This window comes from Williamsia muralis, from assembly GCF_002735905.1.
GTDB classification, from domain to species: domain Bacteria; phylum Actinomycetota; class Actinomycetes; order Mycobacteriales; family Mycobacteriaceae; genus Williamsia; species Williamsia muralis_A.
In genome coordinates this window covers 1-57332 of record NZ_PEBD01000005.1, presented here as the reverse complement: position 1 = coordinate 57332, position 57332 = coordinate 1, and the positions used below count along the sequence as shown (strand labels likewise).

Annotated in this window: 56 protein-coding genes, 1 tRNA gene and 2 rRNA genes (1 of these 59 running past the window's edge); 17 read left to right on the top strand and 42 right to left on the bottom strand. The window is 64.0% G+C overall.

Features of this window, described 5'->3' with window-relative positions; all coding sequences use genetic code 11:
• Positions 1–798, bottom strand: partial view of an LLM class flavin-dependent oxidoreductase gene (locus CSW57_RS07100; RefSeq protein WP_099382165.1) — the 5' portion only. 258 nt of this gene lie to the left of the window's left edge; only the first 798 of its 1056 coding nucleotides appear in the window; its start codon is at positions 796–798; its stop codon lies off the left edge, out of view.
• Here CSW57_RS07100 and CSW57_RS07095 point away from each other — a divergent pair.
• Entirely contained in the window at positions 791–1069 is a 279-nt protein-coding gene (locus CSW57_RS07095) for a hypothetical protein (protein ID WP_143696495.1), read from the top strand. The genes CSW57_RS07100 and CSW57_RS07095 overlap by 8 nt on opposite strands.
• Before the next feature lie 67 nt (positions 1070–1136).
• Entirely contained in the window at positions 1137–1979 is an 843-nt protein-coding gene (gene ppk2, locus CSW57_RS07090) for a polyphosphate kinase 2 (protein ID WP_099382163.1), read from the top strand.
• A gap of 15 nt (positions 1980–1994) precedes the next feature.
• Here the strand turns inward: ppk2 and CSW57_RS07085 are convergent, their stop codons facing one another.
• The 3 genes from CSW57_RS07085 to fadD8 all read right to left on the bottom strand — a co-directional run bounded on the left by CSW57_RS07085 (position 1995) and on the right by fadD8 (position 4595).
• Complete coding sequence (locus CSW57_RS07085) at positions 1995–2423, bottom strand: VOC family protein (protein WP_099382433.1); 429 nt, start codon at positions 2421–2423, stop codon at positions 1995–1997.
• A 112-nt stretch (positions 2424–2535) separates the two neighbouring features.
• A complete protein-coding gene (locus CSW57_RS07080) occupies positions 2536–2946 on the bottom strand; it encodes a helix-turn-helix domain-containing protein (RefSeq protein ID WP_099382162.1) in 411 nt (136 codons plus the stop codon).
• Between the two features lie 23 nt (positions 2947–2969).
• Positions 2970–4595, bottom strand: a complete 1626-nt coding sequence (gene fadD8 / locus CSW57_RS07075; protein ID WP_099382161.1) for a fatty-acid--CoA ligase FadD8 — start codon at positions 4593–4595, stop codon at positions 2970–2972.
• An 83-nt stretch (positions 4596–4678) separates the two neighbouring features.
• Between fadD8 and CSW57_RS07070 the strand changes: the two genes are divergently transcribed.
• From CSW57_RS07070 to CSW57_RS07060, 3 genes are all read left to right on the top strand, one after another.
• Positions 4679–5086: an NUDIX hydrolase gene (locus tag CSW57_RS07070; RefSeq protein ID WP_099382160.1), complete on the top strand. Its 408-nt coding sequence runs from the start codon at positions 4679–4681 to the stop codon at positions 5084–5086.
• 107 nt (positions 5087–5193) lie between these two features.
• The gene (locus tag CSW57_RS07065) at positions 5194–5724 is read left to right on the top strand and encodes a GNAT family N-acetyltransferase (protein WP_099382159.1); all 531 of its coding nucleotides are present in this window, start codon (positions 5194–5196) and stop codon (positions 5722–5724) included.
• Between the two features lie 118 nt (positions 5725–5842).
• Positions 5843–8017: a glutamine synthetase III family protein gene (locus CSW57_RS07060; protein ID WP_099382158.1), complete on the top strand. Its 2175-nt coding sequence runs from the start codon at positions 5843–5845 to the stop codon at positions 8015–8017.
• 79 nt (positions 8018–8096) lie between these two features.
• On the opposite strand, the gene bluB is transcribed toward CSW57_RS07060, so the two are convergent.
• A complete protein-coding gene (gene bluB / locus CSW57_RS07055) occupies positions 8097–8741 on the bottom strand; it encodes a 5,6-dimethylbenzimidazole synthase (protein ID WP_099382157.1) in 645 nt (214 codons plus the stop codon).
• Positions 8738–9616 (bottom strand): LysR family transcriptional regulator, encoded by an 879-nt coding sequence (locus CSW57_RS07050; protein ID WP_099382156.1) that lies wholly within the window; start codon positions 9614–9616, stop codon positions 8738–8740. The genes bluB and CSW57_RS07050 overlap by 4 nt, the downstream gene beginning before the upstream one ends.
• Positions 9617–9715: 99 nt before the next feature.
• Here CSW57_RS07050 and CSW57_RS07045 point away from each other — a divergent pair, with 99 nt between their 5' ends.
• On the top strand, positions 9716–10084 hold the full coding sequence (locus tag CSW57_RS07045) for a YybH family protein (protein WP_023958011.1): 369 nt from the start codon (positions 9716–9718) through the stop codon (positions 10082–10084).
• Positions 10085–10087: 3 nt separating this feature from the next.
• Here the strand turns inward: CSW57_RS07045 and CSW57_RS07040 are convergent, their stop codons facing one another.
• Complete coding sequence (locus CSW57_RS07040) at positions 10088–10711, bottom strand: TetR/AcrR family transcriptional regulator (RefSeq protein ID WP_099382155.1); 624 nt, start codon at positions 10709–10711, stop codon at positions 10088–10090.
• Positions 10712–10781: 70 nt separating this feature from the next.
• Between CSW57_RS07040 and CSW57_RS07035 the strand changes: the two genes are divergently transcribed.
• The 4 genes from CSW57_RS07035 to CSW57_RS07020 are packed head-to-tail and all read left to right on the top strand — an operon-like array spanning position 10782 to position 14347.
• On the top strand, positions 10782–11621 hold the full coding sequence (locus CSW57_RS07035; protein ID WP_223249099.1) for an alpha/beta fold hydrolase: 840 nt from the start codon (positions 10782–10784) through the stop codon (positions 11619–11621).
• 44 nt (positions 11622–11665) lie between these two features.
• Positions 11666–12418: a dienelactone hydrolase family protein gene (locus tag CSW57_RS07030; RefSeq protein WP_099382154.1), complete on the top strand. Its 753-nt coding sequence runs from the start codon at positions 11666–11668 to the stop codon at positions 12416–12418.
• 25 nt (positions 12419–12443) lie between these two features.
• Positions 12444–13652: a multidrug effflux MFS transporter gene (locus CSW57_RS07025; protein WP_223249098.1), complete on the top strand. Its 1209-nt coding sequence runs from the start codon at positions 12444–12446 to the stop codon at positions 13650–13652.
• Between the two features lie 50 nt (positions 13653–13702).
• Positions 13703–14347 (top strand): FMN-dependent NADH-azoreductase, encoded by a 645-nt coding sequence (locus CSW57_RS07020; RefSeq protein ID WP_099382153.1) that lies wholly within the window; start codon positions 13703–13705, stop codon positions 14345–14347.
• On the opposite strand, the gene CSW57_RS07015 is transcribed toward CSW57_RS07020, so the two are convergent.
• Both CSW57_RS07015 and CSW57_RS07010 read right to left on the bottom strand, forming a co-directional pair.
• Positions 14344–15864 (bottom strand): ATP-dependent DNA ligase, encoded by a 1521-nt coding sequence (locus tag CSW57_RS07015; RefSeq protein WP_099382152.1) that lies wholly within the window; start codon positions 15862–15864, stop codon positions 14344–14346. The genes CSW57_RS07020 and CSW57_RS07015 overlap by 4 nt on opposite strands.
• Positions 15865–15898: 34 nt before the next feature.
• Positions 15899–16669, bottom strand: a complete 771-nt coding sequence (locus CSW57_RS07010; RefSeq protein WP_099382151.1) for a group II truncated hemoglobin — start codon at positions 16667–16669, stop codon at positions 15899–15901.
• A gap of 165 nt (positions 16670–16834) precedes the next feature.
• On the opposite strand from CSW57_RS07010, the gene CSW57_RS07005 reads away from it, so the two are divergent.
• On the top strand, positions 16835–17662 hold the full coding sequence (locus CSW57_RS07005; RefSeq protein ID WP_223249097.1) for an HAD family hydrolase: 828 nt from the start codon (positions 16835–16837) through the stop codon (positions 17660–17662).
• Here CSW57_RS07005 and CSW57_RS07000 read toward each other — a convergent pair.
• Both CSW57_RS07000 and CSW57_RS06995 read right to left on the bottom strand, forming a co-directional pair.
• Entirely contained in the window at positions 17659–19206 is a 1548-nt protein-coding gene (locus CSW57_RS07000; RefSeq protein WP_099382150.1) for a carboxylesterase/lipase family protein, read from the bottom strand. The genes CSW57_RS07005 and CSW57_RS07000 overlap by 4 nt on opposite strands.
• A 76-nt stretch (positions 19207–19282) precedes the next feature.
• Complete coding sequence (locus CSW57_RS06995; protein ID WP_099382149.1) at positions 19283–19732, bottom strand: MarR family winged helix-turn-helix transcriptional regulator; 450 nt, start codon at positions 19730–19732, stop codon at positions 19283–19285.
• A gap of 62 nt (positions 19733–19794) precedes the next feature.
• On the opposite strand from CSW57_RS06995, the gene CSW57_RS06990 reads away from it, so the two are divergent.
• Entirely contained in the window at positions 19795–20163 is a 369-nt protein-coding gene (locus CSW57_RS06990; RefSeq protein ID WP_099382429.1) for a VOC family protein, read from the top strand.
• A 31-nt stretch (positions 20164–20194) separates the two neighbouring features.
• On the opposite strand, the gene CSW57_RS06985 is transcribed toward CSW57_RS06990, so the two are convergent.
• The 6 genes from CSW57_RS06985 to CSW57_RS06960 form a co-directional block, all read right to left on the bottom strand.
• Positions 20195–20554, bottom strand: coding sequence for a histone-like nucleoid-structuring protein Lsr2 (locus CSW57_RS06985; RefSeq protein WP_099382148.1), 360 nt, complete (start codon positions 20552–20554; stop codon positions 20195–20197).
• Between the two features lie 383 nt (positions 20555–20937).
• Positions 20938–21924 (bottom strand): LLM class F420-dependent oxidoreductase, encoded by a 987-nt coding sequence (locus CSW57_RS06980; RefSeq protein WP_099382428.1) that lies wholly within the window; start codon positions 21922–21924, stop codon positions 20938–20940.
• 144 nt (positions 21925–22068) lie between these two features.
• A complete protein-coding gene (locus CSW57_RS06975; protein ID WP_223249096.1) occupies positions 22069–22569 on the bottom strand; it encodes a dihydrofolate reductase family protein in 501 nt (166 codons plus the stop codon).
• 109 nt (positions 22570–22678) lie between these two features.
• Positions 22679–23161 (bottom strand): SRPBCC family protein, encoded by a 483-nt coding sequence (locus CSW57_RS06970; protein WP_099382147.1) that lies wholly within the window; start codon positions 23159–23161, stop codon positions 22679–22681.
• Between the two features lies 1 nt (position 23162).
• Positions 23163–23513, bottom strand: a complete 351-nt coding sequence (locus tag CSW57_RS06965; RefSeq protein ID WP_099382146.1) for an ArsR/SmtB family transcription factor — start codon at positions 23511–23513, stop codon at positions 23163–23165.
• A 112-nt stretch (positions 23514–23625) separates the two neighbouring features.
• Positions 23626–23976, bottom strand: a complete 351-nt coding sequence (locus CSW57_RS06960) for a cupin (RefSeq protein WP_223249095.1) — start codon at positions 23974–23976, stop codon at positions 23626–23628.
• 198 nt (positions 23977–24174) lie between these two features.
• On the opposite strand from CSW57_RS06960, the gene CSW57_RS06955 reads away from it, so the two are divergent.
• Positions 24175–26595, top strand: a complete 2421-nt coding sequence (locus tag CSW57_RS06955; protein ID WP_099382145.1) for an ATP-dependent Clp protease ATP-binding subunit — start codon at positions 24175–24177, stop codon at positions 26593–26595.
• Here CSW57_RS06955 and CSW57_RS06950 read toward each other — a convergent pair.
• The 5 genes from CSW57_RS06950 to CSW57_RS06930 all read right to left on the bottom strand — a co-directional run bounded on the left by CSW57_RS06950 (position 26588) and on the right by CSW57_RS06930 (position 32876).
• Positions 26588–27811 carry an endonuclease/exonuclease/phosphatase family protein gene (locus CSW57_RS06950; protein ID WP_143696494.1) on the bottom strand — a complete coding sequence of 408 codons (1224 nt, stop codon included), beginning with the start codon at positions 27809–27811 and terminating at the stop codon, positions 26588–26590. The two genes, CSW57_RS06955 and CSW57_RS06950, sit on opposite strands and share 8 nt — an antisense overlap.
• A 25-nt stretch (positions 27812–27836) precedes the next feature.
• Positions 27837–28451: a class I SAM-dependent methyltransferase gene (locus CSW57_RS06945; protein ID WP_099382143.1), complete on the bottom strand. Its 615-nt coding sequence runs from the start codon at positions 28449–28451 to the stop codon at positions 27837–27839.
• 89 nt (positions 28452–28540) lie between these two features.
• Positions 28541–30901, bottom strand: a complete 2361-nt coding sequence (locus CSW57_RS06940) for a Tex family protein (protein WP_099382142.1) — start codon at positions 30899–30901, stop codon at positions 28541–28543.
• A 134-nt stretch (positions 30902–31035) separates the two neighbouring features.
• Positions 31036–31365, bottom strand: coding sequence for a hypothetical protein (locus tag CSW57_RS06935; protein WP_099382141.1), 330 nt, complete (start codon positions 31363–31365; stop codon positions 31036–31038).
• A gap of 596 nt (positions 31366–31961) precedes the next feature.
• Positions 31962–32876, bottom strand: a complete 915-nt coding sequence (locus tag CSW57_RS06930) for an alpha/beta fold hydrolase (RefSeq protein ID WP_099382140.1) — start codon at positions 32874–32876, stop codon at positions 31962–31964.
• 198 nt (positions 32877–33074) lie between these two features.
• On the opposite strand from CSW57_RS06930, the gene CSW57_RS06920 reads away from it, so the two are divergent.
• The 3 genes from CSW57_RS06920 to CSW57_RS06910 all read left to right on the top strand — a co-directional run bounded on the left by CSW57_RS06920 (position 33075) and on the right by CSW57_RS06910 (position 36000).
• The gene (locus CSW57_RS06920; RefSeq protein WP_099382138.1) at positions 33075–33707 is read left to right on the top strand and encodes a HEAT repeat domain-containing protein; all 633 of its coding nucleotides are present in this window, start codon (positions 33075–33077) and stop codon (positions 33705–33707) included.
• 103 nt (positions 33708–33810) lie between these two features.
• The gene (locus tag CSW57_RS06915; protein ID WP_099382137.1) at positions 33811–34629 is read left to right on the top strand and encodes a DNA-formamidopyrimidine glycosylase family protein; all 819 of its coding nucleotides are present in this window, start codon (positions 33811–33813) and stop codon (positions 34627–34629) included.
• A 36-nt stretch (positions 34630–34665) separates the two neighbouring features.
• Positions 34666–36000 (top strand): flavin monoamine oxidase family protein, encoded by a 1335-nt coding sequence (locus CSW57_RS06910; protein WP_099382136.1) that lies wholly within the window; start codon positions 34666–34668, stop codon positions 35998–36000.
• A 50-nt stretch (positions 36001–36050) separates the two neighbouring features.
• Here CSW57_RS06910 and CSW57_RS06905 read toward each other — a convergent pair.
• From CSW57_RS06905 to CSW57_RS06830, 16 genes are all read right to left on the bottom strand, one after another.
• Positions 36051–36124, bottom strand: a tRNA-Pro gene (locus CSW57_RS06905).
• An 86-nt stretch (positions 36125–36210) separates the two neighbouring features.
• Positions 36211–37638, bottom strand: coding sequence for a ribosome biogenesis GTPase Der (gene der / locus CSW57_RS06900; protein ID WP_030162491.1), 1428 nt, complete (start codon positions 37636–37638; stop codon positions 36211–36213).
• Positions 37635–38303 (bottom strand): (d)CMP kinase, encoded by a 669-nt coding sequence (cmk, locus tag CSW57_RS06895; RefSeq protein ID WP_189339184.1) that lies wholly within the window; start codon positions 38301–38303, stop codon positions 37635–37637. Before cmk ends, der begins: the two co-directional genes overlap by 4 nt.
• A gap of 17 nt (positions 38304–38320) precedes the next feature.
• On the bottom strand, positions 38321–39640 hold the full coding sequence (locus CSW57_RS06890) for a pseudouridine synthase (RefSeq protein ID WP_099382134.1): 1320 nt from the start codon (positions 39638–39640) through the stop codon (positions 38321–38323).
• Positions 39641–39666: 26 nt separating this feature from the next.
• On the bottom strand, positions 39667–40365 hold the full coding sequence (gene scpB, locus CSW57_RS06885) for an SMC-Scp complex subunit ScpB (RefSeq protein ID WP_099382133.1): 699 nt from the start codon (positions 40363–40365) through the stop codon (positions 39667–39669).
• Positions 40358–41167: a segregation and condensation protein A gene (locus CSW57_RS06880; RefSeq protein WP_099382426.1), complete on the bottom strand. Its 810-nt coding sequence runs from the start codon at positions 41165–41167 to the stop codon at positions 40358–40360. The genes scpB and CSW57_RS06880 overlap by 8 nt, the downstream gene beginning before the upstream one ends.
• Before the next feature lie 5 nt (positions 41168–41172).
• Positions 41173–42096, bottom strand: coding sequence for a ParA family protein (locus CSW57_RS06875; protein WP_099382132.1), 924 nt, complete (start codon positions 42094–42096; stop codon positions 41173–41175).
• A 123-nt stretch (positions 42097–42219) separates the two neighbouring features.
• The gene (gene xerD, locus CSW57_RS06870) at positions 42220–43146 is read right to left on the bottom strand and encodes a site-specific tyrosine recombinase XerD (RefSeq protein WP_030162467.1); all 927 of its coding nucleotides are present in this window, start codon (positions 43144–43146) and stop codon (positions 42220–42222) included.
• 51 nt (positions 43147–43197) lie between these two features.
• Positions 43198–43833 carry an NUDIX domain-containing protein gene (locus tag CSW57_RS06865; protein WP_223249093.1) on the bottom strand — a complete coding sequence of 212 codons (636 nt, stop codon included), beginning with the start codon at positions 43831–43833 and terminating at the stop codon, positions 43198–43200.
• On the bottom strand, positions 43830–45590 hold the full coding sequence (locus CSW57_RS06860; RefSeq protein ID WP_033334840.1) for a CTP synthase: 1761 nt from the start codon (positions 45588–45590) through the stop codon (positions 43830–43832). Before CSW57_RS06860 ends, CSW57_RS06865 begins: the two co-directional genes overlap by 4 nt.
• Positions 45591–45783: 193 nt before the next feature.
• A complete protein-coding gene (locus CSW57_RS06855; protein WP_099382424.1) occupies positions 45784–46704 on the bottom strand; it encodes a copper transporter in 921 nt (306 codons plus the stop codon).
• A gap of 123 nt (positions 46705–46827) precedes the next feature.
• Complete coding sequence (gene steA / locus CSW57_RS06850) at positions 46828–48015, bottom strand: putative cytokinetic ring protein SteA (protein ID WP_023957939.1); 1188 nt, start codon at positions 48013–48015, stop codon at positions 46828–46830.
• An 86-nt stretch (positions 48016–48101) separates the two neighbouring features.
• A complete protein-coding gene (gene recN / locus CSW57_RS06845) occupies positions 48102–49883 on the bottom strand; it encodes a DNA repair protein RecN (protein ID WP_099382131.1) in 1782 nt (593 codons plus the stop codon).
• Complete coding sequence (locus tag CSW57_RS06840) at positions 49883–50863, bottom strand: NAD kinase (RefSeq protein ID WP_099382130.1); 981 nt, start codon at positions 50861–50863, stop codon at positions 49883–49885. Before CSW57_RS06840 ends, recN begins: the two co-directional genes overlap by 1 nt.
• On the bottom strand, positions 50860–51696 hold the full coding sequence (locus tag CSW57_RS06835; RefSeq protein WP_099382129.1) for a TlyA family RNA methyltransferase: 837 nt from the start codon (positions 51694–51696) through the stop codon (positions 50860–50862). The genes CSW57_RS06840 and CSW57_RS06835 overlap by 4 nt, the downstream gene beginning before the upstream one ends.
• An 11-nt stretch (positions 51697–51707) precedes the next feature.
• The gene (locus CSW57_RS06830; protein WP_223249092.1) at positions 51708–51980 is read right to left on the bottom strand and encodes a hypothetical protein; all 273 of its coding nucleotides are present in this window, start codon (positions 51978–51980) and stop codon (positions 51708–51710) included.
• A gap of 36 nt (positions 51981–52016) precedes the next feature.
• Between CSW57_RS06830 and CSW57_RS06825 the strand changes: the two genes are divergently transcribed.
• The gene (locus tag CSW57_RS06825) at positions 52017–52868 is read left to right on the top strand and encodes a shikimate 5-dehydrogenase (RefSeq protein WP_099382128.1); all 852 of its coding nucleotides are present in this window, start codon (positions 52017–52019) and stop codon (positions 52866–52868) included.
• Positions 52869–52879: 11 nt separating this feature from the next.
• Here the strand turns inward: CSW57_RS06825 and CSW57_RS06820 are convergent, their stop codons facing one another.
• The 4 genes from CSW57_RS06820 to CSW57_RS06805 all read right to left on the bottom strand — a co-directional run.
• Positions 52880–54883: an HAD-IIA family hydrolase gene (locus tag CSW57_RS06820; protein WP_099382127.1), complete on the bottom strand. Its 2004-nt coding sequence runs from the start codon at positions 54881–54883 to the stop codon at positions 52880–52882.
• A gap of 160 nt (positions 54884–55043) precedes the next feature.
• On the bottom strand, positions 55044–56558 hold the full coding sequence (locus CSW57_RS06815; protein ID WP_189339165.1) for a flavin monoamine oxidase family protein: 1515 nt from the start codon (positions 56556–56558) through the stop codon (positions 55044–55046).
• A gap of 181 nt (positions 56559–56739) precedes the next feature.
• A 5S ribosomal RNA gene (gene rrf / locus CSW57_RS06810) occupies positions 56740–56856 on the bottom strand.
• A 106-nt stretch (positions 56857–56962) separates the two neighbouring features.
• Positions 56963–57332, bottom strand: a 23S ribosomal RNA gene (locus CSW57_RS06805); the annotation flags it as partial.

The following is a 57332-nucleotide window of genomic DNA, read 5'->3' as shown; positions in this document are numbered from 1 at the left end:
GATCCGGTTCATCTGATCGCGGTAGTGGGGCCACAGTTCTTCACGGGCCTGTTCGTCACTGTCGGAGACATGACCCGGCGAGTGCATTGCCACCGGCAGCTCGGCATGCCCGAACTCGGTCAGCGCGCGATGGTAGAGGTCGACGAACGGTTCGAACCGGGCCGGTTCACCGCCGATGATGGCCAGCACCAACGGAATTCCGTATCGCGCCGCGCGTACCACCGACTCCGGCGAGCCACCGACACCGATCCATGTGGTCAACCCACCCTTCGCGGTTTTCGGGAACACCTCCTGGCCGGTCAAGGGCGCCCGGTGGCCACCAGTCCAGGTGATCGGGCCCTCTGATCGCAGCTCGGCGAACAGGTCCAGTTTCTCGGAGAACAGCTCCTCGTACTGCGCTAGGTCGTAGCCGAACAACGGGAACGATTCGGTGAACGAGCCGCGCCCCAGGATGACCTCCGCGCGGCCACCCGAGATCGCGTCGAGAGTAGCGAAGCGCTGGTACACGCGGATCGGATCATCTGAGCTCAGTACGGTCACGGCGGTTCCCAGACGGATGGAATCTGTCTGTGCCGCAATCGCGGCCAGGACCACCTCAGGCGCTGAGACGGCAAAATCCTCGCGGTGATGCTCACCGACACCGAAGAAGTCCAAGCCCACACTGTCGGCGAGAACCCCTTCTGCGACCACATCACGGATGACCTGGTCATACGAGAGTGGCTCACCATCCGGGCCGGCAGTTCGATCGCCGAATGTGTCCAGGCCGAGTTCCACGGCCGACGATTCTGATATGGGCATCGAGGTGTCCTTCTTCCTTCGCGGTCACGTGGGCAACCACATCAAGGCTCGGAAGATTCCCGCGCCTCGTCGTCACTTCATCGCCGGGATCGGCGCCCGCGTGGATGCGGTGATCGGGTTGATCTGCGACAGCGCGTGGGCGATGGTCGCATCGGTCACCCGCTCATGGTTCACCGATTCACCCCCGCGGCAGGCACAGTTGAGCGCAACCGGTGGATTGATGATGATCGGATTGGGCGGCACGCTCGCGTTGTCCGGCAACAAGGCCTGAGGCGGATCGTTCAGCCCGGTGGTTCACAATCGCTGACGATGCGCTTGCAACCCAGTAGGCTCCCTCCATGGGAAAGAAGGACAGCGGTAAGAAGAGCAAGGCCCAGAAGATCCCCAAAGATGTCTACGAGGCCGAACTTTTCCGCCTGCAATCCGAGTTCGTGAAGTTGCAAGAGTGGGTGAAGGACACCGGTACCCGGGTCGTCGTGATCTTCGAGGGCCGTGACGCAGCCGGCAAGGGCGGAACGATCAAGCGCATCACCGAATATCTGTCGCCCCGAGTTGTCCGTGTGACCGCATTGCCCGCACCCACCGACCGCGAGCGCGGCCAGTGGTACTACCAGCGATACATCGCCCACCTGCCGGCGCCCGGCGAGATCACCATCTTCGACCGATCCTGGTACAACCGGGCGGGCGTGGAAAAAGTGATGGGCTTCTGCACACCCACAGAGCACTCCCTGTTCCTGCGTCAGACCCCCATCTTCGAACAGATGCTCCTCGACGACGGGATCATCCTTCGAAAGTACTGGTTCTCGGTGTCCGACGACGAGCAACTCCGACGTTTCCGGTCACGACTCAATGATCCTGTGCGGCAATGGAAGCTGAGTCCAATGGACCTGGAATCGGTGTACCGCTGGGAGGATTATTCTCGCGCGAAGGACGAGATGATGGTGCACACAGACACCCCGAACAGTCCCTGGTATGTGGTCGAATCGGACGTCAAGAAGCACGCTCGCCTGAACATGATGTCGCATCTGCTGTCCACGATCGACTATCACGAGGTGAAGAAACCGAAAGTCGACTTGCCCGAGAAGCCGATCGACACCGGAACCTATCAACGACCTCCTCGCGAACTGGCGACCTACGTCCCCGACCATGTGTCCGAACTGGTCGGCGACGTCGAGACCTGATGCGCCACAGGCCGCCTATGTCGCGTAGGCCTCGGTCGGCTGGGTCAACCGGATACTGTTCCCGGATGGGTCTCTGAACCCCGCGTCGATCCCATATGGCCTTTGCTCGGGTACCTCGGTGAACTCGACCCCGCGGGCTGTGAGCTTCTCGTATTCCGACCGACAATCGTCAGTGGTGAGAAATACCGTGCCGGCGAAACCCTTGGTGACGAGCGAGAGGATCTCGTCGTGCGTGGACTCGCTCACCATCGGTGGTGCCGGGATGGCCATCAGAATGACGGTCACATCGTCTTGCCCGGGCGGCGCCACGGTCAGCCAACGGAATCCACCCAACTCCGGCATGGTCGCGTCGGACCGCACCTCCATGCCCAACTGCTCGGTGTAGAACTTCAGCGCAATGTCTTGATCGTGAACCCAGATCTGCGCTCCGGCGATTCTCATGATGAACTCCTGTGCTCGAGTGGTATCAACACGGTCGACGCTAACTCCGCGTTGCCGGTCGAGTCTTCTCCCCGCGTGCTGTTCGTCGACTCGCCCGATCCCCAGGATTCGGTTGCTACAGCCGACTGTCGGGCGCTGGACGACTGAACGTACGAACCACGCACGCGGGCACCATCGCTCGGTCGGCTGCGGCGGGCAGACTGGCCCGATAACGGGCCGGCGTGAGCCCGTAGGTCCGCTTGAAGCTCGTCGTGAAAGACCCGACACTGCGCAAACCGACGGCCACACATACATCTGCCACCGAATAGTCGGTGTTACGCAGCAGGGCCGCGGCACGTTCGAGCCGACGCGTCTGCAGATAGGCATGCGGCGTTTCACCGAAAGCACGCGTGAAAGCGCGGCTGAAATGCGCACGCGACAACATCGCGGCCGCAGCCATCTGATCGACGGTCAGTTCGCCGGCGTACTGCGCGTCGATCAGATCTTTGGCGCGGAGCAGATACCGCGACGGGGGAAGGCTACCCACGTGGCCACTATCGCACGCTTCGACTACCCGACAGAGCGGTCGCTGTCACTCCAGTACTGCTTGCGCAGCGCTTTCTTGTCTGGTTTACCCAAGGCGGTCAACGGCAGGGCTTCGGCGACGATGATCTGTTTCGGCGACTGAACCGCACCTTTGCGCTCTTTGACCGCGTCCTGGATCTCGGTGGTCATGCGCGCGATCGACGATTCATCCGTGGGCGCATCGGACCGCAGCACCACGATCGCGGTCACCGCTTCACCCCACTTCTCGTCGGGAACTCCGATCACGCCCACCTGCGCAACCGAAGGATGTTCGGCGACAACATCTTCGACTTCACGGGGGAACACATTGAATCCACCGGTGACAATCATGTCCTTGGTGCGGTCGACAATGAACCAGAAGCCGTCCTCGTCTTCTCTGGCGACATCCCCGGTGCGAAGCCAGCCGTCTCGAAATGCTTCTGCCGTTGCTTCGGGTAGCCCCCAATAGCCACCCGCCAACAGCGGACCGGCCACGCAGATCTCCCCGGGCTCCCCTACCGCGACCGGCTTGTCGTCTTCACCCAAAAGGGCGGTGCGCAAGAACGCGGACGGACGACCGCAACTCGACAGCCGCTTTTCATCGTGGGCATCCTTGGGAAGGTAGCTGATCACCATCGGCGCTTCAGACTGACCGTAGTACTGCGCGAAGATCGGACCGAAGCGCTCGATGGCCTCGGCCAGCCGAACGGGGTTGATCGCGGATGCTCCGTAGTAGACGGTCTCCAGCGACGACAGGTCGCGCGTGTGCGAGTCGGGATGGTCCATCAAGGCGTACAGCATCGATGGCACCAGCATGGTGGCGGTGATCTTCTGTTCTTCGATGGTGCGCAGCACCTCGGCGGGATCGAACTTCGGCAACACCACCATCGAGCCGCCCTTCATCAGGGTCGGTACGAAGAACGCAGCCCCAGCATGCGACAGCGGGGTGCACATCAGGAATTTGGGGTGCTCCGGCCATTCCCACTCCGAGAGCTGAATCTGCGTCATCGTGGACATTGCCGAAGCAGTCCCGATGACTCCCTTCGGCTTTCCGGTTGTACCACCGGTGTAGGTGATGGACACGATGTGATCGGGGGGAAGATCAGCCGCCTTGAGAGGTTTGGCCTCGAACCGCTGCGACTCCGCGATCACATCGCGGGCGACCTCCGAGAGTTCAGATGGAACCGGGCCCAGCGTGAGCACCTGCTTGAGACTGTCGACACGCTCGAGGAGGGCGGCCGCGCGCTCGACGAACATCGGCACCGGGTCGATCACCAGGGTGGTGATCTGCGCGTCGCTCAGCACATATGCATGGTCGTCGAGCGACCCGAGCGGATGCAGAGCACTGCGTCGCCACCCCTGGGTTTGTCCCGCCCCGATGACCAACAGGACCTCTGGGCGGTTCAGAGCCAACAGTCCGACCGCACTGCCCGATCCGGCACCGAGTGATTCGAACGCCTGGGTGTACTTGCTGATCTGCTCGGCCATCTTCCCCCCGGTGAGGGTGGTGTCGCCGAGAAACAGAACCGGCTCGTTCGCATGGCGGCGCAGCGCCGCGACCATGAGGTGGCCCAGGTGGGTGCCGCCGCGCAGATGGTCGAAATCGGTAGGGGTATCCGCAGAAACTGTCATGTCGTCAGACTAGAACGTGTTACAGATTTGGGGAAGTTCTTCACCAAAACCGCCGGTGATCGGCGTCGTGATAGAAATGCGCGGTGCGTGAATCGGACCAACAGACCTTGACCGTGGCGGCCGTGTGTTTCTCCGACGACCACCAGAGAGTTCTCACCGTGCGCAAGTCGGACACACACATGTTCATGTTCCCTGGCGGCAAACTCGAAGCCGGCGAGGACGCCACCGCAGCCGCGATCCGCGAGGTGGACGAAGAGATCGGGATTCGGCTCACTGCTGACGACCTGATGCTCGTGGGCACCTTCCGGGCACCCGCGGCCAACGAGACCGACACCATGATCTCCGCCACTGTCTTCAGCTCACGACTTCCCGCAATCCCCATAGCCTCGGCGGAAATCGCCGAACTGCGGTGGGTGCACCGCACCGACACCGGAGCAGATCTGGCACCGCTGCTGCGCGATCACGTCTTCCCTGTGATGAACGCTCATTGAGATGTCGTGCAGGCGCCACAACCCGGCCTGTCCAGCGCGCGTTCGACCGCTCTCCGGCGGCCGCTTATTCGTTTGACCGTCTCTCCTGTTGCGCACATGCTGGACGAGTGCGGTTCCGCCCGATCGAGCGTCACGATCTACCTCTGATCCAGCGATGGCTGGAACAGCCGCATGTGGCGAGGTTCTGGAACCACGACACGTCCGACGCGGCCGTAGAGCGGGACTTCGGTGGCAGCATCACGGGAACGGAACCGTGTGAGGTCTTCATCGCGATACACGATGGCGCGCCGATCGGTCTGATCCAGCGGTATCTGTTCTCCGCCTATCCCGAGGATCTCGTCGAGATGCAAACCCTGGTCTCCGTACCTCCGAACGCTTTGTCTGTCGACTACTTCATAGGTGTCCCGGATCTCACCGGCCAGGGATTGGGCACTGCCATGATCCGCGAGATGGTCGACAAGTCATGGGTCGAACATCCGGCGTCCGACACGATCATCGTTCCGGTCGCGGTGGCCAACCCTGCTTCGTGGCGAGCGTTGCTCGCTGCCGGCTTCACCCAGATCGCGACCGGGTATCTCACACCGGATAATCCCATCGATGACGGTCGACACCACGTGTTCCGAACGGACCGGCCTTAGGCGGGCGCTTCTCATCGTCACAGCGACGAAATGAGCCCGTTATAGATCATTCGTAGGGTTCGCAGGTCAGGGCTTTCCCAGAACAAGGTGGAGAGTCCGCGCCTGAAGGGTCTAACACATGAGTGGAAACAACATTCGGCTTGCCGCGATCACTGCGGTCGAGGCGTACACGCCGCCTCCCCCCAGCTTCGACACGGCCGAGGCTCCCGGAGACATTTTCGGCGAGAACGTGTTCAACAAATCGGTCATGCTCAAACGCCTACCGAAGAATGTCTACAAGTCCGTCATGGCGACGATCGAAAAAGGGACCACATTGGATCCCGCGATCGCTGACGCCGTCGCATCAGCGATGAAGGATTGGGCACTGGAGAAGGGCGCGACACATTACGCTCACGTCTTCTATCCCTTGACTGGCCTGACCGCGGAGAAGCACGACAGCTTCCTCGAGCCGGCGAGCGACGGTTCGACACTCGCAGAGTTCCAGGGCAAGACGCTCATCCAGGGTGAGCCCGATGCGTCGAGCTTCCCCAACGGCGGACTTCGGAACACCTTCGAGGCACGCGGGTACACCGGCTGGGATGTGACCAGCCCGGCATACGTACTGGAGAACCCGAACGGCAACACTCTATGCATCCCAACAGTTTTCGTCTCGATGACTGGCGAGGCATTGGATCACAAGACCCCACTCCTCCGCTCACAGCAGGCGATGGGCAAGCACGCCGAGCGTGTGCTTCGGCTGTTCGGCCACTCGAACCCGGGCCACATCGTGGCCTTCTGTGGGCCCGAGCAGGAGTACTTCCTGGTCGATCGACACTTCTTTCTCGCGCGTCCCGACCTGATCAATGCCGGCCGCACTTTGTTCGGCACCAAGCCGCCCAAGGGCCAGGAGTTCGACGACCACTATTTCGGTGCCATCCCCGAGCGGGTCCTCGGATTCATGATGGACACCGAACGTGAACTGTTCAAACTCGGAATCCCTGCCAAGACCCGGCACAACGAGGTGGCGCCAGGGCAATTCGAGATCGCGCCGATGTTCGAACGAGGCAACATCGCGGCCGACCATCAGCAGCTCCTCATGACGACCTTCAAGACCGTTGCCAAGAAGCACGGCATGGAGTGCCTGTTCCACGAAAAGCCATTCGAAGGCGTGAACGGTTCGGGCAAGCATGTGAACTTCTCGCTCGGCAACGACAAGTTCGGCAGCCTCCTGGTTCCAGGGGACACTCCTCATGAGAACGCACAATTCCTGGTCTTCTGTGCGGCAGTCATCCGCGCCGTACACCTGCACGCAGGGCTGCTTCGGGTCTCGGTCGCCTCAGCCACCAACGACCACCGTCTCGGCGCCAACGAGGCGCCGCCGGCCATCGTCTCGATCTTCCTCGGTGAGCAGCTGGCCGATGTGTTCGAGCAGATCGCCAAGGGCGAGGCAACCTCGTCAAAGGGCAAGGGCACCATGATCATCGGCGTGGACACCCTCCCGGTGCTGCCGACCGATCCAGGCGATCGAAACCGCACCAGCTCCTTCGCCTTCACCGGGAATCGCTTCGAGTTCAGGGCGCCCGGCTCGATGCAGACGATCAGCGAACCGATGGTCGTCCTGAACACCATCATGGCCGACTCGCTGGACCACTGCGCGACCGTTCTCGAGGAAGCGGTCAAGGAAGGTGTCCAGTTCGACACCGCCGTCCAGAAGCTGCTCACCGACATCATCACCGAACACGGCGCCGTGGTGTTCAACGGCGACGGTTATTCCGACACGTGGCCGATCGAAGCGGAGTCTCGCGGTCTGCCGAATCTGAAAACCACCGTCGACGCATTGCCAGAACTGATCTCTCCCAAGTCAATCGAACTCTTCTCCACGTACGGCGTGTTCAACGAGCGCGAGATGCACAGCCGCTACGAGATCGGCTTGGAGCACTACACCCTGACGATCGGGGTCGAGGCCAAGCTCACCCTCGAGATCGGGTCGACCCTGGTGCTACCGGCGGCGGTCAGGTACCAGACAGAATTGGCGACCAACGTCGGAGCGTTGAAAGCGGCAGGCGTCGAACCCGATCTCACACTCCTCAACGCACTGTCCGAACCGCTTGCAGCATTGACCAGCGGTTTGGCGCAACTCAAGGAAGCTCTGGCGACACACGTCGAGGGGAGCTACGAAGAAGCGGTGCACGCCAAGGACGCGCTGCTACCCGCCATGGACGCGGTGCGCGAAGCCGCCGACCAGATCGAGGCGCAGATCGCAGACGATCTCTGGCCGCTGCCGACCTACCAGGAGATGCTCTACATCCTGTAGATCAACCAGATCCGGACATGCTGACGTCGAACGGAATCGTCGCCCCATCCGGGGCGACGATTCTGTCCTTCGAAGCCGCTCAGCTCCAGCGGTTTTCGGTGACGAACTCCGAGATCGGCCGCCCGTGTGCCCAATCATCGATCTCCAGGGCCGGCCGGTCGGGGAAATCGGGAACAGGCCCGAGACAGAGCACTGCGACCGGCTCGGCGCCGGGCGGCAGGGCGAGCAGATCGCCGAGGACGTCAGGATCGAACAGCGACACCCAGCCCATCCCGAGACCTTCCGCCCGGGCTGCCAGCCACATGTTCTGGATGGCACAGGACACCGACGCGAGGTCCATTCTCGGCATCGTTCGGCGCCCGAATATGTGCCGGTCGCGGTCGTCGCCGAGTGCCACGACCAAGAGCTCGGCACAATCGAGAACACCTTCGACCTTCAGCTGAAGGAACTCGTCCGACCGCTCCCCCAGCGCCTGCGCCGTCCGACACCGCTCTTCGTCCACGATGTCGTGGATCTTCTGGCGCAGCATGTTGTCGGTGATGCGCAGGAATCGCCAGGGCTGCATCAACCCCACGCTCGGGGCCGCATGGGCTGCCTGCAGGAGTCGAGTCAAGACTTCCTCGGGCACCACCGAATCGGGAACGAACCGCCGCATGTCCCGTCGTTCGCCGATGGCCCGGTACACGGCTGCCCGTTCAAAGTCGGCGAAAGCGTGAGGATTCACAGCGCGAATGCCTCCTCGAGTTCGGGCACCAGCGCGCGAACTGCCGGACCGGCGGACTCGGGCCAGACGACAGCCAGCAATGCGGGATCAGGTAGACCGGCAAGGGGAACGGCGGTGAGTCGATCACGATGATCGTCCGCCATCGACACGCTCAGTATGCCGATTCCGAGTCCCCTGGCTGCCAGTTCCACGATGGCGTCCGGAGCACTTGCCTCCAGCGCGATCACCGGTTCCACACCGTGAGCACGACATGCTCGGTCGAATGCTGTTCTCAGACCGGTCCCCGCAGGCATGGCGATGATGCGTTGGTCGGCGATGTCGTTCACGCTCAGGCTTTTCCGCCTGTCCAACGAGTGGCCCACAGGCACCATCGCACACAGACCTTCACTCATGATCGTCATCGAGTTGAGCCCGGACGGAAGACTACCGGCCGCACCGATCAGAGCGAGATCGATTGTTCCACTGCGTACTTCACCGACCATCAGGTCCGATGAGCTCTCGCGCAACATCACCTCCACCCCGGGATGCGATCGATGGAACTTCTCCAAGGCGGCAAACAACGGCGTGATGGTGCAACCGGTCACCATGCCGATGGTGAGGTGGCCGCGCAGCAAACCCGCCACCTCGTCGACAGCCTGTTCCACTCCCGCAGCCGCAGCGAGCGCACGCCGAGCCGGCTCGAGCGCCGCGCGCCCAGCCGGCGTCAGCCGTACGACCCGACTGGAGCGGTCGAACAATTCGCAGTTCAGCTCCTTCTCGAGCTGCCTGATCTGTGCGCTCACCCCGGATTGACTGATGTGAACCCGTTCTGCCGCACGCGTGAAGTTCGATTCGTCAGCCACCGCGACGAAGTACTCGAGTTGACGTAGCTCCATATCCAGTAATTCTAGTTTGCAGAAGAACAATCTGTTGGACTTCTTGAATGGCGGACGCGAGGCTGAAATCAGTCACATACCGACCAACGAGGAGACATCGTGCCGAATCGAGAACGGGCGCTGCGCCCCGAGGACCTGACCCGACTGTTCGTCGAACGCTGCAACGCAGGCGACGCGGAGGGGGTGGCATTGCTTTACGAAGACGAGGCTGTCATGGCCTATCCCCCGGGCGAGCAGACCGTTGGTCGCGCAGCCATTCAGGCGTTGTGGGAGAAGGTGCTGACGTCGCGGCCACAGTTCGAACCAGAGGCGCCGCTGCCGACCCTCATCAGCGGAGACATTGCCTTGACGTCAACACCACCCAGAGACGGGTCAGGCGCACGAGCACAGGTGGTGCGGCGTCAACCCGACGGCAGCTGGCTCAGACTGCTCGACCAACCGGAGTTCGTCCCGCCGTCCGCCGATTGACCGCTAACCGGTCAGCGGACCGTGTGGATCGACGAGCAGTGTCACCTGTGCAGCAAACCAGCGACACCACAGATCGCCGCTCCAACGCTGTTCGTCGACCAACATCAGCCACACCCGCCGGGACGCCATCGTCCACACCGCATCCACGATGAGCGTCTCGGGCTCGGCGTCAAGGATCAGCGACAGCGCAAATCGGACTTCGTTGTGGCGGGTGCGTTCGCGCTCGGCGAGCCGCGAAGCCGCCTCGGCATCGGTGACAGCCGCCTGATCGAGCACGGCCTGGATGATCGCTGACCGTTCGTGGGCACCGCAGAGCCATCGTGCCCCGGCCGCTACTCGCGCGCGCCGATCGCCGGCGCCCATCGCGCGATACTCGGGCATCTCTCGAACTGGGATAGCCCGACCATCAGAGAGCGCACCATCAATACACGCGTCGAGCAGCGCCAACTTCGAATCGAATTGGGAGTAGACCGTCTGCCGCGTGACTCCCGCCGCGGCAGCGACTTTCGCCATCGTGGTGGGCACCCACCCTTCCTCGACGAACATTGCGTGCGCCGCCGCAACGACTGCGCGTCGTTTCTCTTGAGCTCGTTCTGCGCGTACCTCCGACGAGTAAGTGCGGACCATTCGATCAGCCTATATTGATTTGACTTTACTCGCTGTAATCTCAATTGGACCGATCGTTGAGGAGCTCCCCATGGCCATTGCCGAAATCACTTCCACTGTCCCCACCAGCCTGGGTGGTCTGCACGTCCGCGCAGTGGGCAATGGTCCACCCGCGGTGTTGTGGCACAGCATGTTCGTGGACTCGTCGAGCTGGGACCGGGTGCTGCCCACCCTCGCCGAACATCGGCGTCTCTTTCTCATCGACGCCCCCTCGTCTGGTAAGAGCGACGCCCTGGCACGGCCCACCGACATCGGCGCCTGCGCCTCTGCAGCAGCTGAATTGATGACGTCGCTGGCCGAAGACCTCGGCGGACCTGTCGACTGGCTCGGCAACGCCTGGGGAGGGCACGTCGGAATGCACTTGGCCGCAACACGTCCTGACCTGGTCCGCACTCTTACCGCCATCAGCGCACCGACGAATCCGATCAGCAAGCCGTTGCGTCTGAAGGTCCGCGCCCTCACCCCGCTGTACCGTGTGTTCGGTCCTCGGGGGTTACCGCGCAAGGCAATCGAAGAGACACTGTTCACCGACCGGACACGGGCGACCGATACCGAAGCGGTCGCCTTGCTGAGGTCTTCGATGCGTCGAGTGACGAACGCGGCGATGGTGAATGCGATCTCCACCGCGATTCTCCATCGAACAGACCTGACGTGGGCGGTGGAGAGAATCGACTGCCCGACCCTGTTCGTAACCACTGATGACCGAGGCGAATGGACGCCTGCGGAGGCCAGAGCGGTCGCGGCGACGATGACCGATGCGCGCGAGGTCACCGTCGCCGACGCCCGCGTGATCCCGGCGATCGAACAGCCCGCTGCCCTGTCCACGGCAATTATCCAGTTCTGGAATGAGCAGGGCGACAACGTCGTCTGACGCTCGCGGCGTGTTCTGGCCTGCGGGGCGGTAGCGTTGGCCTGATGCTGCGGGAGACCATTGACATCCCAACCTCGGCCGGCACCGCCGAGGCCTACGTGACCCGACCAGACGAACATGACCATCCCGGTGTCCTGCTGTACATGGACGCCATCGGCATCCGCCCCCGCCTACGCGACATGGCTGATCGGATCGCAGGGTGGGGTTATGTGGTGATGGTGCCGAATCTGTTCTACCGCGACGGAACCATCGACGACTTGCAACCACGCGTCGATCTGACAGTTGCGGGTAACCGCGAGGCCTTCTTCGCCGAGGCCATGCCACGAGTACATGCCTTGGTCCCGGAACTCGCAGCAGCCGACGCCGACATCTACGTCCATCGGCTTCAGCACCTGCCAGGCGTTCGCGACTCCCCCATCGGGTGCGTCGGCTACTGCATGGGTGGTGCACTTTCGTTGCGCTCCGCGGGGCTTCACAGCAATGCAGTCGCTGCTGCGGCCAGCTTCCACGGTGGCAACCTCGTCACCGACGCCGAGACCAGCCCACACCTGATTGCCACGAGGTCACGCGCACGCCTCTACCTCGGGCACGCGGACAACGATCCGTCGATGCCCAGAGACAAGATCGCTGTTCTCGAGTCCGCATTCGAGTCCGCGGGCCTCTTGTTCGTCTCAAAGGTCTACCCCGAAGCGGCGCACGGATTCACGATGGCGGATACACCCGTCTATCAGGAGGACGGCGCCGAGCGACATTTCACCGCGCTCGAGGACCTCTTTCACCACGGTTTGATGCAGTGACGTCAGGCGTTGTGGGAACGCGCTCGTGACCAGGCCGACCGCGCCTGTGGCGTCGCGCGGGATCGTTGCAATCCTGTTGATGGTCATTCCGCTGAGCCAGATTCCGCTGGATGCATACACTCCTGCACTCCCCGACATGGCGGCCGAGCTGGGGTCGACAAGCACGACCATGCAGAACACGGTCACCGCGTACATGTTGGGAATGGCGTTGGCCTTCATCCCGGTGGGCGTGATCTCGGACGCGGTCGGACGCAAACCGGTGTTGCTGGTGTGTCTTTCGATCGTCGTCGCGACGAGCCTGGGTTGTTCGGTCTCAGACGACGTGATCACGCTGCTCGTCCTACGCTTTCTCCAGGGGTGCGGGGCCTGCGCTTGCCTGGTCCTGGCCTACGCCATCGCCGCCGACTGCTTCGCCGGTACTCGACTGATCGCTGTCTCGGGTCTACTCGGCGCGGCATGGGGCGTGGCTCCGGTCTTGGCTCCGGCGGTCGGCGGGCTGCTGGTGCAGTTCATCTCGTGGCGGTGGATCTTCGCTCTCATCGCGATTCTCGCTGCCTCGGTCGCTGTCCTGGTCACGTTCGCGCTTCCGGAGACACTGGCAGCCGATGACCGCGATCGGGTGGACTTTCGGGTCACCGCCCGTGTGCTGGCCGCCGCGTTACGCCACCGCGTGTTCGTGGTGCTGGTTGTCGTATTCGGCCTGATGGCATCGGCGCAGTTGGTGTTCGGTGTGGTCGGCCCATTTCTCTATCAAGAAGAACTCGACTTCTCACCGGCCGCGTACGGCGCGATGGCGTTGATCGTCGGGGGTGCAAACCTACTGGGCGAGCTGGCGTGCGGGACACTTGCGACCCGCATCCGCACCCGACCTCTGGCCTTCGGAGCACTGGGCGTCTTCTTCTGTGGGGCAATTGTTCTCGTCGCCTCCGCAGCGCTGATGGGCGTGAACGCACCGGCCGTCACGATCGGCGCCTGTCTCGCATTGGCCGGGTGCGGTGTCTTGTGCCCGCAGATGTACGGGCTTGCCCTGGGCCTGTTCGACCGCAACCTCGGCCTGATCGGTGGGGTGGTGAGTGCAGGGTGTTACCTCATCGTCAGTGCCGCGATGACCACCGCGGGGGTCCTGCCCGAGAACTCGCAAGCACCTTTGGGCTGGCTGTACCTCGGGATCGGAATCGCCGTCGGTGTGCTGCTCCTGTGGGCCACGGCACCACAACGGGTAGGCGCCAAGTAGCACGCGGAGACACTCATCGGACCCGTTGCCAGGGTGGGCAGAATGAGACCATGGCTCACCTACTTCACCTCGATTCGTCCGCCGACATCCACACATCCCGCTCTCGCGAGCTGACCCAGCTGTTCGCGCAGACATGGCTCGCCGCCGACTCGACGAGAACGGTCACCTACCGCGATCTCCATCGCGACCCCATCCCACACCTTCCCGACGCAGGACTGCATTACGCCACCAGGCTGCGGTCTGCCACCGAGAAGCCCAGTGCCGAGTCGGAGGCCCTGCAGTGGCAACTGATCGACGAAGTGACTGCCGCCGACGTGGTGGTTGTCGGTGCGCCCATGTACAACTGGTCGCTGCCCTCCACCCTGAAGGCCTGGATCGACCACATTCACGTACTGGGCACCACAGCGCCTTTCGACACTCCCGATCAACCGTTCGCAGGTAAGCCAGTGGTGGTCATCTCCTCACGAGGCCTTGTGTACTCGCCCGGCACGGCCGAGGAATCGCTGGATCACACGATTCCGCCACTGACCCAGGTTCTCGGAAAAGCACTGGGGATGCGGGTCGAGGTTGTCACCGACGACCTCACATTGGTAGGTCGAATCCCGGATCTGGATTCGAAATCGGCACAGGCCGCCGAGGCCAGGCGCAGCTGCGAGACGCGCGTCCGTCAACTCGCCGGGCAGCCGTTGAACTAACTCCCGTCCCCCGGCAACATCGCCCGGACCGCCTCGATGGTGTCGGCCATCGCGGCGGTCTTGTCCGGCCGGTACCGCAAGACGCGTGCGAAACGCAACGCGACACCGCCGGGATATCGAGTGCTCACCTGCACGCCATCCAACTCGATCTCCACCACGATCTGAGGATGCACATACACCGTGTGCTGGTCCCGGTCTCGCTCCACCTTCGGGAATTCTTCTGTCTGCCAACGCAACAGCTCATCGGTGAGCCCCTTGAACGTCTTACCCACCATGATCGGTTCCCCGCCATCCGGATCGCGAGCGCCGAGGTGCAGATTGGAGAGGTAGCCCGTCCGACGGCCGTAGCCCCATTCGGCACCCAGCACGATGAGATCGAGCGTGTGCTCGGGCTTGACCTTCTGCCACGACTTACCCCGACGGCCCGCCGCGTACGTCGAGTCGAGGGCTTTGATCATGATGCCTTCATGACCGGCGGCGAGCGCCGCATCGAGATGGGCCTCGGTCTCCTCGACAGTCGGAGACCGCAGCGCCGGAATCCGATGCTGGGGCGCAAGGCGATCGAGTACACCTATCCGGTCGGACAGCGGCCGGTCGAGCAAGTCTTCACCATCGAGATGCAGGCAGTCGAAGAAATACGGCTGCAGGAGCAAATCGCGCTGCGAACTGGCACCGAACCTGCTCATCGTCTCCTGGAACGGCCGGGGCCGGCCCGAGTCGGCGAGCGCCAGTGTCTCCCCGTCCAAAACCACCGACTCACACGGCAGGTCACGCACCAACTGCACGAGCTCGGGTACCCGTTCGGTGATGTCGTTGAGTGTTCGCGTGAAGATCGCCACGTCATCGCCGTTGCGATGTACCTGGATTCGAGCACCATCGAGCTTGTACTCCACGCTCACGTTCCCACCGAGCGCCGAATGCGCCTCGCCGAGCGACTTCGCGGGCGAGGCAAGCATCGGCCGCACCGGCCGGCCGACCTCCAAACCGAATGACTGAAGGGCGGCTGCGCCGCCACCCATTGCCGCGGCTGCGGTCTCGGCAAGGCTGCCCGACAGCATGAACGCCCGCCTCACAACGTCAACCGGCAGATCGGAGGCCGTAGCGATCGCCTCGGTCATCACGCCTTCCAGCGCCCCCTGGCGTACCTCCCCGGTGAGCAGTCGGATGAGGAATTGCTGTTCACCTGATGTCGCCTTCTCGAACAGGCTGCCCAACAGATCTTTTCGACGCTTGACCGAGCCGGCACCGGAGGTCACGGCCAGCTCGTCGAGCAGGTTGTCGACCTCTGCCACCGTCCACGTCGGGCTTACGGCCGAGTGCGCCCGGGCCCCCGAGAGCGTGCGCCAACCGATGCCGAGTCGGCCTTGCAGCGTCTCGCCTGACAGCCATGCGACCACAGCGCGTACGTCCTGCGGTGCTGCGCCGCGCAACAGATCTGCGATGGCGAGAGTCTTCGCTTTCCGCGAACGGGTCGCGGCGACCGCCGCGCTGGTGGTCACGACGTCATCGAGGTGCATCCGTCAACGGTATCGATCGCTTCGGACAGACCGTTCAACCTTGCCAGGGAGGCGCCATACCCCAGCCCCAACGTGGCACCGGGGCATGGGGCATCGGCGTGGCTCCGGGCTGGGAGTTCTCCACCGCGATGCGGGTGCCCCACTCGAGGTAGGCGACAAAGGCCGACCGGAACTCCGGATCGCCGGGCAGGCCCACTTCGTCCGCCGCGTCGAGCAGTAGGTCCACCCAGCGCCGGCGTTGCGTGGGCGTGATGGCCCTACCGACGTGATGGGCGAGCATGTTCTCGTAGCCGCCGCCACGCGCGGTGTATTCGGCAGGACCACAGAATACCTCGCCCACCCACGAGGCGACATGCTGCGCGTGATGCGCATCCATCCCGGCGAACAACGGTGCCAACAACTCGTCTTGCGGGACCAGTTCGTAGAAACGCGTGAAAAGCTTGTCGAACGCTTCTGCGCCGCCCGCCCATTCGAAGAGGGTGGGCGGGACGTCGGCGCCCGAGCCGGTACCGGTCACGCTGGTCAGTTCGTAGTGCTGCATCTCGTCGATGGCGCCGACGTAGTTCTTGATCTCGGCGAAGAACGCCCGGAACAGTTCACTGCCACGAAAGCCTGTCAGATGTCCATCAAGGGAGTCCCATGTGATGCGCAGGATGTAGTGGTCGGGCTTTTCGACTGCTCGCGACAACTCGAAGTCGATGCAGTGCTCGGACTTGACCATGGCGTCTGCGGCGCGGGCGTACGCAGCCTCGAACTCGGCAGCTGATGATTCGTCGATGCGGTAGCGGATGTACTCCAGGATCATGGCGGGCCTCCTGCGCAGACGTTACAGCGGGCAGAGGGCCCGCACCGCGAAACGGTGGCGGAGATGCTCCATCCGATCGGTCGCAGCACCGGGGTGCGACCTGGCCAACCGCCTGAACCGCTATCTCGTGCACCGGGCCGCATCACCGCTTGGCATCATGCTCGTGTGAGTATCCGGCTGCTGGCAACCGACCTCGACGGCACCTTGCTGACGTCTCGACGAACGATCAGTGAACGGTCGGCGGCGGCCATGGCCGCCGCTGCCACAGCAGGTATCCGAGTGGTATGGGCGACTGCCAGAGCGCAACATTCGGTCCACAACCTTGCTGTCGACAGTGGCTTTCGCGGTTATGCCGTTGCTGCGAACGGCGCCGTGTTGATCGACCTCACCGATGGCGAGGCCACCATCTTCGACGTGCAGGCGATGGCACCGGAGGTCGCCGGTACGGCAATCGAACAGGTGCGGACCCTCTTTCCCGGCACCGTGTTCGCCGTGGTCGGCCCGACTCGTTTCATCGCCGACCCGGCATACGCCGCACTCTGTGTCTACGCCGACCACCATCGTGATCCGCTGACCATGGAGATGAGCAGCACGGCCTCGTTGGACGACGAACCGATCGTCAAAGTCGTTGCGCGCCATGCTCACATCCCGAGCGTCGACCTCTTCCGGCAAGTGGCGCAGGCCGGGATCCCCGGCGTGACCCCGACCCATTCCGGCGCGCCCTACGTGGAGATGGCCGCCGAAGGCGTCTCCAAGGCCAGTGGACTCGCCCGGCTGTGTGACGCGTGGGGTATCGATTCCACCGAGGTCGCGGCCTGTGGAGACGCGATCAACGATCTGCCGATGCTCGAATGGGCCGGCCTGGCGCTGTGTCCGGCGAACGGGTCACCCGACGCCCGCGCAGCTGCCGATCACATCCTGGCAACCAACGACGACGACGGGGTGGCCAGGTACCTCGAAGTCCTCGTCGATGCCGCCGGTGATGCCGGTTAGAGAAAATTGAGCACCTCGGTACCCCAGGCCGCACGCAAATCCCGGTCGAGGTCATCGACCACTGTGTCTTGCCTGTCGATCACCAGGGTCGCACGCTGATCCGGTACGTAGGGAGGCCATTCCGGGTCGCCCGGTAGTCCGCCGGGATGCCCGTCCACGGCGAAGTTCACCCATCGATTCTGGAGACGGGCAGAGAGCGCCTTCCCCACTTTCAGGCCACCGAGTTTGAACGTGATGTCCTTGCGACCGGCGACCAGGTTGCCCCAGACATACGGCAATTCGGTGGCATGGGTGGCCCCGACCCGCAATGCCCGCAGCATCGGTGTGGCCCAGTCGAATCGGTAGAGATACACCGGCGCGACGGCACTGTGCGCTTCGGCGAGCCAGATGGTCGGCATCCGAAAACCGACGTCGCGGGCGACTGCGAGTCCGGCCGCTTTCATCTTCAAACCCGAGTAGGCCGAACCGATCTCGGCCTCACTCGGTAGTTTGAGTTCCGGCTGTTCTGCCGCGATCTCGGCGAACATCGCGCGAATCGCATCCGGTGTGATCGGCATCAACGGCGACTTCATCCACTTGAACAGCGCCGCCTCGTCTTTGTTGGTACCGATGATGAGGGGAACGGGGTGTGAGCGGCCGGCTCGGGCCGCCGCCAACGGATAGTCAGGCAGCAGATCCTTGTCGACCACCGGTGCGAACGCCAGTGTCCCGGGTGTTGCGGCCGGCACATCGCTGAACAGTTCGAGTCCTGCCGACACCAGGCGATCGACCGGCATGTCGTGCAGTGTCGCAACCTGATCCGGTTCGACCCCGACCTTCTGGAGAAAGATGTCGGCGGCGCGTTTCGCCCTTGCGCTGTCGTACACCGAGGTCGCCGGCGAGCTCTGCGCGATCGCACGGGCGAACAGTCCTGACGCAGCCGGAACGGTCAGGAGTGTCGTGACGATGCCCCCGCCCGCTGATTCCCCGAAAAGGGTCACCCGTTCCGGGTCTCCCCCGAATCCGGCAATGTTGTCTTGAACCCATTGCAACGCGAGGATCACGTCTCGCAGCGCGAGGTTGGTGTCGAAAACGCGTTCATCGGTGTTGAACGACGACAGATCCAGAAATCCCAGCGCGCCGAGTCTGTAGTTCACCGTCACCAGCACGACGTCGCCATCAGAGACAAGCGCGCGCCCGTCATACAGCGGCTGACTCGACGTGCCGAAAACGTATGCGCCCCCGTGGATCCAGACCATGACCGGCCGCGGGTCGCCCGGGGTGACCACTGACGCCGACCAGACGTTCAGGCTCAGGCAATCCTCGTCCTTGATGGCGCCGGGTCCAAGCGTGATCACCGGATTGTTCGGTTGCGGCGCCACCGGACCGAACGTGGTCGCGTCGACGACGTCGGGCCAAGGTTCCGGTGGCACCGGTGCCCGCCAACGCCGCTCGCCCGTGGGCGGCGCCGCATAGCGGATACCCCGCCACGACTTGGTGATCCCGTCGTCCAGGCCCCGAACCGGCCCACTGGTGGTTGTCACCACGTTCTCGTCGTCTGCCATGTCTGAGCTCCTACCGAGGAAGGCAATGTCGCTCACACTACGCAAACGGTGACTCACGCGAATGCGGACAACATCATCAGTCCACGTCGCGCAGAGAATCGATCATGCTCCGCAGAAGCCGGGACGCGTCTGACTGCTCACGCCCTGTCATGCCGGCCAGCATCCTGACCTCGACGGAGCGAACCGCGACAGTTGCTTGCGCGAGACTTCGCCTGCCTTTGGAGGTCAGACGAGTGGGAAGAACCTTGCCCACCGGGGCCTCATCAGGCCTGCTGACATATCCATCACGCTCCAGGGCTTGGAGCAGCACATTCATCGACTGCCGCGTCACGAATGCGCCGCGCGCGAGTTCGGAGTTCGACAACCCCGGCCGTTGGGCCAGCAACTCGAGGCACGAGTACTGCGTCACACTCATCCCGAATGGCCGCAGCGCTTCCTCCATCGCCGCGCGCAACGCGCTCGAGGCCTCCTTCAGCAGATATCCCAGCGACGACTCCAGATCGACGCCGGGGCCTTGTTGACTCATGTCAGTATTCTGACATACGGTCAGACATGTCAAAAAACTGACACAACTTGAAGGAGAACATCATGTCGGTCACGGGCCCCGATTTCCTCTCGCTACAAACGCGAGACCTCAACGCATCCCAGGCGTTTTACGAGCAGTACCTGGGCCTGGTCCGCTCGCAGACCGGTCCTCCGCACGCCGTCGTGTTCGACACGAAGCCGATCGCGTTCGCGCTCCGCGACATCATTCCCGGTACCGATCTCGCAGCCGTCGCCCAACCCGGGATCGGTGCCGCGATCTGGCTCCACGCGACGGACGTCCAGGCCATCCACGACGCTCTCGTCGCCGGCGGCCACACCATTGTCTCGGCCCCGATCGACGGGCCCTTCGGCCGGACGTTCACTCTCGCCGACCCCGACGGGTATCAGATAACCCTCCACGACCAAGCCTGAGCCGGCGCGAAGAGCATTCACTGCCCGGGCGTCAGTTGTGAGCCGCGTTGAATGCCTCGACAATGGCGTTCGGAATACGGCCGCGGTCAGAGACCTCGTAACCGTTTTCGCGTGCCCATTCACGAATGGCGGCCAATTGCGACTTGTCGCTGCGCACTTCGGAGGTGGCCGGCGACTGCTTGGCGGTGGCCCGCCGCTGACGGCCACCGATCTTGGTGGCCTTGTCGATCCACTTTTGCATGTCTTTGTCGAACTTCTCGGCCGACTTGGGCCCGAGATCGAGGGAGTATTCGACGCCATTGACGGTGAACGTTTCCACGATCACCTCCGAAGGGTCGAGATCGGAACCGTCGAGGTCGTCGGTGATCTGTTCGATGGTTCTGCGTGCCATGTTCTGCGCCCTGTTCGTCGGGGAGGCGGTCCAGCGCCTGATGGGTGGTGACGTCTCGTGTTCGCCCGAACATACCTTTGTCCGCCGCTGTACACCGAACTGGGGATAGCGCTCCCGCAGCGAGTCTGCTCAATCACCACTCTGAGAGGAAGGTTCGAACATGCCTGCAGGACATACCGGATTCGATGATGTTTCGTTCGATCCAGTCGCGACTTGTCATCGAGCACTCCGGCGACATCGACCCCGATCGATGGACGCAGTTCGGTCCGGTCGCGCATATTGCTGCGGGTGCATCGCAGGATGCCGCGCGTTCAGCCGAGATGCGAACCACGGCCTTCTATCTGGCACGGACGTCCCCGAGGCGTAATACGAACGACGGTCATTCACGCGAGCGCGGGCAAGACCTCCTTCTCGAAGAGTTCGATTCCCGAAAGATCGTACGCAGCCTCGGGGAAATAGAAGATGCCGTAGGAGAGACCATGGCCCTTGAGTACGGTCAGCTTCTCGATGATCTGCTCAGGGGTCCCCACCCCCGGTAGTCCGCGAAAAGCTCCGAGGGCGCCCTCGGCCGCATCCGCGCCAACGTGCGGGGTAAGCCGATCCTTGAGCGTGCTCAACCGCTGTTCCACCTCGGCCTCAGTAGAACCGATCGCGACGTTGTAGTTGGCGGACCGGACGATCGCGTCGAAGTCAGAGCCGACGGCTTCGCAGTGCGTCCGCAGGATGTCGGACTTTCGTACGAACCCTTCGGGGGTGCCGTCGAAGTTCGTGTACTGCGCGTACTTTGCGGCGATCTTCAAGGTGACCTTCTCGCCCCCACCCGCGATCCACAAAGGAATGCCGCCCTCTTGCAGAGGAAGTGGACGGACGATTGCACCATCGACCTGGTAGTGCTTCCCATCGAGCGAGGCCGAGCCTGTGCTCCACGCTTGCCGCATGATCTGCACACCCTCGTCGAGCCGGCCCAGTCGCTCCCCCGCCGACGGGAAGCCATAGCCGTAGGCCCGCCACTCGTGCTCGTACCAGCCGCCGCCGATCCCCATCTCGACCCGTCCGCCCGAGATGAGATCGGTCGTGGCGGCCACCTTCGCGAGATATGCCGGATTTCGGTAGCTCATCGCCGTGCACATCTGGCCCAGCCGAACACGTGACGTGGACGCTGCGAGCGCCGACATCAACGTCCACGCCTCGTGGGTGGCCTCGTCGGTGGGAGCTGGAACCGTGTGGAAGTGGTCGTAGACCCACACCGAGTCCCACGGACCGTCGTCGGCGCGCACCGCAAAATCACGCATCACCGGCCATTGGTCGGCGGGGTCGATCCCGACGAGGTCCAGACGCCATCCCTGAGGCACAAACAATCCAAATCGCATGACCGCCATCGTAATGGAACCGGTTCTGAGTTCTCGGGGTTCGACAGCGCGCCACCACCGTACAAAGTGGTGAAGTGGGCGAAGACCAGGCGCGAGGAGTCGACTTCGAGCCCGTCCCAACGCCTTTCGGTACACGTTCGCCGACTACACCGGTTCGTAGATGCCCGTCACCGGAGCACCGACGGTCTTGTATTCATGAATGGCAAGACCGCCTGGTGTCTTCTCATGGCGAATGAGTTGTAGACCCGCGGGTGTTGCCCCGGCAGGGAACAACCGTCGCCCTGAACCCACGACCACCGGCGCGATCACCAGCCGGATCTCATCGACCAGTCCGGCGGCGAGCATCGACTGCCTGAGCCGGGCACTGCCATGGATCTGGAGGTCGCGACCCGGCCGGGATTTCAAGTCCGCGACCTGCCCCTCCACGTCACCGGACAAGATCGTCGTCGGGGACCAGGCGGCAGCAGTCAGCGTCTGGGAGGCAACGTATTTCGGGAGACCGTTCATGTTTTTCGTGAATGGATCGTCGGGGTCGGTGATGGCCGGCCAGTCACGCGCGAAGTTCTCGTATGTGCGCCGACCCAACAACAAACCCTCCGCTTGGTCGAGCCATCTCGCGGCTATCGTGATGAACTCTTCGTCCATGTGCGGAACCAACCAGCCGCCTCCAGTGAACCCGTCGGTGGTGTCTTCGTCGGGAGACCAGGGGCCTGGCAGACCCCATCGAGTGACACGAACTGCATCAGCGTCAGTTTCATCGGTTGGGCCCGCCTTCGACCAGATCCGCGAGCTGCCGGGTGACAGTTCCCCAACCATCATGAAAGCCCATGCGCTCGTGTCTGTCTCGATCCGCAGCGGAACGGTGCAGGGCCCTTGCCTCATACTCAGTGCCTTCAGGGTGATCGGCAACAGTGATGATCGCAGTCATGAACGCGTCGGCCGATGGGCGCCACCCGGCTATGAGACTGTCGGTGAACACAATTCGCCGACGCGGGTCGACAGCCAGGAAACAGCCGGTGATGTGCGGTTCGAAGCCACCCCCGTCTTCGCTGATCTCCGTACGAAAAGACCCACCGGGCCGCAAGTCCATGTCGAGCACCCTGCACACGGTCGGATGGGGAACCCACCACTGCTCGAACTTGGCAGGATTTGTCCACGCATCCCATACTGCGGCAGCCGGAGCCTTGATGACCCTGGAGATGACGAGGTCGAGATCAGGGTTGAGCTGGGTTGTCATGTCATTTCTCCTGATGTTGTTGCGTCGCTACTTCATTGACGACAAAGCTCTCGAGTCGATCGGTGCGTTGTTGCCACAGGGCACGCTGGCTTTCCAACCAATCCTGCGCGACATCGAACTGCCGTCGCTCGATGACGCAGGTGCGAACGCGGCCGACCTTCATCGTGCGTATCCAGCCACTGTCTTCGAGTTGCCGGATGTGTTTCATGAAGGACGGCAAGGCCATGTCGAATGGCTGGGCGAGCTCGCTGATACTCGCCGGCCCCTCCCCCAGGCGCCCGATCACCGCCCTGCGGGTGGGATCAGCAAGGGCTTGGAAAACCCCGTTCAATTGCTCTGAATACTGAGCCATAAGGCAAACTATCAGCGGACGGATACTTAGCGCAAGGGCTAAGTGTTACCGGGTTGCGCCGCCGCCCCGGTGTGCCTTCCCACGAGCAGGCGAAGGGGTCGAGATGATCGGGTCAGCGCCGCGACGGTTCGCCGTAACCGGTGACCGTGGTCAGAATGAAAACCGAGTCCTCGATCGCGGTCACGCTGTGCCGATGGTGCGTGAGCCCACGAAGTTCACCTACGTTCAGGACGACCTCACCCTCATCCGCGGTCACCTTCACCCTGCCGCTGAGCACAAGCATGCTCGCCGCCGGCGGCGAATTGTGTTCGCCGAGTTCGGTACCGGCGACCATCGCCATCAACGTCTGACGTAGCGGACCGTCATGGACAAGAATGTCGGCACTGCGGCCATGCGCATCGTCGCGTGCGATGTCCAGGTGCTTGCGAGACAGATCTTCCAGGGTGGAGCTCGTATCGACCACGTCGTCCTCGCTTCATGATGTGCGCTCGAAGTTCTGTGCCCACGCTATCGCGTCACGGCTCACCGAGGCGACCACACGTCCGATCCGGCCCTGCGAGACCCGAGTTACAGAATTGACCGCGGCAACCGGGAATTGATAGAACCTCACTCATGTTAATTGAGTCAGATTCACTCAACTCTTAACTAGGAGGCTCCGCGAATGCCCGCATTCTTCGGCCCCGAGGGCCCGCGTCGCATCGACATCAGTCGGCTGATGAGCAGGTCCACCCAAGACCTCATCGCCGAGTCCGCCAGGTTCGCCGCCGGCCGCGGCGACACAGAACTCGACGCTTTACATGTTTTGCGCGTCATGACGGCCACGGAACCCACAAAAACGCTGATGGAGCGCGCCGGGGCCGACACGACGGCGGTGGCGGACACCATTGAACAGCGTCTTCCTCAGGGAACACCGACCAACGGTTTCACCACCACGTCTCTCAGCGCTGCACTGAAAACCGCTGTGTTCGAGGCTCACCAACTTGCCCAGACCTTGGGCTCGACGTACATCGACCCAGAACATCTGTTTCTCGCCCTCGCTGCCGATCACGACAGGGCTGCGGGGCGTCTGCTCGCCGCTGCCGGCATCACACCCGAACACCTGCAGACCGCACTTCAGGGCGGCTCGGTCGCTGCTGAGTCCACGACAGCCACCCCGACGCTGGACAAGTTCGGATTCGACCTGACCGAGAAAGCCCGCGGTGGGGGCGTCGACCCGGTCATCGTCCGTGCCGACGAGATCGAACAGACCATCGAGATCCTGTCTCGACGTACGAAGAACAACCCGGTGCTGGTGGGCGAGGCCGGTGTCGGCAAGACAGCCATCGTCGAAGGTCTCGCTCAACGGATCGTCGACGGCGACGTGCCAGATCGTCTCGCAGGCAAACGCATCGTGCAGCTCGACCTGTCGAGCATGGTCTCGGGGACCCGGTACCGCGGCGACTTCGAAGAGCGGTTGACAAAGGTGATCGATGAGATCGCAGCGAACAAGGACGACCTCATCGTCTTCATCGACGAAGTGCACACCATCGCCGGTGCCGGTGCCGGAGCCGAGGGGTCGATGGATGCCGGAAACATCCTGAAGCCCAAGCTCGCTCGCGGTGAACTGCACATCGTCGGTGCCACGACGCTCGACGAGTACCGGAAGAACATCGAGAAGGATCCCGCGCTCGAGCGTCGATTCCAACCGGTGACGGTGCCCGAACCCAGCGTCGAGGACGCGGTGGCGATCCTCGACGGACTACGCGGGCGGTACGAGGAACACCACGGGATCCGGTACTCCGATGAGGCGATCCGCGCAGCCGTCGAGCTGTCCGCCCGTTACATCGGGGACAGGTTCCTGCCGGACAAGGCGATCGATCTGATCGACCAAGCCGGTGCGCGGATGCAGCTGGCTTCACCGACCACCGACGTGGAGGCGATCCAGAAGCAACTGACCCAACTCGAGACGGCCAAAGAGCAGGCGGTCGCGGCGGAGGACTACGAAAAGGCCTCCGCATTGCGTGACGAGACCGCCCGGCTCCAGGCACGTCTGTCGGGCGGGCCGTCCGAGGCAGGTGAACCACCTGAGGTGACCGCCGAACACATCGCCGAAGTGGTCGCCCGTGCCACCGGTATCCCGGCAAGCCAGATGACCGAGCAGGAACGGGAGCGTCTACGCCGCCTCGAGGATGAGCTACATCAGCGTGTTGTCGGCCAAGAGGATGCGGTGAAGGCCATCGCGCGTGCGGTTCGCCGGAGCCGTACCGGGATGAGCGATCCGGATCGGCCCGTGGGCAGCTTCTTGTTCCTTGGACCGACAGGCGTCGGAAAGACCGAATTGGCAAAGGCGCTGGCAGCCTCGCTCTTCGGCGACGAGAAGAAGATGCTTCGACTCGACATGAGCGAGTTCGGAGAACGTCACACGGTCAGCCGCCTGATCGGGGCTCCCCCCGGGTACGTCGGGTACGGCGAGGCGGGGCAGCTCACCGAACAGGTGCGCCGGAACCCGTATTCGGTGATCCTTCTCGACGAGATCGAGAAGGCGCACCCGGACGTGTTCAACACGCTGCTGCAGGTGCTCGACGACGGTCGTCTCACCGACGGGCAGGGTCGCACTGTCGACTTCAAGAACACCGTGCTGATCATGACCAGCAACCTGGGATCGGACATCATCTCCAGCAAGTCCGGTGGACTCGGGTTCAGCTCCGGTGACGCCGAAGCCGCGGAACGGCCGGTGCGTGAGCGGGTGATGGCCCGACTGCGGGAGTCGATGCGACCGGAGTTCCTCAACCGGATCGACGAGATCGTGGTCTTCCGCAAGCTCGACACCGAACAGCTGCACAAGATCACCGACCTGCTCCTGGCCGACAGCCGCAAGCGGTTGGGCGCCAAGGGAATCGACATCGAGTTCTCTGATGCTGCTGTCGACTGGATCGCAGAGCACGGGCACCAGCCCGAGTTCGGCGCACGACCACTACGTCGTTCGATTCAGCGCGCAGTCGATGACCGGATTGCAGACCTGCTGTTGGATGAGGTGCTCCTCGACGGTGGCAAGGTCTCCGTGCAGGTCACCGACGACCAACTGGACCTGTTGGTCAGCTAGGCCGCAGCGTCGATGCCCCGTCCGGTACGTCGGGCGGGGCATCACCGCGTTCGGACCCAGAATGATCCGCTTCGAGCAAAAGATCGACCACCACCGGCGCGTGGTCACTGGCCTGCACTTCGCCAGGCGACGGCAGCACCTTGCGAGCATCCGTTCGACCGAAATGCGCCGAGGCATAAATACGGTCGCTGTTCGCGGGTGCACCTGCCGTGGCCTCGAGTAGGCCGACCGACGCAAAGACCTGGTGCTCACGCCGGAACTCCGGCGATCCGTCTCGCACATTGAAGTCGGCGCCCATGATGGTAGGCCCCGACCAGGTGTGGGCCGTTGCCGCGATCGGGTCGACCTGACGGCGCTGCTCCTCGATACCGTGATGGGGCGGGCTGAAATGTCCTGAGAGTACGCGGATCTCGCGCCCCGCACGGGTTCGCACCAATGCGTCCGTGGCCACCCGCGGTTGGTACTCGATCACTCCTCCGAACGGCACCCACGACCGGTGAACTTTCCCACTCACCATTCCCGCGTATGCGTCGGACGCTGCCCGAAAACGGCGGAGAGCGCTGTCTCCCATCGCATCCCCGATCCGAAGTCCTCGAGCATCGGTGATGTCGAAACCGTTGAAGGTGAGAATCCCGGTCCCCTCACGACGGCCGTTCACCTTCTCGATCGCCGGAGTCATCACGGCACCCGTCGGTGTCAATCGCCGCGCCAGCTGCTTCAACGTGTCCGTGTAGTTCGACCGGGTCGCGAAATGGTCCAACTCCTGCAGGAGCACGATATCCGGGTGCTCGCGACGGATGGTCGCGGCGAGGTGGTCCAGACGACCGGGCGTGGCGAAGAATTGACCAGGCCCGCCCATGCCGCCATGCACGTTGTATTCCATGACACGGACGTGTTCGGCAGAGCCGGAATCCTGGACGCGCGCACGGGCGCGGGGGGCGTCGCCGACCTCGTGAACTCTGATCTCGCTCACCAGCAACCCTGCCGCCGCGCCTGCCGAGGTGCCTGCTCCTGCCCCGAGATTGGTCATCGCGCCCACGAGACACCCGACGGCAGCCCCGGCGAGAACAGATGGCCCTCGAGAACGAACGTGTCGTCCGACCATGTCGATCGCGCCGGGTGCGTAGAGCGACGCATCCAGTGGCGGCAGACTGCCACCCGCTGCGAGCGGACGATCTCCCAACACGTGGATCTCTGTGTCTACTACAAGCGTCACCGGTTTCTCCCGAGGGTCGTGCCGGTCAGGCCGAGAGTGAGAACACGGCGACCAAGAAGTCGGAGTCGTCGGTGAACGGACGCAGGTCCCAGGTGGACAAGAGAACGTCAACCGAGAGTCCGCTGCTGGTTGCGTCATCGAGGAACTCAGCAAACGCGTAGTCGCGGCCTGCACCGAACCCGACGACGATCCGGCCGTCCGGTGCGACGTGCCGCGCGAAACCGGCGAGGACGTCGCGGCGGGTGGATGGCGCAACAAAGGTCACCACGTTGCCCGCACAAACGATGACATCGAAATCAGCTGTCACCCCTCGGGCCGGCAGATCAAGGTCGGCGAGGTCGCCGACGAGCCAGGTCGGGCCCGGATGATCGTGCTCGGCAGCGTCGATGAGGACAGGGTCCACATCAACGCCGACAACCTCATGACCGGCGTCGTGGAGGTGGCCGCCCACCCGGCCCGGGCCGCAGCCGGCGTCGAGAACACGACTACCGCGGCCCAGCATCGCATCGATCAGCCGCGCCTCTCCCACGATGTCCTGGCCGCGGGCCGCCATCGTGCGAAACCGCTCGACATAACGTGTGGAGTGCGCTGGATCGGCCTCGACGATCTTCTCCCACTGGCTGGGCGTGCGTTCGCTCATTAGGGCTCCTGACTCAGATCGTCCACGCGTTGTTCCGTTCCCAACCGTATGTGCCCTGGTGAAGGAGCTGTCGCGCGAGCGGCGGTTTCCTACCGTCCGAAACCTGCGTCTCGCAGAGCCTGTGCCAGTGAACCGTTCGACGGCGCCGCCGCCGTCCTTGCGGTTGTGTTGTCGCGCTTCGGCTTTCTCGGCTGACCGGCGTTCTTGGGCCGTCGTTGTCCCTGCCCACCCGGGCGGTCATTGGATGTACCGCCGGTACGAGGCGTGTCGTCGTCGAGTCGGAGGGTCAGTCCGATTCGCTGGCGTTCGACGTCGACCTCCAACACCTTCACCCTCACCACCTGTCCCGACTTCACGACCTCGTGCGGATCGGAGACGAACCGGTTGGCCATCGCCGACACATGCACCAATCCGTCCTGGTGCACGCCGACGTCGACGAAAGCCCCGAACGCAGCGACGTTGGTCACCACACCTTCGAGGACCATTCCCGGTTTGAGGTCGGCGACCTTCTCGACTCCCGCGGCAAACGTCGCAGTGGTGAATGCCGGTCGCGGGTCGCGGCCGGGCTTTTCGAGTTCGGCGAGAATGTCCGAGATCGTCGGTATCCCGAATCGTTCGTCGGCGAAGTCGGCCGGCCGGATCGATCGAAGCGTGCGCTCGTTGCCGATGAGTTCGGCCAAGGTCACACCTGATCGGTCCAGGATGCTCCGGACCACCGGGTAGGCCTCGGGGTGGACACCCGACGCATCGAGAGGGTCGTCCCCATCGCGGATCCGAAGAAAACCGGCACACTGCTCAAAGGCCTTGGGACCCAAGCGAGGAACCTTCAGCAATGACTTTCGACTGCGAAACGGGCCAGTGGTGTCGCGGTGAGCGACGATTGCCTCTGCCAGAGTTGTCGTCACCCCGGAAACGCGCGAGAGCAACGGCACGGATGCGGTGTTCAGATCAACGCCCACCGCGTTCACGGCGTCTTCCACCACCGCATTGAGGCTGCGCGCCAGAGTCCCCGGTGTGACGTCGTGCTGGTACTGCCCGACGCCGATCGACTTCGGTTCGATCTTGACCAGTTCTGCCAGTGGGTCTTGCAGTCGCCGGGCGATCGACACTGCACCTCGCAGCGATACATCCATGTCCGGCAGTTCATGTGAGGCGTATTCGGAAGCGGAATACACCGAGGCGCCAGCCTCGCTCACCATCGCCTTGGCCGGGCCGTCAGCTCCCGAAGCCCGGATATCGGTGATCAATTCGGCGGCGAGGGCATCTGTTTCTCGTGAGGCGGTGCCGTTGCCCACTGCGATCAGTTCCACTTTGTGTCGTGCGACCAACGCCGCGAGTGTCGCCTTGGCGACGTCCCACTGTTTCTGGGGTTGGTGCGGGTAGATCGCGCAGGTGTCGAGAACCTTGCCGGTTCCGTCGACCACCGCCACCTTCACGCCGGTACGGAAACCCGGATCAAGTCCCAACGTCGTCCGTGCCCCGGCCGGTGCGGCGAGCAGCAGGTCGCCGAGATTCCGTGCGAACACCGCGACGGCGTCATCTTCGGCGCGTGCACGCAGACGCACACGCGCGTCGACCATTGCGGTGATCATCAACTTGGTGCGCCACGCCAACCGCGCGGTGCTCAGCAACCACTGGGTCGCCGGGCCGGTGTTGGCTGTGTCGACGCCCAGGGCAGCCGCGGCAAGCGCCTGATAGCTCTCGTCGTCCCCACCGTCGAGGGTGAGTGACAGCGCCTCTTCTTTCTCGCCGCGCATCACGGCCAGCACGCGATGGGAAGGCACCTTGTCCAGCGGCTCAGAGAAGTCGAAATAGTCCCGGAACTTTTGCGCGGCAGCACTTTTCGCCACCTCCTCAGTTCTCGCCGAGGTGCGTAGCGATCCTTCGGCCCAGAATTTCTCGCGAATTGTCCCCACGAGTTCGGCATCCTCTGAGATGCGCTCGGTGAGGATGTGACGGGCGCCCTCGAGAGCAGCCGCGACGTCGGCGACAGTCTCTGAGACAAACCCGGCGGCAACATCCTCTGGCACAACACTCGGGTCGGAGACCAGTCGATCCGCGAGTGGTTCGAGCCCGTTCTCCCGCGCTATCTGCGCCTTTGTCCGACGTTTGGGCTTGTACGGGAGGTAGATGTCTTCGACGCGGGACTTTGTCTCGGCGGCATTGAGCGCAGCCTTCAACTCGTCGGTGAGCTTGTTCTGCTCGGCGATGGATGACAACACCGCGGCCCGACGCTCGTCCAGTTCGCGCAAGTAGCGTAGGCGCTCCTCTAGCGTGCGTAGCTGGGCGTCATCCAGGCTGCCCGTCACCTCTTTGCGATAGCGAGCGATGAACGGCACCGTAGAGCCTTCGTCGAGCAGCCGGACAGCGGCCGCAACCTGCGCTTCCTGGACCGCCAGTTCTTCGGCGATGCGGGTGTTCACGGACTTCACGGGTTGGCTCGAATTCACTCGCAGAACCCTACCCAACGATCAGCCAAGTCCGATCTCGATGGTCGGTGTGTCGGGCTGGGCGTGGGACGTATGGCCACAGTCGAGCGGCGACACATCGGCGTTTCACCCAGCCGAGGACATGTCCGTCGGACTCAGTACCGCACAGACCACAGTGGGGAGTCCTGCAGTCGTCGGGTGGGGGTCGCGGCGAGCAAGCCGAATCGGTGCGGGTCGGAGGTGATGGCTGCGGCGGCCATCTCAACAGCCGATCTCGTTCCACTCGGACCCGAGGTGAGCACCAGATACGCATTGTCTGCTCGGGCAGTGTGCACCTCCGCGACCACGTCGCCCGCGTGGACAGGCGCCAGACGACTGCGCAAAAAGCTCGACCACTGGGCGGAGGACATGGTCGTGTCGACGACCCGAGCATGCACGATCACGGGTTCCCCGCGACCATCACGATTGCCGGCGTTGTTGTTCACCGACCACCTCCGTGCTCGCCTCAACGACCCGACCCCTCGACGGATCGCTGAGGATGTTCTCTCTACCTCGTTCCTCAGCCCACGTGCCTCAGACAATCTCTCCCCCTACCTATTTGAGAAATCACCTGTCATTGCGCACTCGCGGCCGGCGTGTTCTTGCGATTCCCTGTCGACAAGAACTGGCACCACACGATCGACACCCGCGCGCACCGGAGCAGTCAACCTGGCCTGGAGATGCGCGGCCGGCTGACCGGCGCATGCCTCCGCCGACCAGACGCCGTCACACGCAGGTGGACAGGTGTTGAAACCTGTCATCGGAGCCGATCGACTTCGACAGGTGCACTCCACGACTGACCGTGCGTCAACGACGCCAAGCATTCTTGCGATCGAACTCGGAACCCCAGAGTTCGAGAAATTCCTCCCGGCTGGGAGCGCAAAAGTGATCTTAAGGGACATTGTTGCGGGGCCGCAACAAATTAACTAACTGTCTTTTGACCATCGCGTGAGTGGGCGATATGCAATCACTGAACGGGCCCCGTGCGCCTCTCGCGATCGCGAAATCAGCGCACGCGCAAACGTCGGTTGGGGTCCACTGGTCACCACGGAAGGTGCGAACGGAAGTGACGGATAACTGCGGTTTGCACCGCACCTGCATCTGGGCCCAGCCACGCGGAGAGGTGGCTCCCCACGTCAATGGTCATCAATCCACTGTTGGGCAGCGAATCAGCTGCGTGAACGGATTGTTCGAACGGGACATCCGCATCGGTTCGGGCATGCACCAACAGCACTGGTGCGGTGACGGCGTCCAAGGGTAGGTCGAGAGCGCGAAACTGCTCGAAATCGTTGTTGAATCCCGCTTTCCGTTTTCCGGTCACGGTGCTGAACAGTTCCGTCGCAAATCGCCGCTGCCCGGGGTCCGACATGATCTGAGCAGTCAGCTGTTTCGCTTGCGAGCGAGTCATGTCACCTTCGCCGGCAACCAGCGTCGTGATCGCGGTGGCGGCCGCCTTGTCGACGAGAGCGTTCGCGAACCAGGTACCGAGCCGGGTTAAAAGCATTCTCTCCTCGCCCATCTCGAGCCGGCCACGTAACGTTCGAGCAGGATTGAACGTCGCACTGACGCCGGCGATGACCGCGACGGCTGCCACACGGCCAGGATGGGCGGCCGCCAGCTCATAGCTGACCGGCCCGCCGCCCGACCAGCACATGACACCGAACCGGTCGATACCCAATGTCGACATGAGCTCGGCCACCTGGTCCGCTTGCGCTGACGGAGTCCGATTGCGTTCTGCCAGTGGAGTGTTCAGATACCCGGGCCGCGAGATGGCGATGATTCGATGATGAACTGCCAGGAACCTGCTCATGAGGACACCTTGATCGCAGCCGCCAGGCGATCCGTGCAGAAACAGCACTGGCGGGCCGGCGCCTGTATCGGTGTACTCGATCGGCCCCTGCGAGGTGTCTGCAACGACAGCTGCCACGTCCGCCTTGTCCTGACCGTGTCGCGCCATGTCGCGGCTCCTTCACCGAGTCAGCACTTTCAACGACAGTAACGCGCTCCAGCACTCGTAGGGCGCCGAACCGGCGTGCCCGTACGGCTCGGTCTTATCCCGTGGCGTCAGACCCACATCGGATGAGAGGCTGTGAATCACTTCCAGGAGGTGAGTCCCGTCGACCGGCCACATCAGAATGATCAGACCCGGCGTCTGATGCACGCGTTGCATGACGCTGACTCGTCGACTCGCTTGCGAACGGCGCTCGCAGCGGGCACCGAGCCGCACGCTGAGTTCGTCAGCGTTCTGGTGGAGTGCTGCGCTTTCGAGTCGGACTTCTACGTCCGGGACATGCTGACGTGGGCACTGACCCGGCATCCTGCTGAGATCGTCATCCCGCTCCTGCTGGCCGAGCTGCATTCCACGACGGCGCAGGCCCGCAGTCAGGCCTTGCACACTTTGTCGAAGATCGGCGATCGCGCGACATGGGCTGACATACCCCTCGAGCTCGTGCACGACGCCGACGACGAGGTGGCCCGGGCGGCGTGGCGTGCCGTTGTTGTCCTGGTTCCCGGCGGGCACGAACACACCGTGGCGCTTGAGCTGGCAACGGAACTCGGTCGCGGCGACCGTGACACCCAACGGAGTCTCAGCCGGGCGCTGATCGAACTCGGCGACACAGTTCCCGGCATCCTCGATACAGCAAGCGAGAGCGGCAAACCCGCGGTACGCGCTCACGCCAGGGCGACCCAACGCCTCTGGGATGACCCCGACAGCGCATTCACTGTGACAGTCGAGGATGCCAAGAAGATTGCCAACGCCGGACCGCTGCCGGACCAGGACGCATAGCTCGACCCGGGGGCGTCGCGCAGCGACCACCGGCGCAGCCGCGATGAGGCATGACAGGGCTTGAGCACTTGAGCAGACCGCGCCGGAAGGGTAGACCGAACAGGTGCCGGAACTGCCAGAGGTCGAAAACGCGAGACAGGTCGTCGAGAAGGCGCTGAATCGCGTCATTGTCGACATCGACGACACCGACACGTTCGAGTGCCGCCCGCATCGGCCGGGCGAGATCGCGGGTGCACTGAAGGGCGGCAAGCTGACTGATGCTCGTCGCCGGGGCAAGGCCATGTGGTGCGAGACGACGATCGCCGATGGTTCCGCTGGTCCGACGCTTGGTATCCACCTCGGCATGGGCGGGCGAATCATCGTCACCGCACCCGACGGCGACCAGACCTCACGGTACGGCGGCGGGGACCCGCACGTCGGTGAACGCGACACCGACAAGCCTGAATGGACGCGCTTCGCCATGACGTTCGAAGACGGAGGTCAACTCAGGCTCTTCGACAAACGCCGCCTCGGCAGGGTTCGCCTCGAGCCGGACATCGACGCGCTCGGGCCTGATGCCGCTGAGATCTCGCGGGAGGATTTTCGTCTCCGAATCGGTTCCAGCGGAGCACCTCTCAAGGCACGGCTGCTCGATCAGGCCGCGATCGCCGGCGTCGGCAATCTCCTCGCCGATGAAGTCCTGTGGCAGAGCGCGCAGTCACCGGCGCGGCGCTGTAAAACCCTCACGACCGACGACCTCGACGAGCTGCGTGTCGTCCTGCGCCGCGCCATCCGATCCGCGATCAAGAAGGGCGGTGTCCACACCGGTGAGGTCATCCCCTATCGCAAATCCGGCGCGATGTGCCCTCGATGCGGGGCACCGATGTCGCGGGGCACCGTCGGCGGACGCACGACGTGGTGGTGTTCGAAGGAACAGTCGTGACCTCCGGATCCACATGGCGATAGATCGGAATATGCAATGACAGACTTTGACACGCTGGTCGTCGGTGCCGGGATAGCCGGACTGACCGTCGCACGGATCCTCTCCGGAGACGGCAGGCGCGTGGTGATCCTGGAAGCGCGCGATCGGGTGGGCGGACGCGTCTGGACGTCGCGTGCCGACGGCGACGTCATCGACTACGGCGCATCGTGGATACACGGGGTCGACAACAACCCGGTTGCCGACGCAGTCGACGCTTTCGGCATGCGCACCGTGGAGTTCACCGTGGGCAGCTTTCAACCAGGCGGGCGGCCGATCGCCTACTACTCCCCCGCCGGCACCCGATTGAATGCCGAGGACACGGAGCGTTTCGTGTCCGACATCCATCGGTTCGACGAACAGTTCAGACTCACCGTCGCCGCTTCGGAGCCGGGTACGTCATACGGCAGCGCAGTTGAAGCCGCTCTGGCGCAACTCGATTGGAGCCACGAACGCTCGATGCGCGTCCGCGAGTTCATGCGGCATCGGACCGAGGAACAACTCGGTGTGTGGCTCGACGACCTCGATGCACATGGGCTCGACGACGATGCGATCGAGGGAGCGGAAGTCGTGTTTCCCGACGGATACGACGCACTCGCCACCCGCCTTGCCGAGGGACTCGACGTTCGACTCGAGCACGAGGTCACGCGAGTGCAGTGGGGGCAGGCCGGTGCCTCCGTCGACACCGGCCGCGGTCGATTCTCTGCCGACCGGGTGGTGGTCACGGTGCCGGTCGGTGTGCTGAAGTCGCCGGAGTTCGTCTTTGATCCCCCACTACCCGAGGCACACGAAAAAGCTCTCGCCAGGCTCGGGATGAACGCTTTCGAGAAGGTGTTCTTGCAGTTCCCGCGCAAGTTCTGGGATGAAGGCGTCTATGCGATACGCCAACAAGGGGAAGCCGGCCGCTGGTGGCATTCCTGGTACGACGTGAGCTCGTCGGCGGGTTCTCCGACCCTCCTGACATTTGCCGCCGGCCCGTGTGCGCGAGAAACTCGCGAATGGCCGGACGCGCAGATCGCCGGCTCTGTCCTCGACGCTCTCCGAAAGCTGTACGGCGACCGCGTCGTCGAACCCGAGCGAGTACACGTCACTCGGTGGCAGGACGACCCGTACTCGCGGGGTTCGTACTCCTACATGTCAGTGGGCTCGGACCGCGTGGATCACGACAATCTGGCCATCCCGATCGACGACGTGCTGCACCTGGCGGGCGAGGCAACCTGGACCGACGATCCCTCCACTGTGACCGGTGCGCTGAAGTCAGGCCATCGTGCGGCGGAACAGATCCTGGGTCGAGCCGTCTCGTTCGAGGAGATCTGGGCCGAGCCCAGGAAATGAAAAGGCGGTTCCGGATTTCTCCGGAACCGCCTTGACCTTTGCCATCACTGTCGGGCTGACAGGATTTGAACCTGCGACCACTTGACCCCCAGTCAAGTGCGCTACCAAACTGCGCCACAGCCCGTTGCTGATCCGTGAGGAGCAGCGTCAGAAAGACTATCTGACGGGCGGCCTCCGATGCCAATCGGTTCCCGGAGTGCCGCCCATCAGCTACTTCTTGCGCTCTCGCTTCTCGCGAACGCGCACGTTCACCCGGACAGGTGAGCCGTCGAAGTTGAAGGCTTCCCGCAGCTTGCGCTCCAGGAATCGGCGATAGCCGGCCTCCAGGAACCCCGTGGTGAAGAACACGAACGTCGGCGGCCTCGTGGCCGCCTGGGTGGCGAACATGACCCTGGGTAGCCGGCCTCCGCGCATGGGCGGCGGTGTCTCGGCGATCACGGCCTTGAGCCACGTGTTGAGCTGCCCGGTGGACACTCGCTTGTCCCATGACTCCAGCGCGGTCTCCAGCGCCGGCACGAGCTTTTGGACGGCGCGTCCCGTGTGCGCGGAGATGTTGACCGTCCGTGCCCACGGCACGCGGGACAGGTCGCGGTCGATCTCCTTCTCCAACTGGGTCCGGCGATCCTCGTCGACCAGGTCCCACTTGTTGAAGGCGATCACCAGAGCGCGGCCGGCCTCGATGATCATCGTGAGGACCCGCTGGTCTTGCTCGGTGATCGGTTCGGACGCGTCGATGAGCAACACGGCCACCTCTGCTGCCTCGATGGCCGAACGGGTACGCAGCGAGGCGTAGAACTCGTGTCCGCTCGACTGCTGCACCTTTTTGCGCAGGCCGGCAGTGTCGACGAAGTTCCAGATTTTGCCGCCCAGCTCGACCAACTCGTCGACCGGGTCGACGGTGGTTCCGGCAACGTTGTCGACAACCGCCCGATCTTCCCCGGTCAGTTTGTTCATCAGAGAGCTCTTGCCCACGTTGGGCTTGCCCACCAACGCAACTCGGCGCGGACCACCGGTTAGCACGGATTCTCGGGGGGTCTCGGGCAGCGCTTCCAGGATCCGGTCGAGCAGATCGCCGGTGCCACGGCCGTGCGCTGCGGACACCGTGAACGGCTCCCCCAGACCCAGCGACCACAACGACGCGGCTTCCGATTCGAGGCGTTCGTCGTCAACCTTGTTGGCTGCCAGCAGCACTGGGGTCTTCGACCGGCGCAACACCTTGGCAACCGCTTCGTCGGTGCTGGTGGCACCGACCGTGGCATCCACGACGAGAACGATCGCGTCGGCCGTCTTCATCGCGACCTCGGCCTGACGGGCCACCGACTGCGCCATCCCTTTGGCGTCCGGTTCCCAACCGCCGGTGTCCTGCACCAGGAACCGTCGACCGGCCCAGGAGGCGTCGTACGAGACCCGGTCGCGTGTCACCCCGGGCACATCCTCCACAACCGCCTCGCGGCGACCGAGGATGCGGTTGACGAGTGAAGACTTACCCACGTTCGGGCGTCCGACGATGGCGACCGTCGGAACGGCAAGCGGGGCGCCGTCGTCGTCCACATCGGCGAACTCACTCAGGTCCCATTCGGCTTCATCTGTCCATATACCGTCAGACGACGGCGCGGCCCCATCAAAAGTGTCACTCATGCTTGTACCTCAATCCGGTTACGCGCCAACTCGACCAGCTTGGCGATAACCTCTTCGATGCCCAGATCGGTGGTGTCGACCTGGACCGCATCCTCCGCGGGCCGCAACGGCGACGTCGCTCGGGTGGAATCCAGATGATCCCGACGGATCACGTCGTCCAGAACCGTTTGGTAGTCGCTTTTCATTCCCGCAGCGGTGTTCTGATCATGTCGGCGCTGCGCCCGCGCCTCCGGCGACGCCGTGAGAAAGATCTTCAACGTGGCGTCCGGAAACACCACGGTGCCGATGTCGCGGCCTTCCAGAACGCTGAGCCCACTCTGCGCGAGGTCGCGTTGCGCCTGGACCAGCCGCGTGCGTACTGCGGGTACCGCAGACACCGCAGACACTGCACGCGTCACCGCGTCGCTCCGGATCTCGTCGGTCACGTCCTCGCCGTCCATCATGACGATCAGCGCTTGCGGATCGTTGGTGACGGAGATGGTGAGGTCGTCGGTGGCCTTGTCGATCGATTCCGGGTCATCCAGCGACGCGCCGGCGCGAAGGGCCTTGAGCGTTGCCACCCGGTACATGGCGCCGGTGTCGATGTAGTTGCCGCCCAGCGCTATTGCCACTCGACGGGAGACGCTCGACTTGCCGGTTCCGGCGGGGCCGTCGATCGCTATCACGGCTCGTTCGGTTCCGGTCACATCCCCACCGCCTTGTACAGGGCACCGATCTCGTTGTTGCCCAGCACCCGCAACGTTCCCGGACGCTGCTCTCCGACATTGACTGCGCCGATGTCGGTGCGTACCAGGCGAATCACCGGGTAACCGGCTTCATCGAGGAGGCGACGCACAATCCGCTTGCGCCCTTCGTGCAGGGTCAGCTGCAGCAAGGAGATTCCCTGGTTTACGTCCAGCAGCGAGAACTTGTCGACCTTGGCCGGGCCGTCATCGAGCTCGATACCGTCGCGCAGGATCTTGCCCAGCGTGCGATGCGCCTCACCGCGAACGGTGGCCAGATACGTCTTGGGTACCTCGTAGGACGGATGCATCAGCCGATGGGCGAGTTCGCCGTCGTTGGTCAGCAAGATGAGACCCTCGGTGTCCGCGTCCAGCCGACCCACGTGAAAGAGCCTCTGCCCGGCCATGACTCGCTCAGCAACCAGATCACCGATGCAGGGACGACCGAAGTCATCTGCCATCGTCGACTGCCAACCCTTGGGCTTGTTCAGCGCCAGGTACTGGTGTTCTTCGTTGACGACCACGCGCGCGCCATCCACTCGCACAACAGCTGTCTTCGGATCGATGCGAAGGCCCTGCTCCAGGACGATTTCTCCGTCGACCTCTACCCGACCGGCGGCGATCATCTCTTCGGCACCGCGTCGCGAGGCGACCCCGGACTGCGCGAGGACCTTTTGCAGCCGCATGCCGCCTTCGACGTACGTCGCACCATCGCCGCCGACATCCAACGGGTTCTGCTCGCGCGCCGGTTTTGCGTTGTTGAGCCTCACCTGGCCGCTCTTCACATCGGGTGCCGACCGCGGTTTGCCCTCGGGCCCAGCACCTTTGCGATGGCTCTTCCGGAATCGTTCGACGGCCGCGCCCTGTCCGCGATGTCCTGGCTTACCGCCGCGCTCTCCCGCCGGCTTCCCACCACGCTCAGCGCCGGGCCTACCCGCGCGCTCGCCGGCGGCACGGCCTCGTTCTCCGGTGGGCCGTCCGCTGCGTTCACCTGACTGCCTGCCGGCACGGTCGGCACCGGGGCGCCCGCCTCGCTCGCCCCGCTCTCCGGCCGGCCTACCGCCACGATCGGCCGTCGGCCTGCCGCCGCGTTCACCTGCGGGGCGCTCTCGACGATCTCTCGATGGGCGGGCGCCGCGATCGGCTGCGGGTTTACCGCCACGCTCGGCTGACGGGCGTCCTCCGCGGTCGGGCTCGGCCGAGTCCTCGAACCTCGAAGCGCGCCTCTTACCCTTGTCTTTGTTTCTGTCCGGTCTGCCGTCTCGGCTAGCGGGTGCCATGCTTTAGTCCCTAATTCCCGTTGTCGTCAGTCGTCGTCAACGGTGATGTTGTTGGTCTTGTCCTTCAAGTCTGCCCTGCCACCTGCCAACTTGGCGAATCTCGGGTCGCTGTTGATCTCGTCACCGAGGGCGTCGATCACATCCACATCCGGCAGCAGCGGCGCCAGATCCGGCAGCTCACCGAGCGAAGCGAGACCCAGACGCTCCAGGAACAGTTCCGTGGTGCGATACATCACCGCGCCCGAATCGACGTCGGCCCCTGCCTCACTGATCAGGCCACGAGCGATCAACGTGCGGATGACCCCGTCGACGTTGACACCGCGAACAGCGCTGACACGAGACCGTGTGACCGGCTGTCGATAGGCGATGACGGCGAGCGTCTCCAACGCCGCCCGGGTGAGTTTCGACCGTGCGCCATCGAGGAGGAGCCGTTCGACGTACGGCGCGAAGTCGTTGCGGGTGTAGAACCGCCAGCCGTCCCCGGCAAACCGCAGGTCCATGCCACTGCGTCGTTCGGTCAGCTCTTGGCTCATCTGACGGAGAAGAGCGTCCACCCGAGCGCTGGTCTCATCGAGCGCCGAGGCCAGCTGCTCACTTGTGGCGGGTGTGTCGATCACAAGCAACATGGCTTCCAGCGCCGCGCGCATCTCGGGTTCGTCGAGGATTTCCGCCTCGAAGAGTGCGTCCGATTCCACGGCCGAAACGCCGCCGTCTGGCTCATCCATAGTCTTCCGCCTTCACCACGATCGCCGCAGCATCTGAGATCTCCCCGGTCCAACTGACCCGCAAGGTACCGAGCGCCTCAGGTTGTTCGAATGCGACTGCACGTTCCCGGAACAATTCGAGCAGGGCCAGGAACCGGGCCACCACTCCAAGCCCTGAATCACACTCGGCCACCAAATCGGTGAAACTCACCCACGCTCCCGCGCCGGCATTGCGCAAGATCTCACCGACTCGGGCCGCCTGTTCAGGAACCGAGATCTGTGAGACGTGTAGGTGCCCGAGACCGACTTGCGGAACCGGTTTGGGCGTCATGGCCGCAACGGCCACCTCGGCGAACACCGCCGGGCTGACGCCGATCGTCACCTCGGGAAGCAACGACTCGAACTGCGGCTCCAGCGATACCGCACGCGGATAACGTTGCAGCGCAGCTGCTTCCAGCTCAGCAAAAAGTGCAGCCACCTGTTTGTATGCCCGATACTGCAGCAGGCGCGCGAAGAGTAGATCCCGGGCTTCGAGCAGTGCGAGGTCTTCGTCGTTCTCCACCTCACCAGACGGCAGCAGTCGTGCCGCCTTGAGATCGAGCAAGGTGGCAGCCACCACGAGGAACTGGGTGGTCTGATCCAAGCCCATCTCGGTACCGAGCTGCCTGGTGTAGGCGATGAAGTCGTCGGTGACCTCGTGGAGCGCCACCTCGGTGACATCCATCCGGTGCTGGCCGATGAGGTTGAGCAGCAGGTCAAAGGGGCCCTCGAAGTTGGTCAGTTTGACCTGGAAACCCGTTTTCTCCGGCGGTGCTTCTGTCATCACGACTAGCGGGTGCGAGCGATGACTTCGCGGGCCAGCGCTCGATAGGCGCGCGCCCCCGCGGATTTCGGTGCCCATGACGTGATGGGTTCGCCCGCAACGCTGGTCTCGGGAAAGCGCACGGTGCGCGCGATCACGGTGTCGTACACCTTGTCCCCGAACACCTCGACAACGCGGGCCATCACCTCGCGTGAATGCAGGGTGCGCGCATCGAACATGGTCACCAGGATGCCGCCGAGCTTGAGACGCGGGTTGAGCCGATCACGTACTTTTTCGATGGTGTCGTTGAGCAATGCCAGCCCACGAAGACTGAAGTACTCGCATTCCATCGGGATGATCACGGTGTCGGCGCACGAGAGCGCATTGACGGTGAGCAAACCGAGCGACGGCTGGCAGTCGATGAGCACGTAGTCGTAGCGGTCGAGCAGGGGGTGCAAAGCGCGGCCCAGCGTGTGTTCGCGGCCGACTTCGGTGACCAACTGGATCTCGGCCGCGGAGAGGTCGATGTTCGACGGGAGCAGGTCGAGGTTCTCGACCCGCGTGCGCATGAGCACCTCGTCCGCCGACACCTGCGGCGGGACCAGCATGTTGTGGACGGTCAGGTCGAGTTCGTGATGGGGTACGCCGAGCCCCGCCGACAACGCGCCCTGAGGGTCCAGGTCCACGAGCAACACGCGACGCCCGCACTCGGCGAGAGCGGCGCCCAGGTTGATGGTGGAGGTGGTCTTGCCGACCCCACCCTTCTGGTTGCAGACGGCAACCACCGTCGCCGGGCCGTGATGGTCGAGCGGCGCCGGTTCGGGCACCTCACGTACGGGGCGTCCGGTCGGACCCAATTCACTCGCTGGGCTGGGCTTCTCGCGATCGTGATCCCAGCCGCTCGGCGTCGTCTCGTCGTCGTTGTCGCCGCGCGAAGGCGTGGAGATCATCAATTGATGCGCGTCACGCCCGTGGCCTCGATCTGGTGGCTGTGGCGTTGTCACATCACGAGCCTAGTGGGTCGGCGCGACACGGCTGTGGAGGCTCACCGTCGCGGGCACAGCGGGACGTCTTCACCGGGCCCGCGGATGAGCCAAGGCATAGACCTCACGCATGGTGCCGACCGTGACCAGCGTGTACACCTGCGTAGTGGTCACCGATGCGTGACCCAAGAGTTCCTGCACGACGCGTACGTCGGCGCCGCCGTCCAGCAGATGGGTCGCGAAACTGTGTCGCAACGTATGGGGCGAGACCGATTTGTCCAATCCCGCACGCGCCGCGGCGTCGACGAGCACCTGCCACGCACTCTGCCGACTCAAACGCCCCCCGCGGGTGTTGAGGAACAACGCCGGGTTGAACCGCGAGACCAGCGCCGGTCGCCCCCGCACCAGGTAGGCATCGAGTGCGGCGATGGCCGGCCTCCCGACCGGCACCACCCGCTCCTTGCCCCCCTTGCCACGGAGCAGAACCGACCGGGATCCGGTGTCGATGTCGTCGACATCCAGAGTGACGGCCTCGGAGATCCGGGCCCCGCAGCTGTACAAGAGCTCCAGCAATGCCCGGTCACGCAGCGGTCGCGGCCCGTCGGAGACGTCGTCTCCCCCGCTGGCGGCAAGGATCGCCAGCACTTCGTCCACCGGCAGGCTTTTCGGCAGTCGGCGCGGCGCCTTGGGCGGGGCGACGGCATGCGCGACGTTGGCCTGCACAAGCCCTTCGCCGGCCGCGAACTTGTGAAAACCTCTGGTGGCCACCAGGGTTCGAGCGATCGAGCTGTCCGCGAGTGGCGGTCGTTCCTTGTCCGGATCGCCACGACGCAACGCAACCAGGAACTCCCGGATGTCGGATTCGGTGACCTCGGCGAGCGAATCGATCCCCCGCTCGGCCAGATACTCCTGGTACCGCCGCAGATCTCTGGCATACGACTGCAAGGTGTTGGCGGCCGAGCCGCGCTCGACCTCCAGGTGATCCAGATACATCTGCACCTGGTCGGCGAGGGTCATGACGCGGCCGGGCTCAGAAAATCTCGAGAACGTCGAAGGCCCGGCCGGCGATCATGCCTGTGCAGCCTTGCGCTGGGCGAACGCGACAGGCCGGTCGGGCCAGGGCGCATCGGTGCCGCGCAGCGAAACCGAGCGCGCTCGGGCCGCAATTAGTGACAGGATGCCGCTCACGGCCGTCGAGTTGACTATCTCTCCCGAGAGAACCTTGTCCACTGCATCATCGAGGCCGACCCACTGCATCTTCATGTCGGCTTCTTCGTCTTCGGGGTCGGGGCGCGGGACCTCTCGGATCCCCGTCGCGAGATATACGCGCAGGGCCTCATCGGTGAATCCCGGTGAGACAGCCACGTCGACCAACACGTGCCAGTGGTCGGCAGCCAAGCCGGTCTCTTCGACCAGTTCCCGCTTGGCCGCCTCCAACGGTGACTCATCCGGCCCCGCGTCGAGCAGACCTGCGGGCAGTTCGAGGAGCCGACGACCGAGCGGATGCCGGTACTGCAAGACCAGTGCGATCTCGTCTTTGTCGTTCACCGCGGCGATGGCGACCGCACCGTGGTGTTCGACCACCTCACGCTTTGCTGTGCGGCCTCCCGGCATCTGGACCTCGTCGACCCGAAGGGCCACGATGGCGCCGCTGTACTGCAATTCGCTTCCGACGGTGCCGAACTCATGTGACGACTGGCTCAAGCCCCGGCCTCCAGCACACCGGCCTCGGCGGCGGTGACGTCGTCGAGATCGGCGGGATCCACGTCGTCATCGGGATGGATGTTCACCGGCAGTCGTTCGGCTGCCTTGTACCGCAGAGATGCCCGCACGAATGCACTGAACAATGGATGGGGGCGAGTGGGGCGGCTCTTGAGCTCCGGGTGCGCCTGCGTGCCCACCATGAAGGGGTGCACCTCGCGCGGGTACTCGACGAACTCCACCAGGTGCCCGTCCGGTGAGGTGCCCGAGAACACGAGGCCACTCTCGGCGATCTTGTCCCGGTAGGCGTTGTTCACCTCGAACCGGTGGCGATGGCGCTCGGAGACCTCGACTGCGTTGTAGGCCGTGGCCACCACGGAACCACGATCCAGTTTGGCGGGGTAGGCGCCCAGGCGCATGGTTCCGCCGAGGTCGGCTTCGCCCGCGACAGCCTGCTCCTGGTCAGCCATCGTCGAGATCACGGGGAACGGGGTCTCGGGGTCGAACTCGGTGGAGCTCGCCTCGTCGAGCCCGGCGGCTCGCGCGGCCTCGATCACGATGCACTGCAGACCGAGGCACAGACCCAGCAGCGGGACGCCGTGGGTGCGCGCGAACCGCACAGCGCCCACCTTGCCCTCGATGCCCCGAATCCCGAACCCTCCGGGGATGAGGATGCCGTCCGCGCGGGCCAGCGCCGTCTTCGCGCCGTCATCCTCGGCACATTCGTCCGATTGCACCCACACGAGGTTGACCTTCGCGCGGTGGGCGAACCCGCCGGCCCGGATGGCCTCGGTCACCGACAGGTAGGCGTCGGGCAGCTCCACATACTTACCGACCAGCGCGATGGTCACCTCTTCGCGCGGCTCGTGAACCCGCTTGAGGAGTTCGCCCCACACGGTCCAGTCGACGTCGCGGAACGGCAGACCGAGCTTGCGCACCACGTACGCGTCGAGCTGCTCGGAGTGGAGCACCTTGGGGATGTCGTAGATGGACGGGGCGTCCGGCGTGGAGATGACGCCTTCGACCTCCACGTCGCACATGAGGGCGATCTTGTTCTTGAGGGGCTCGGGCACGTCGCGGTCGCAGCGCAGGATCAACGCGTCGGGTTGGATACCGATGTTGCGCAGTGCGGCCACCGAGTGCTGAGTGGGCTTGGTCTTGAGCTCACCCGACGGCGCCAGGTACGGCACCAGGGACACGTGCAGGAAGAACACGTTGTCGCGGCCGACATCGTGGCGGATCTGGCGAGCGGCCTCGATGAAAGGTTGCGACTCGATGTCACCGACGGTGCCACCGATCTCGGTGATGACCACATCGGGGATCTCGCCATCGGCGTCTGCCTGGCTCATCGCCCGAACGCGATTCTTGATCTCGTCGGTGATGTGCGGGATCACCTGAACCGTGTCGCCGAGGTATTCACCGCGGCGTTCTTTCGCGATGACAGTCGAATACACCTGTCCGGTGGTCACATTCGCGAATCCCGAGAGGTCGCGGTCGAGGAATCGTTCGTAGTGACCGACATCGAGGTCGGTCTCGGCGCCGTCTTCTGTGACGAACACCTCACCGTGCTGGAAAGGATTCATCGTGCCGGGATCCACGTTCAGATATGGATCGAGCTTCTGCATCGTGACGCGAAGGCCGCGAGCTGTGAGCAACTGGCCGAGGCTCGAAGCCGTCAGGCCTTTGCCGAGTGACGACGCGACGCCCCCGGTGACAAAGATGTGCTTTGTGCCTGAGCGCGCATGGCGTAGTGGTCGCAACGCTTCTTCCGTTCGGCTGGAGACGAAGCCGAGGGCGGGGCTTGACCATCGGCTAGGCGGCAAGAAAACCTTGCCTACCTACGGGACTCCACGGTAACACCAATGCGCACTTTTCTTCACCGCCGCGACACGGACGGCACGCTCGCCACCACCGGTATCCCGACCGCGGTGGCGAGCGTTCATAGAGCGTCTGTCATTCCGGGGCGATGGCGGTGGCGCCTGGGCCGGTGCCGAATGCTCCCTGCTTGTTGCCGAGCTCGTCGGTGAGGGCCAGCACTGTGGTGATGCGTCCTGTGGCCTGATCGACGTTGTCGACGGTCGAGATCTTCGAGTTGAGCGATGGATCGGCCCGGACCACGGCGATGGGCGAGGAGCCTTCTGCCGACCCCGTTCGTCCGACCAGGACGGTGCCCGATCCCCGCTGGGCGAACGCCACGGCGAAGCGCCCGATCACCTGTCCGCGCGCTCCGGAGTCGTCCGCGAACTTGTTGCCTGTCACAACAATCGACAATTGGGCGGGCTTCACCGCGCCGTTGGCGTAGTCGACGAAACCGCCCTGCTTGAGCGCGGCCAGACCGGCGGTGGTGTCGCTCGACGAGACCTGCGGTTCGGCGTCCTCCGGCGACAAGTTCAGCAGCAGCCCGAGAAGATCACCGGCGCGCCCGCCGGAGTCTGTCAGTTCGGTCCGGAGTTCACTGCCGGGCGGAATGGACTGGTCGATGATCGACCGCATCTTTTCGGCATTCTGGTCACTGATGAACGCCTCTGTCAAAGCCAGCTGGCCGTTGAAGATCGCACCGGACTTGTTCAAGTTGTCTTTGACGGCCGCGATGTCGCCCTCATCGGCGTTCGGAGTGGTGACGATGAGCACAGGGCGGTCCTTGAGACTCCCGCCGAGCAACCGGCCCGCGATCGCGGCGTCAAAACTGTTCGCCGCGTTGAGATTACTGCTGAGTTGCTGGTTCTCGTCTCGCAGTTGCTGCTCACGTTCATCCTGCGCATCGCTGGACGACCCGAAGGTGTCGGCGACGAAACCAGAGCCCAACACCACACCCACAGCCAGTGCCAGGAACACCGCGACCAGCGAAATGGCATGCTGGCGAAGCGAAATCACAAATCCCTCTTTCTCCCCGAAGTGCCGCACCCGAGTTCGGGGCGGTACCGCGGACACATCGTGTCAATCATCGCCGGCAGCGGGTTCGACGTTGCCTTGCGGGCACTGGACCGAGGTGAGGCGTCACTCATTCCAGACCCGGGTGACCCAGTCGGCCAGCCGGTCCCACTGATCTGCTGCCCAGTCGATCACCTCGGTGCCGGCGCTCGACATCAGTACCGCAACGATCAACGCCGTCAGAGCGGCAAGGATCAGCAGGGCCACCGCCGCGCCGGAGACCCGTGAGCGATACAGGGTGGCAACAGCTTTCGAGTCGACCAGCTTGGGACCGACCTTGAGTCGCGTCAGGAACGTGGACGGGTTCGATTCCCGCAGGCTGCGGTCGAAGAACTCGTCGATCGATGCCGCGTGGCCGACGGTGACGATGAGAGCCGCTTCGTGGTGGTTGACAAGCAGAAGCGCCAAGTCAGCGGCCGATCCCGCCGCAGGGAAGGTCATGGCCCCGATACCGAGGTCCTGAATGCGCTCGAGTCCGGGGGCATGTCCGTCGGGGTCGGCCGGAAGCACCACCTGCGCGCCCGATTTGAGCGTTGCGGACTTCATACCTTCGGGGTCGCCGACCACCAGATCAGGACGGTAACCCATCTCCATCAACGTGTCGGCGCCACCTTCGACACCCACCATGAGCGGCTGGTATTCCTTGATGAACGGCTTGAGGCGTTTGAGGTCCGCGACGTGGTCGGGCCCGTCCGCGACCACCACGACGTGGCGACCCTCGATGCGGATGTCGACATCCGGCACGCCCACTCCGTCGATGATCAACGGTGACTCGCTGCGGATGAACTCGATCGTGTTGCCGGAGAACGCCTCCAGATGATCGACCAGGCCTGTCTTGGCATCGATCATCAGGTCCGCGATCTCGCGCTCGCCCAGCTCGGTGCCCTTGGCGAGCCGGCGCTCACCACTGTAGAGCCCGCCTTCGTCGATCCGGATCTTCGCGCCATCCTTGATGCGCTTGAACACCTCGACGCCCACGTCGTCGATGAGGGTGATGCCGGAAGCCGCCAGCAGCTCGGGACCGAGGTTGGGGAACCGACCGGAGATGGACGGCGAGGCATTGACCACCGCCACCACGTCGGCGGCCACCAGGGCGTCCGCGGTGACGCGATCGAGGTCGACCTCGTCGAGGATCACGATGTCCCCGGGGCCGACTCTCGAGAGCAATCGTTTGGTGTTCTTGTCGATCCTGGCGATACCGCTGATCCCAGGCAGAGTTTCGGTTGTGCGCGACAGCAGGGCAGGCATCTTCATGCGAGAAACACTGAACCACTACTCGACAGTTTTGGCGGAGGCGCGCCGTAACACACGCCACTTTTGTCACACGAGTAACAATGGTGTCATTCTGCGAATGAGGTCTTCTCCTGCTCGGCGGTGCCGAGCAGTTCCTCGGCATGAGCACGCCCGGTGTCCGAGTCACCGAGACCGGCAAGCATGCGAGCCAGTTCGGCGATGCGTTCGTCGCGGTCGAGCACCTCGACCGAGCTGGTGACCCGGCCGGCCTTTCCGCCGCGCGATTGCGCACTGGTCTGCTTGCCGATCAGCAGATGATTGTCGGCAAATGCCGCGACCTGCGGGAGATGCGTGACGACGATGACCTGATGGGCTCGGGCAAGTCGCGCCAGCCTGCGGCCGATCTCCACCGCTGCTCGCCCACCGACGCCGGCATCGACCTCGTCGAACACCATCGTCGATCCTCTGCCCTGACCTGCCAGCACCACTTCGAGTGCCAGCATCACCCGCGACAGTTCACCGCCGGATGCCGACTTCGCGATGGGACGAGCAGGCGCGCCCGCGTGTGCGCTCAGGCCGAACTCCACTCTGTCCACACCATGTGATCCGGCATGCACCTGCTGTCCGGAGACCTCGATGGACCGGCGATCGCCGTCGGTGGCCACGTCGGATGCCACCGAGACCTCTAGTTGCGCATCCCCCATCGCCAACCCGGACAGCTCTGAACTGACCTTGCTGGCAAGCGATTTGGCCGCCTTGACCCTCACCTTGGTCAACTTGACCGCCGCGGCGGCGACGTCGTCTCTCGCGGCGGACACCCGGGCGGCGAGCTCGTCGAGCGACTCCGACGAGTCGCCGATCTCGGCCAGCCGCGACCGGGCGGCCTCGGCCCATCCGATGACGCCGTCGATGTCCGGTGCGTACTTGCGGACCAGCGACTTGAGTTCGGCCTGCCGTTGGAGCAACTGCTCGAGTTCGGCAGCGTCGGTGGGCAGACCGGAGACGAACGAACTGAGCTCTTCCCCGATGTCACCGACCACGGTCAACGCTTCTTCGACGCGCGGCAACAGGGTCCGCAGGGTGTCGTCGTTGATTGCTGCCAGCGTTGTCCGGACTGCACCCAACCCGTCGAGTACCGACGATCCGGTCCCCGCGTCGATCTCCGAACCTGCGCCCGTCACCACGTCCAGTGCGGTCACCGCAGCGTTGCGGATGGTCTCCAGATCACTGAGCTGACGGACGGTCGTGGCGATCTCTTCGTCTTCCCGCGGTTGCGGGGCGACCTTGTCGATCTCGTCGAGTCCGAACCGCAATCGGTCTGCTTCCTGGGCGATCTCCCGCGAATTGGCCTGTCGATCGCGTAGCTGGTCGGCGAGGGTGATCCACCGTTCACGCGCCTCGCGATAGGCCTTGAGCGGTTTGGTGACCCCCTCGGCAGCGAACCGATCGAGTGCGTCGCGCTGGTGCTCGGCCCGCAGGAGCCGCAACTGGTCGTTCTGCCCGTGAATGGCGAGCTGTCCGCTGGTGAACTGCCCCAGCAGCCCGACCGGGACCGACCGTCCACCCAGATGTGCCCGCGAGCGGCCGTCGGCGTTGACGGTGCGGACGGCGATGACGGTGCCGTCCTCGTCGAGCTCAGCCCCTGACGAGTCGAGCACCTCCGCTGCGTCCGGGCCCGTCGCCCGGAACCTGCCTTCGACAACCGCACGTGCCTGCCCAGATCGCACGCGCCCCGCATCGGCCCTGGCACCCGACAACAGATGCAGGCTGGTGACAACCATCGTCTTGCCCGCACCCGTCTCACCGGTCAGCACGGTCAAACCCTCGTGGAACTCGGCACCGGCCTTGTCGATGACACCGAGGCCACTGATCGAGATCTCTTCGAGCACTACAGCTGCCTCCCCCGCCACCCGGTGACCGGTAGCTGGAACTTACGGACCAGACGATCGGCGAACGGGTCCGAATCGATGCGCACCCAATGCACAGGTCGCTCACCACGAACGACCTCGATCCGACCTCCCGCCGGAACGTCGATGTTGCGGCGACCGTCGCACGACAAGAGCGCATCCTGCCCACGGGCCAGTACCTCTACCGCGACCCGAGACTGGGGGCTGGTGATCATCGGCCGGGCGAAGAGTGCGTGCGCATTCGACGGCACCAGCAAGATCGCCTCGAGATCCGGCCACATCACGGGTCCGCCCGCGGAAAACGCGTAGGCCGTCGATCCGGTCGGCGTGGACACCAAGATGCCATCCGCCCCGAACGCCGAGACCGGTCGGCCGTCGACCTCGGTGATCAACTCCAAAACTCCCTGCCGCGAAAGGTTCTGGATGCTCGCCTCGTTCAGGGCCCAGCTCTTCGCGATCACTTCACCGTCGACGTGGACGCAGACGTCCAACGTCATCCGTTCTTCGATCTCATAATCGCGGCGAATCAGCTTGCCGATCACTTCATCGACCCGGTTGGCCTCCGCCTCGGCCAGAAAACCTATGTGCCCGAGATTGATCCCGAGTACCGGTGCCCCGACGGGGTGGGCGAGTTCGGCAGCTCGCAGGAACGTGCCGTCGCCGCCGAGCACGATGATCACCTCACAACCCGCCGCGGACTGCTCGTCGCCGGCGGTGACCGCGACATCGGCGCCGATCTCGCGGAGTTCGGCGGGATCGAGTGGATAGACCGTGCCGAGATATTGGGGCCCAGGGTGGTTGGGCATGGTGTCGTGGTCGATCACCCGCAGCCCGACGTTCGCCTCGGCGCATCGTTTGGCGATCACGGCCATGGTCTCGTGGACGTTGTCGCGTCCGGTGTGGGCGACCACCAAGAACTCACGTCCCGATGCCGCCGGTGCGGCGTCGTTGTGGTCTGTCACTGGGGCCCTTCCTCGATTGCCTGGGCTATCGCCGCACGTACCTCGTCGTCCACCGTCACCGGTTCCGACGCGCCCGCTGCAGTCGACTCTTTTCGCAGCCACAGGAAGTATTCAACATTGCCCGACGGTCCTGGCAGCGGGCTGGCAACCGCACCGAGCGTGCGAAGCCCATGCTCCGCTGCTGTCTCGGCGACGGCAGTCACCGCTTCTGTACGTAGAGCCCGATCTCGCACGACTCCCCCTGATCCCACCCGGTCTTTGCCGACCTCGAACTGCGGTTTGACCATCGGAAGCAGGTCCGCTCCCTCCTGAGCGCAGTCGGCGAACGCTGTGAGCACCAGGTTAAGGGAGATGAACGACAAGTCGGCGACGACAACCTCCACCGGACCGCCGATCTGCTCGGCGGACAGGCTCCGAACGTTGGTGCGGTCACGGACGTCGACGCGCGGATCGTTCTGTATCCGCCAGATGAGCTGGCCGTACCCGACGTCGACCGCAACCACATCGCCAGCTCCGCGGCGCAGCAACACATCGGTGAAGCCGCCGGTGGACGCACCGGCATCCAGGCAACGTTTGCCCGCTACCGATAGTCCGAGCGGTTCGAAGGCGTCCAGTGCACCCAGGAGCTTGTGGGCGCCCCGTGAGGCCCAGCCTTCGTCGTCGGAGTCGGCTACGACTATCGGGGCACCGAGGTCGACATTGGTGGCCGGCTTGGAGGCGACCGTTCCGTTGACCTTGACGCGGCCGGCTTCGATGAGTGCTCGCGCGTGCTCACGAGAGCGCGCTTCACCTCGCCTGACCAGCTCGGCGTCCAGCCGGGCTCTACGCGCCATGAGAACGGCACTCAGACACGATCGACCTTTTCGAGGGCTTCGGTGAGTACCGTGTGCGCTCTGTCCAGCAGCTCCGCCTGCCGGGCGAGCTGGTTCAGACCCATACCTTCGGCGTCGTCACCGGCCGCGACTTGATCGGCCTGCTCGAGCAGGTCTGCCACCCGCTCCCGGATCTCACCGAGGTCGACGTTGGATGCAGGTTCGACAGGAGCCGGCCCAGGTCTGGGGCCGGGCCTGGGACCTGGGATGGGGCCGGGGATGGGGCCGGGGCGGGGATGGTTCATCGCCTGCCAAGGCTAGTCGATTGTTAGCGTCGAGTGATGACGTCCACCATCGACGGATCGCCGTCCCACGCACCTGATGCCCGTGTCCTCCGCCGTGAGACACAATTGTGTATCTCCCTGTCGGGGCGGCCGAGCAACATCGGCACCAAATTTCACAACTATCTGTACAACGAGATCGGGCTCGACTTCGTCTACAAGGCGTTCACGACAACCGATCTGCCCGCTGCCATCGGAGGTCTACGAGCCCTCGGCATTCGCGGTGCCGGAATCTCGATGCCCTTCAAGGAAAAAGTCATCGAGTTGGTCGACGTGATGCATGATTCGGCCGAGGCCATCGCGTCGGTCAACACGATCGTCAACGAGGACGGTGTCCTCCATGCCTACAACACCGACTATCAGGCAGCCGCAAATCTGTTGCGCGACAGCGCGATACCGAAGGACTACGCAGTAGCGATCGCCGGTAGCGGAGGGATGGCCAAAGCGGTGGTCGCCGCTCTCCGCGATGAGGGATACCAGAACACCGTCGTGGTGGCCCGCAACCGTGAAGCCGGTTCCGCGCTGGCAGAACAATATGGCTTCACCTGGCAACCCGACCTCGGCGCGGACCGCCCACAGTTGCTGGTCAATGCCACCCCGATCGGCATGGCAGGCGGCCCCGACGCTCATGGCCTGCCCTTCCCCACCGAGGTTGTCGAGGCAGCACAGGCCGCGTTCGATGTGGTCGCGATGCCGTCGCGCACCCCACTCATCGCGGCATTCGACAACCGACCCACCATCACCGGCGCACAGGTGATCGCCCTGCAAGCGGCCGAGCAATTCGTCCTGTACACCGGTGTGCGCCCGAGCGACGAACAGATCACGGCCGCATCCGAATTCTCTCGGAGCTGACCGCTCCCCGCTCAGCTCAGGAGACCGGCACCCATCAGAGCAGCTTGCGCTTCTTCTTCGGCGGCCTCCACGGTCCAGCTGGCGCGCGGCTCCTGTGACCACGCGGCATGGAGCACCGCGTAGAGAACCGCGCTCGCGTCCGCACCGTCTTGAGCGACCACGGTCAAGGTGCCGTCCAGGACGCTGACGTGCCAGCCGGGGCGAGGGCCGACGACAACATCGTCCGCCGCGGCGTTGAGTCCGCTGAGATCCGCCGACACGAACGTCGGGCGCTGCGCCTCCGGAGCATTCAGGGCATCAACGGCGGTGCTGACCCCAGTGAGGACAAGCAGGCTGTCCGCCTCGATGGCGTTGGCGCCTTCGATGTCGGTGTCGAGGCGGTCGCCGACCACCAGCGGCGTCTTGGAACCGCTGCGGTTGACCGCATCGATCATCAGCGGTGCCGCAGGCTTTCCGGCGACCTGCGGTTGCTGCCCGGTTGCGTTCGCCACGGCAGCCACCATCGAACCGTTGCCGACGAGGAGTCCGCGGTCGGTCGGAAGCGTGGCGTCGACGTTGCAAGCAACCCAGCGGGCACCCGCCCGGATCGCCAGGGCAGCCTCGGAAAGATTGGACCAGTCGGTATCCGGCGAATGTCCTTGTACAACAGCGGCCGGACGATCGTCGGCGCTCCGTGTCACCCCCAGGCCTGCAGATCGGATCTCGTGGACGAGTGCGTCGGTTCCCACGACCAGGACCCGCGAGCCCATCGGCAACTGTTCGGCGAGCAGTCGAGCGGCGGTCTGAGCACTGGTGACGACCTCGTCGGGTTCCGCGACGAAACCGAGATCGCGCAGGTGCGCGGCGACATCGTCGGGAGACCGGCTGGCGTTGTTCGTGACGTAGAAGTTGCGCTGGTCGCCGAGGTCCAATGCTTCTCTTGCGCCGGGGATCTCATTCTTTCCGGCGTAGACGGTGCCGTCGAGATCCAGGAGCAGGACGTCATAGCCGTCGCGCAGGCGCGCACCCGGCTCGGCGGGCTCAGCCGGGACGAGTTTCGGGACAACGGGAGCGGGCGCCTGAACAGGCTCGGCATTTACAGGAACCGACCGGGTTGTCGGAGCGGACTGGGCCAGTGCTGTCGGTGTGGAGGACTCGTCCTCGCCGGAGAATCCACCTTCTTCGAACTCGGTGTCGACGCCCTCGGGATTGCTCAGCTCCATGAGCCGCTCCTCGGCGTCGGTCGCATCGTCGTCGTCGGCGGCGGCGGCGTTCATGAACCAGGTGATCGCCTCGTCACGACGGCCCGCGGCCAGCAATGCCGCCGCATAGGCGTAGAAGTAGCGCGCGGCCTCGGTACCGACCCGCGATGGGTCGAGGTCTTTGGTCTGCAGGGTGACGATGGCCTTGTCGAAGTCGCCGAGATCGAGGCGTGCGCCCGACTCCACGATGCGCATCTCGGCAGCCTCCTCGCCGGTGAGTGCCCGGGCTTCTTCGCTTCTGGCGACATCGATTGCACGCTCGGGCCGCCCCAGTCCACGCTCGCAGTCGGCGATCATGGGCAGCAGGGCGTTCCCACCAGACATCCGGCGGGCCGCGCGCAGTTCGGACAGCGCCTCCGCCCATTCCTGGGCGTTGTAGGCCGCGAGCCCGGCTGCCTCCCTGACCATCGCGATCCGGCCGGCGCGACGACGCGCAGCGCGTGCGTGTTCCAGGGCGAGCTGTGGATCCTCGTCGAGCAACCGGAACGTCATGATGAGGTGCCGCGACACGGTGTCGGCATTGGTGCGGTCGAGACTCAGCAGGTCGCGGCGTACAGCGGTATCCAGATCCTGGGGCACCACGTCTTCAGGAATGAGCGGTTCGGGCGGCCGGTTGGCCGAGCCGGTTCCGCGGCGTGCATCCGAGTCGTTGCGGAAGTTGCGTCCGCGATCTGAGCCCGAGCGATTCGATCCCCCCTGACGGTCGGATGACCGGCCACCGGGTTGATTGCCACGTCCACTACCGCCGGTGTTTCCGCCACTGCCACGGTTCATTCTGTCGTTCACGTCTGCCTCTTCGTCACGATCTCACCGCAGCGGACGGGCCGCCGAATCGATGGATTCACGCTATGTAGTTGCCTGTTGATGGCCGATCGGCCGCACGCCAGGGTAGTCGCTGAGGGCCCTCCGCGACGAATTGCCGGTCGCGCGCCTTCTACAGAGCCGCGATGACCTCACGAGCGGCACGTTCCCCGGACCTCACTGCGCCGTCCATGTACCCGGTCCAGTAGTCGGAGGTCTCCGTACCAGCCCAGTGGACCGGGCCCACGGGCGCTCGCAAGGAACTGCCATACCGTGTCAGCGTTCCGGGTCTGCTGACGGCCACCGGGCCGCCTTGCGACCAGGTTTCGAGGTCCCACTTGAAAACGCCGTGATCCAGATGGTTCCGGGCCTCTGGACCGAAATAATCGACAAAGTTCTTGATGCACTCGTCGACCAGCTGCTCCTGCGGCGCGTTGTCCAATCGCCGCATCGCGTCGGCCGAGATGAACCCCATAAGGACGTGGTTGCCTTCGGCGTAGTTCTCGAAGCAGACGTCGATCGGGTCGCCGTTTCCGATGACCTGACCCGACAATCCCTTCGCACGCCAGAACGGCTCGGCGTACACGGCGGCGAACTTGCTGATGGCACCCATCCGATAGCCGTCCTGCAAACCGGTACGGTCTGCCGGCAGCCCAGGGCTGAACTGGATGCGACCCGTTATCGCGGGCGACATGGCAACGATGACCTTCCTCGCCCGCAACGCGCCCGCGTCACTCTGTACGGTCGCGAATCCATCGGACCATGAGATGTGACGGACTGCGGCGTTGTACACCATGCGATCACCCAGCGCTGCGGCCATCCGAAGAGGGATCAGCGCAGCACCGCCGACAAAGAGCCGCTCCTGGGCACCACCGAAGGTACTCAGCAGTCGGACGAGGCTACCGGGGTTGGCTTCGTCTCCTGCTGCCGCAACGTAATTGAAGAAGTACAGCGCCGACACCTCGTCTGCTTCGACCGACAATGCCGCAGAACAGGCGAGGGAGAGCAGCATCCTCGCGGTCGGAGACATCGACCGTGCTTCCAGCCATTGCTTCCAGGTGATCGAGTCCAGGTAGGACGCATCAGGGTGCTTCCATGGTTCACCGACCGGGAATCGGAGCAGACCTTGCACCTCAAGCTGGGCGAGAGCGAACGCCGCCTCAGGACTGGCCGGGTCGATCGGCACTCCCAGCGCACTCGGCATGGTGGATCGCCGGCCGCTGTTCCAAAAGACGCTGTCGCCCTCGTTGTAGGTGGGCACTGAAACCACACCGTACTCCCGTGCCAACGCGGCAATATGGGTCTGTGTCGGACCCACGAACTCCGCTCCGGCATCGAGGGTGACACCTAGTTTCGGTGTGGTGATGTTGTGAACACGTCCGCCGGCGCGTTCGCGGGCCTCGAGAACCCGCACCGACTTTCCGGCTCTTGCAACAGATCTCGCAGCTGCAAGACCCGACAGACCGCCGCCGACGATGACAACGTCGAGAAGCTCATCGGGGTTCATTCCCGCGTTCGATGTCCCGGCTCCGAGAACAGTGGCTCCGACGGAGACACCGACCGCCCCTGCCACCGCCGCGCCCAACAATTGTCTGCGGGTCATCCCGGCAATACTCAGAACAGGGCGCGGATCTTCGGTGTAGGACATGGCCAGAAGTGTAGGCGCCGGAACCGCCAGTGGGTCGTTTGACCCAGTTTTGATGTAGGAGGCCAGCCTCAATTCCGGCTTAAAGAAGCATCGGCGCCGATCCGCAACGGCGTCCAGAAACAGCAAAAACGCCCCGCGCCCAACATCTTTCGATGTCAGACGCGAGGCGCTCGCGAGTTGTGTTCGGCGGTGTCCTACTCTCCCACACTGATTAGGGTGCAGTACCATTGGCGCTGGAGGGCTTAGCTTCCGGGTTCGGAATGGGGCCGGGCGTTTCCCCTCCGCTATAGCCGCCGTAACTTTATGAAACCAGTACACACGTCTCTGGCCTATTTATCTTTTTTTGAGATGTGTGTGTTGTTTCAGATATTGCACAGTGGATGCGAAACAGTTTTTACATGTTTTGGTTGTAAGTCCTCGGCCGATTAGTACCAGTCACCTGCACCCGTTACCGGGCTTCCAGTTCTGGCCTATCTACCCCATGGTCTGTGGGGGGCCTTACCCCTGCTAAGAGGGTGAGAAACCTCATCTTGGAACAGGCTTCCCGCTTAGATGCTTTCAGCGGTTATCCCTTCCGAACGTAGCTAACCAGCGGTGCCCTTGGTAGGACAACTGGCACACCAGAGGTTCGTCCGTCCCGGTCCTCTCGTACTAGGGACAGGTTTCCTCAAGTTTCTTACGCGCGCGGCGGATAGAGACCGAACTGTCTCACGACGTTCTAAACCCAGCTCGCGTGCCGCTTTAATGGGCGAACAGCCCAACCCTTGGGACCTA

What these genes read in the sequence shown, in the direction of transcription:
- CSW57_RS06880 (WP_099382426.1), bottom strand. Translation starts at nt 41,167, where the DNA reads ATGACAGAAGCACCGCCGGAGAAAACGGGTTTCCAGGTCAAACTGACC.
- CSW57_RS06945 (WP_099382143.1), bottom strand. Translation starts at nt 28,451, where the DNA reads ATGAGCGAACGCACGCCCAGCCAGTGGGAGAAGATCGTCGAGGCCGAT.
- CSW57_RS06875 (WP_099382132.1), bottom strand. Translation starts at nt 42,096, where the DNA reads ATGATCTCCACGCCTTCGCGCGGCGACAACGACGACGAGACGACGCCG.
- der (WP_030162491.1), bottom strand. Translation starts at nt 37,638, where the DNA reads ATGAGTGACACTTTTGATGGGGCCGCGCCGTCGTCTGACGGTATATGG.
- CSW57_RS07060 (WP_099382158.1), top strand. Translation starts at nt 5,843, where the DNA reads ATGAGTGGAAACAACATTCGGCTTGCCGCGATCACTGCGGTCGAGGCG.
- CSW57_RS06975 (WP_223249096.1), bottom strand. Translation starts at nt 22,569, where the DNA reads ATGGACGAAGAGTTCATCACGATAGCCGCGAGATGGCTCGACCAAGCG.
- CSW57_RS06830 (WP_223249092.1), bottom strand. Translation starts at nt 51,980, where the DNA reads ATGAACCATCCCCGCCCCGGCCCCATCCCCGGCCCCATCCCAGGTCCC.
- CSW57_RS06815 (WP_189339165.1), bottom strand. Translation starts at nt 56,558, where the DNA reads ATGTCCTACACCGAAGATCCGCGCCCTGTTCTGAGTATTGCCGGGATG.
- CSW57_RS06835 (WP_099382129.1), bottom strand. Translation starts at nt 51,696, where the DNA reads ATGGCGCGTAGAGCCCGGCTGGACGCCGAGCTGGTCAGGCGAGGTGAA.
- CSW57_RS06985 (WP_099382148.1), bottom strand. Translation starts at nt 20,554, where the DNA reads ATGGCACGCAGAACCATCGAACAGATCACCGACGACCTCGACGGTTCC.
- CSW57_RS06920 (WP_099382138.1), top strand. Translation starts at nt 33,075, where the DNA reads ATGCACGCGTTGCATGACGCTGACTCGTCGACTCGCTTGCGAACGGCG.
- CSW57_RS07000 (WP_099382150.1), bottom strand. Translation starts at nt 19,206, where the DNA reads ATGGCAGACGACGAGAACGTGGTGACAACCACCAGTGGGCCGGTTCGG.
- CSW57_RS06990 (WP_099382429.1), top strand. Translation starts at nt 19,795, where the DNA reads ATGTCGGTCACGGGCCCCGATTTCCTCTCGCTACAAACGCGAGACCTC.
- CSW57_RS06930 (WP_099382140.1), bottom strand. Translation starts at nt 32,876, where the DNA reads ATGGCGCGACACGGTCAGGACAAGGCGGACGTGGCAGCTGTCGTTGCA.
- CSW57_RS06825 (WP_099382128.1), top strand. Translation starts at nt 52,017, where the DNA reads ATGACGTCCACCATCGACGGATCGCCGTCCCACGCACCTGATGCCCGT.
- steA (WP_023957939.1), bottom strand. Translation starts at nt 48,015, where the DNA reads ATGAAGATGCCTGCCCTGCTGTCGCGCACAACCGAAACTCTGCCTGGG.
- CSW57_RS06910 (WP_099382136.1), top strand. Translation starts at nt 34,666, where the DNA reads ATGACAGACTTTGACACGCTGGTCGTCGGTGCCGGGATAGCCGGACTG.
- CSW57_RS07010 (WP_099382151.1), bottom strand. Translation starts at nt 16,669, where the DNA reads ATGATCCTGGAGTACATCCGCTACCGCATCGACGAATCATCAGCTGCC.
- CSW57_RS07040 (WP_099382155.1), bottom strand. Translation starts at nt 10,711, where the DNA reads ATGGTCCGCACTTACTCGTCGGAGGTACGCGCAGAACGAGCTCAAGAG.
- xerD (WP_030162467.1), bottom strand. Translation starts at nt 43,146, where the DNA reads ATGACCCTCGCCGACCAGGTGCAGATGTATCTGGATCACCTGGAGGTC.
- CSW57_RS06980 (WP_099382428.1), bottom strand. Translation starts at nt 21,924, where the DNA reads ATGCGATTTGGATTGTTTGTGCCTCAGGGATGGCGTCTGGACCTCGTC.
- CSW57_RS07035 (WP_223249099.1), top strand. Translation starts at nt 10,782, where the DNA reads ATGGCCATTGCCGAAATCACTTCCACTGTCCCCACCAGCCTGGGTGGT.
- CSW57_RS06965 (WP_099382146.1), bottom strand. Translation starts at nt 23,513, where the DNA reads ATGGCTCAGTATTCAGAGCAATTGAACGGGGTTTTCCAAGCCCTTGCT.
- CSW57_RS06970 (WP_099382147.1), bottom strand. Translation starts at nt 23,161, where the DNA reads ATGACAACCCAGCTCAACCCTGATCTCGACCTCGTCATCTCCAGGGTC.
- ppk2 (WP_099382163.1), top strand. Translation starts at nt 1,137, where the DNA reads ATGGGAAAGAAGGACAGCGGTAAGAAGAGCAAGGCCCAGAAGATCCCC.
- CSW57_RS06995 (WP_099382149.1), bottom strand. Translation starts at nt 19,732, where the DNA reads ATGAGTCAACAAGGCCCCGGCGTCGATCTGGAGTCGTCGCTGGGATAT.
- CSW57_RS07050 (WP_099382156.1), bottom strand. Translation starts at nt 9,616, where the DNA reads ATGGAGCTACGTCAACTCGAGTACTTCGTCGCGGTGGCTGACGAATCG.
- CSW57_RS06955 (WP_099382145.1), top strand. Translation starts at nt 24,175, where the DNA reads ATGCCCGCATTCTTCGGCCCCGAGGGCCCGCGTCGCATCGACATCAGT.
- CSW57_RS07015 (WP_099382152.1), bottom strand. Translation starts at nt 15,864, where the DNA reads ATGCACCTCGATGACGTCGTGACCACCAGCGCGGCGGTCGCCGCGACC.
- scpB (WP_099382133.1), bottom strand. Translation starts at nt 40,365, where the DNA reads ATGGATGAGCCAGACGGCGGCGTTTCGGCCGTGGAATCGGACGCACTC.
- CSW57_RS06890 (WP_099382134.1), bottom strand. Translation starts at nt 39,640, where the DNA reads ATGGCACCCGCTAGCCGAGACGGCAGACCGGACAGAAACAAAGACAAG.
- fadD8 (WP_099382161.1), bottom strand. Translation starts at nt 4,595, where the DNA reads ATGACAGTTTCTGCGGATACCCCTACCGATTTCGACCATCTGCGCGGC.
- CSW57_RS07095 (WP_143696495.1), top strand. Translation starts at nt 791, where the DNA reads ATGGGCATCGAGGTGTCCTTCTTCCTTCGCGGTCACGTGGGCAACCAC.
- CSW57_RS06820 (WP_099382127.1), bottom strand. Translation starts at nt 54,883, where the DNA reads ATGAACCGTGGCAGTGGCGGAAACACCGGCGGTAGTGGACGTGGCAAT.
- CSW57_RS07020 (WP_099382153.1), top strand. Translation starts at nt 13,703, where the DNA reads ATGGCTCACCTACTTCACCTCGATTCGTCCGCCGACATCCACACATCC.
- CSW57_RS07030 (WP_099382154.1), top strand. Translation starts at nt 11,666, where the DNA reads ATGCTGCGGGAGACCATTGACATCCCAACCTCGGCCGGCACCGCCGAG.